Below are 57,671 nucleotides of genomic sequence, written 5' to 3' on the forward strand. Positions count from 1 at the left end.
CAGTTGATTCTGGCTGTTGGCGTGCTCGCAGAGGTGGTGAGACGCTTCGTCTTCGGTAGCGAGCCGGAATCGATGGTGATGATGCTTATCGCATTCGTCGCACTGATTGCCAATACCACTTGTTTGCTGCTGATATCCAAACATCGAGAGGGCGGGGCGCACATGAAGGCAAGCTGGATATTCTCGGCCAATGACGTGGTGATCAACCTGGGCGTCATCACCGCCGGCGCCCTGGTCGCGTGGACCGGATCCAATTATCCGGATCTGATTATCGGTACCATCGCGGGGGTTGTCGTGCTTAACGGAGCCAGACGCATTCTGGCCCTCAAGGGTTAGGCAACATCCATGATTGGCAAATACCTCTCGCCGTATGCCCTGTTGTCCATCTCCGGCCTGATAGCCGCGTCTGACCAGATTGTAAAATGGCTGGTCCAGCAATCAATGGCATATGGCGAGTCGGTTTCGGTGACGCCATTCTTTAGCTGGGTGCACGTATGGAACACCGGTGCCGCATTCAGTCTTTTTGCCAATGGTGGAGGCTGGCAGCGCTACTTTTTGATCGGAATCGCGGTGGTGGTCTCAATTTTGCTGATCAAGCTGGTCCTTGAGAACCGTCACAAAGGAGAGGCCATCGCCTACAGTCTTATCCTTGGTGGCGCGATGGGTAACCTGATTGATCGGATATTTCGTGGCTATGTTGTGGATTCCTTTGATGTCTATTGGCGAGCCTGGCACTGGCCGGCTTTCAATGTCGCAGATATTGCAATTGTCCTCGGTGTCTTACTTTTCGTTTCCTCAAGCTTGTTGCGTGAAAGAACAAACACCAATGTCGAAACAGATTGGTCTGACTGAGGTCTGCATCTATAAACTGCCATGACGGAAATGCCTAACAACATCTTGCACCTGCCTGAGTACCAGGTCCTGGGCTGCAAATCCACCGACGACGATATGCACTTCCAGGTGGACGCGCCCGATCCCATCGCCTGCGAGGAATGCGGCGTCCAGGGTGAGTTCGTGCGGTTCGGCAAGCGTGATGTTCCCTATCGTGATCTGCCCATCCACGGTAAGCGGGTCACCCTCTGGGTGGTCCGCCGCCGGTACAACTGCCGGGCCTGCAAGATCACCTTCAGGCCCCAGCTACCGGAGATGGTGGACGGCTTCCGCATGACGCTGCGGTTGCATGAATACGTGGAGAAGGAATCCTTCAACCACCCCTACACCTTCGTGGCGTCACAGACCGGCCTGGACGAGAAGACGGTACGCGACATCTTCAACGCCCGTGCCGAGTTCCTGGGGCGTTGGCACCGCTTCGAGACGCCCCGCATTCTGGGCATCGACGAGCTGTACCTGAACAAGCGCTACCGCTGCATCCTGACCAACATCGAGGAGCGAACCCTGCTTGACCTGCTGGCCACCCGCCGTCAGGACGTGGTGACCAACTACCTGATGAAGCTGAAAGACCGGCAGAAGGTCGAGATCGTCAGCATGGACATGTGGAACCCCTACCGGGCAGCTGCCAAGGCGGTGCTGCCACAGGCCCGTATCGTCGTCGATAAGTTCCATGTGGTGCGTATGGCCAACGATGCGCTGAAGAAGGTACGCAAGGGCCTCAGGAAGGAGCTGAAACCTTCCCAGAGCCGAACCCTCAAGGGAGACCGGAAAATCCTGCTGAAACGCGCTCACGAAGTCTCAGACCGGGAACGCTTCATCATGGAGACCTGGACAGGCGCATTCCCGCAACTGCTGGCCGCCTACGAGCACAAGGAACGCTTTTACGGCATCTGGGACGCCACCACACGACCCCAGGCAGAAACCGCCCTGGACGACTGGATAGCCACCATTCCGAAGGGCCAGAAGGAAGTCTGGAGCGATCTGGTCAGGGCTGTGGGCAACTGGCGCGAAGAGATCATGACCTACTTCGAGACGGACATGCCCGTCACCAATGCTTACACGGAGTCCATCAACCGACTGGCCAAGGACAAGAACCGTGAAGGGCGAGGTTACTCCTTCGAGGTGATGCGGGCACGAATGCTCTACACTACGAAGCACAAGAAGAAGGCTCCGACTGCGAAGGTCTCTCCGTTCTACAAGAAAACCATCGGTTACGGACTGCCGGACTTCGCAGAGGAACTCAACTACGGGGTCGATCTATCAACCATCTGAGGGTGGTATCAGGTTGGTGGGGTGAAAGTGCCCCATCAACCATTAAATCCCTATACCCGATCTTAATACAGGCGTTGAGACTGATAACCCCCCAGTTGCTATGGCGTACATGCTTGCATGGTCAGACAATGGCTTTTGGTGGGATGTCCAATCGGATGTATTTAATAGCATGATGGAAGCTGGAGAAACACCAACCTTTTATGGATGGGCTTACGGTGATTATGCTGATACGGTCAAATTAGCTACCGAGAGAATATACAGAGGTGCAGGATTATTCACGGATATGGCAAAGATGACAGCAAAAATAGAGCAAAACTTGCCTGATTCACAAAGTATGGATAATGAAGTTAAGGAGGACGTAAAATGACACCATATTCTATAAAGACACATAAAGCCTTACTTTTTCATACTGTAGATAAGCCAGAAATGGATGGACTGTTCGACGAAGACGCCATTCATTCTCTCAATACAAAGCAGCTCTCTCTAACAATCCATGATGTTAAGCAATCTCCTACTGGGTCAGTTATAGGTGCAGGACGGCTTATCAGTGAAGCAGATAAACAGGAGTTACGAGATTATTTAAACGGTGAGGATGGTGTTAAAACTCAATGGTTACCATCTAATCTGTTGATGATTAACAGTCAGAAAATGGTGTGGTACGTCCCGTCTAAGATTCGCACCATGCACATCAAAGCCGGTGATGAAGTTTTACATATCAAACTTAAATTCCCCTCCCTTGTATTCCATGCAGATTGTAATGGTCGTTTAAAGGTAGTGGCCTATGTTGGGAATGGTCGTCCGAAGCTTACTCAGCCGCTTTACCATGCCCCGCTTTGGAACATATATGCAAATACATCTCTGTGTAGCGGTACGGCAGTCACCACTGACATCATCTCTGTGGAATCTATGGCGATTTGGGAAGAGGCAGTCTTTAATACCGTCTTTACACACTCTAATCACAACAACGTGCTTTCAAATAATAAAGCAGGCAAACAACGCTCGTATTTGGCTTTCATCAAAAAGAAAGCTAAGTCAGGAGCAGCGTTTAATGTTTCAGATATGACGCCACTCAGAATGACTCTGGAAAATTGGGCAGCATAAAAAGAAGTAGTTCACAGCCAGATAAAAATGAATGTGATTAAATTCGCTTTTAATTATTTGGCTTTATAGAAATTCAAGCAATAAAAAGAGGTGCTTATTAGCCATGAAAACCCCTACCCCGCCCGTATTCTCATATACATTACAACACTATGCTGGTCATCACGTTTTATGCATTACTGATGATTTTGATAATAGTAGGCCGAGTATCACTGTGACCAATACAGCTGAGTATGTTTTGAAAGATATAGCCAATGAAATTGGACAATTACCTGAGCTAATAATCTACCGAGATACACAAGGACATTGGGATAGAATGTTGATGAGTCAAACTGGGACGTTTATCAGGATTGAGCCAATAGTATCAGGTTTAAAGGTTCCTGTTCTGAGCCAAGATACAGCAGTGCAATTGGCAGTAACAAGTACAGCCAACTCACTCTCTGGTGTCGCTTAAGTGGATAGTATCAGTTTGAATGATGTACGGGTTTGAATATTGAAACTGATAGATAAAGATATAGATTGTAGGAGATTCAAGTTGGACAAAGATACATTCGAAAAACGACTAAAGAGACGAGATTTGGGAAGTGCTATTGTGATCTACTCGATTGCAGTAGCCTTGTTGGTCATATCAGTGCCTTATGGCTGGAGTTTGGGAAAAGAAGGCAACCTGATTGACAAGTATTTCATGGCAGTATTCGCTTTAGCCGGGGTTGGCATGATGAATATGTTTTTTATAAATACTATTTTGAAGATACTTAAAAGAACCTATTTGAAGTCATACTGGATTGAAGATCAAGGCGATGTTGTAAAGCTTTTCGGAGCTGTTCCCTTGCATGATATGTCATTTGTCGAGAAAGATTTATTGGCTAATAGAACAGGTTATAAGATTGTCAGCAATGCGTTCGATGAGTTTGGATGTACTATGGCTGCGGTTAAACTTAGATAAAATTCAAATTCATATTTAAGTAATAACACTAAACTAAAAAGGCACCACCGGAAGGTAGTGCCTTTTTTATTATGAGTTTGCAGCTAATTGATTCTTAGCTGATGAAGGATGTATTCCGAACTGTTTAAAGTACTTCGAATCATCGGTTGTAAAATATGTATTAACTTCACTTTGGCATGCTTCTTCAAGAACCTTCTCAAAGCTCTGAGAAAGATCATCAAAGATAATGAAGTGCTGCCCCCACGAGCTTCTAATCCTAACACCTTTAATCTTGTCGCTTTTGGTGTTCGGTGGCCCAGGTCGATTAGTTTCAATCATCACTGTTTCATAGCCAGCAACAGCTTTTGGATTTAGTGCTAATCGTTTTGGTGTATCGCTTTGAGCATTAAGAAGTGCTGGCCTATTAAAACCAAATTCTTTCTCAATGAAATGATATTCAGGGAAATGGTCAATGATTATGTGTCCCATAATACTCTCCTAAAGTTACGGGATACATTTATCCCAAGGAGGATAGATATACCCCTTGGGTGAACTAAATCAGCTTACTGATTAAATATAGAGTGCCGTTTTGTGGTGCGACAAAACCTATTGTGTAACAGAGTTACAGCGATAGATATAAATTACTATTCACCGCTTTTTCTGTCAAACGAACTATTGTGATGGAGTTCATAAAGAATAAAGTCTTTGCTGTACACTCTGTTGTTTTGAGATCAATTGTCTATCGTATTTAGTGTCTGACGGCTATTAAAGGAATATTAATATTGTGTCGAAAAAAATTCGTTATAAGAAGAATCAGCTGGTAGGGGATTGGAGGCTCGAAAGTAAACTAGGAGTCGGTGGAAACGGTGAGGTATGGTCGGCTACTCATATAGCCAAGTCATCAGGTGCAATAAAACTATTAAAGAATATTAGATCCGTTGTTTATGACCGGTTTAGATCTGAAGTTGAAGCTTATTGAGAAAAACCAAGATATTGTTGGTGTTATCCCTTTAATTGACAGTTTTCTACCTGAAGATATCTCTAGTCAAGTACCGTGGTATGTCATGCCTAAAGCTTTGAAGTTTACCGATTGGCGAGATGGCAAGAGTATTCTCCAAATCGTAGAAGGGATGCTAGAACTTGCAAAAACTATACATGAGCTTCATCAAAGAAAATTTCACCATCGAGATATAAAACCGGCCAACATTTTATTCCTCAATGATAGATTGTACATTTCCGACTTTGGCCTTGTTAAATACCCAGATAGACTTGATATCACGCCTGAAAAAAGTGATGTTGGACCAAAATATACAATGGCCCCTGAAATGAGACGGTATGCCCATCAAGCAGATGGTGAGGCAGCTGACATATACTCTTTTGCAAAGACTCTATGGATAGCCATTGTCGGTGACATGCAATGTTTTGATGGCCAGTACAGCCCTTTATCAGTCATTAGCATTAACTCTGTTTGTACTGGACTTTACACTAAATCACTCAATGAATTATTGGCTGAATGTACTGATAACTCTCCTGAGCTGAGACCTAGAATGAAAGATGTTATCAATAGAATTGAGGATTGGATTCGAATAAATAATGACTTTCATCAGCAAAATCTCACCGAGTGGTTTGATCTTCAAAACAGACTTTTTCCAGCTGGAATGCCTGAATCTGTTACTTGGACAAATAGCGAGAATATCATCACGGTATTGAATGAGATTGGAAAGACAAAGTCCTTGAATCATACCTTCCTACCGGGAGGTGGTGGTAATACGTTTATTGGTGCCGAGCATGCTAAAGAAGTTGGGATGATTGCAATCAAGATTTCAGATAGTATTTATGACTATATAAAACCTAGAAAACTGACATTTGAATCGTTCGGACTTAACCCAAAATGGAATTATTTTAGGTTAGAAGTTGAAGATATTGAATTGACCGATGTTTATGATGGGAAACGATCTTTCACCTGCTACGAAGAATTGGTGGAGCTTCAGGCTAATAAATATGTTCAAAGATATCATTGGGATATTCACGAATACCAAGGTGAGCCACTAACTGAAGATGCTCGTTTGGTCTGTAGGTACTTTAGCGGATGTTTTGTGATCTTCAGTACACGTTCACCTTATAACCTTGACCCAACAACTTATGATGGTCGACATAATAAGATGACCGAGCAAGCGTTTAGAGATTATATTTTTCGTAACGCATCGAGGTCATAGTTGTGTGGATTCAGTTTTATCTCTCTGTAAATTTTCAAGGTCACATATAAAATCAATGACTTACATATTTGTCATATTTGTGTAAATCTTGAAATTAATACTTGTTTCTCTTGTGAATCCAGATTTTGATATGAAATAAATCTAGAATTATGTTGTAGGTAATTTCTATCTAATTGATTTCAGTTGATACCGAGTCTATTTCATAATGTGTGCTTACACTTTGCGCTATGAAAAAGTGTGCATAATTGACAAATAATCTATAAAATGTGAATTAGTGACTAGTATGGGATGTCCATATAGATAACAAAGAGGGGGATGTATGAACGTTATTCAACAACAACTTCCAGACAGAAATGCTGTGCTTAGTAAAGCTATCCTGAGAGCTGCTGAGCAACTTGGTCTTAACCAGACTGAGACTGGCGCAGCAATTGGTTTGCATAGAACCTCAATTAGTAAGCTTAAAAGCCATGCTTTACTGAATCCAGAAACTAAAGAAGGTGAATTGGCTCTCTATGTCATTCGTATTGCCAGAGCTTTATTTGCTTTAACTGGCGGTGATGAAACATGGATTAAACGGTTTATGCGTTCTCATAATCAAATGACCGGTGGCGTTCCTGCTGAGCAGATTGCGACTATTAGTGGCTTAATGACCGTCCTTCGGTATGTGGATGCTATTCGAGGTAAAGTATAGTGATATGGAAGGCCTGCAATGGCCAGGGTCATATAAAACCTATATCTGGAACCCTTCATCGCTTGGTTGAAAGTCAAGAACAGGTAGCTACTATGGGGTATGTGGATGACATGCATGAGCAGTCATTGCTAGAAACAATGCTTGATGAGGTTAAACCACCCTACCCTGAAAACCTTAATGGATATCATTATTTGTTGACGACACCTTTCCGATATCCACCTCTTAAGCATGGTTCTCGGTTTGGTCGAACAAATGAACCAAGTTTGTTTTATGGTGGTTGTAGTCCAGATACGACATTAGCAGAGGCGGCTTATTATCGGTTTGTTTTCATAAGCACCATAGCAGATGTAACAGCATTAGATAAGATTAGCACAGAACACACAATGTTCAGTGTGGACTATTATTCCAATAATGGAATCCAACTCCATGCGCCCCCTTTCAGCCAGTTTGATGCAGAATTAAAACACCCCGAAAATTATGCTCATGCTCAGGATGTTGGATCTGATATGCGAGCTTCAGGCGTAGATGCCTTTGAGTACTGCTCTGCACGTGATACTAGTAGTGGGTTTTGTGTTGCTCTATTTAACAAATCACCGTTTCAAAGTTTAGAGCCTAAGAGCAAGGCTGCTTGGTTGTGCATCACTACATTGAACCAAGTTTCATTCAAACGTGTGGATTCATCCGCAACTTTTCATTATCCAGTAATAGATTTTCAGGTAGACGGTAGACTGCCTTTACCTGCGTAAGATATACAAAATAGCACGCTCGCATATGCGTACAGGCTAAATTCGATTGAGAGCTGTAAAGCTGGATTTATTACTCAATGAATGGTTTCAATCTTGAGGCCTCAAGTGATTCCAATCGTTATTTTTGGATTTGAAGAAACCTCGTTAAAACAGCCAATCTGGAAATAGCTTTTATACCACCTAAAGCGCTTTATTTGAGTAAATCCAGTTATTGGTTGATTGTAAATCCAAGGTCTAATGTGTAGATATTGTATGTAGTTGTTTCTATTTAACAATGAATCTAGCCATGTACATATGCTTACGTGAATTGCCTTGTTATGCATTCTTCTCGTATTCACGAATTATCTCCAGCACGAATTCTGGTGTTATATCTGGGCAAAGGAAACACAACATGGCAATGTATTCAAAAACTCCATCCTTGTACAAATCGTGATTCAGAACATAGTCGTCTTCAAGTGCTTCCTCGATACAATCTGGGAATTCATACTCCCAAGACCGCTCGGCATATTCGATTCTAAGTTTAGTTTCACTCATCTGATTCGGATGCATAACGGGCATAACCATCATCTTATTTTGTTAAAACAATTAGTTATTCATAGTACACATACTTCTATATAAAGTGAGCAAAAAAGAGAGAAAAGGCCTATTCACCACTTATCGATGAGTAGGCACTTAACATGTGACTTCTTAAGAGTATTTTATAGAAGCTTAGAAGTGAGCTTTATGCAGGTGTCTAGTTTTGCAGTCATTCGTCTTAAAGGTTCACAATGGATATAGCACTCTTCTAATAAACGTTTGAGTTGCTTCAGTAATTCCAAAACGCCTTTTGAGGAAGTCACTTGTGAAATAAACGGGTCATTGCTATCAATTTCACCGTAATAGAAATAATCATATAGATCCGTTATTTTTCTGCTGTGTTCTGCAAGAAACCAATCTTCTAATGTGCTCTTGATAGAAGATAAACGGTTATTAACAGTTCTTGGCTTTGCAACTGATTCCTCAATAGCTTTAATCATTCTCGCTGCTTGTTGATGGTTCTCAACCGACATTCTTGCATTGGGGCGTCGTTCATTATCCACTGAACCCCAATGTCTCATGGGAGCAGTCTTTTTACTTGCAGTTCTATAGATGGTGCCTTTAGCTACTGCTCTTTTTTTGTCCTGGGGTGTTTTACATAATGGACTGTAAAATGTTTCGTGACCTTCAGCAGAGGTGCCTGTCCAGTTTTCATGTGTTAGAGGGTGTGGGATATTGTCAATTTTAGACATTAAACCATCAAAGTCATATCCAGTCGTTGCGTCAGTTGCAACATACAGTTTGGACATACCAGGAAAATACATTCCTGGCCACTCAGCAGCCTGTAAATACCATTTATGTCTTGCAGTCCAAGCCTCTCTTCCTTCATCAAATACAGAATTCGGATAAGGCTCATCTATTAGTATGAATTGACCTGTCTTAGGATCATACCAATTAGTTGCGTGGTCAGTTCTAGGTAATCTATTTTTTGGGTCTCTCTCTGGATAGGCTGCAAAGATGTCTTTACTTGGTTTTAATCCCGTAGCATCCATAAACCTTAATGTTCGTACAGCTTTGCAGATTCTTTCTACTGCCGCCTGTTTACTATTAATAACGACATCACTAACAAAGTGGTCTGGCGATGCTAGCCTAAATCCAGCTAGGCCGTTTGAATACCGAAGTTCGTTTTTTGTTGCTGTTTCAAGCAAAGGTTTAGACAGATCTATTTCAAGAAGCTCTCTGCCACTCTCACGGCTTTCTCGATCATCCCAATAGACAGTGAAGAATAATTGGTGGTTTGATATAGAAGGATTTGTATTTCTTAGACTGTTCCTAGCATGATTATAATTTTCATAACCAGCTGCTTTGGCTGCAATATCCAAAGCTTCATGATGAGGAATGCTATTAGCTTTCTTTAGTTGTTTGGTGAGGCGTTTAATGCCATTGAGGGTCGACGGACGGATTTTTTCTGTCAACATTTCTAATCTCCCAGCTTGCCTAAAAGCGTCACTCGTCTGCCACCACTAAACAAGCCCGATTAAAAATATTGAGCTAGTAGAATAAATGTAATCAGTAGTGCTTCAAAAGCTTTGCAATGACGAGTGACAGGCTCCTACCAAGAGCAATACTTTTATAAGCTATATGCAAAAAAAATGCAACCGAGTTACTTTACACAGATGAGCATCTGCTCCATTTGTTTGGTTGAGCTGGTTATTAATAGTAGTCGAAATTAGCTTGCATCAAGTGGCTGATTTACCGGGTAGTAATTTCTATATTTTAAACTAAGGATTAAATGTTCTATTCGAATATAGTGTGTGGTAAGTATCTCAAAAAAATCTGTGAACAAACTGCTTTGAGATACCCCCCGTAATGGGGGGATCAATGTTTACCAGTCGTGCAGAATAAACTCTTCTAACGTATCTGCATCACTGTCCAGTTCGATCATCCCAAATCCTTTATCGAGAGCAAACTCAATAAGTTTTTGTAGTGAAGAACTGTAGCCTGGTCTGATATTTCTGGTTTGATCATCTTGGTAAAGCTTAATGAAATAGCCAGAATCTCGAACCATTACCATATTTGTCTGATACGCAGCTGCTTTTAATGCAACATTATCAGATTCTTCAATATGGCCAGTACTTAATGCTAGAACGCTGTATGTTTCCATCTTTGTTTCTCCAATTTAGTAGAGAAACTGGTCTCCCTTTTGGGGAGGCCAGCTCCCCTTGGGATAGATTTATCAGTCGCTCTCTTGCGGATTGACTGTGACTAATTTTATGTTTGAATCTTTCATTGCTGACCAATATGCGTCATCAAAGTCTTTCTCTTCGACGAATATTTGCTCAGTGACCGTGTTATCAATGGAAGTCGTCTGAAGTAATGCATAAATAAACATCTGACAACCTCCTATAACGTAACGTGGCCTGCAATCAGCGTGGAAGAAAGTTCTACCTCATTGATGCCTGGTGACTCATTTTCTGCAACCAAATAAACATCCTCTGCATAATTGGCATGGATAACTCCATAATCCTTGTTGGATTTCAGAAAATCATTGGCACTTCTAAGTCCATAGATTTGCTTGGCCAAAAATGTTTTACCCATGCTATGAACCGCATAAGGCAGTTGATTAACTTTGGCTTTCGCTTTAAGGGTCAGTCGAGATTGATATAAGACACAATCATTCACTATTGTTGTTATTTCCTCCCAGATATAACTTAGAGAGGAACCTGGCTTCTGATTGTGCCAAAGCTCGGTAGCAATATTAAAAGCATCTTGTTCTATTGCTTCGTCACATGACTCAATAATGCAGGCATTTTTGTAGCCAGGCCAGCATCCACCTAATCCATATGCAACTAGAAATTTCTTTCTCATCATCATTCTCCTGATGCGAGAAGTACTCCACCCCCCTATGCGGGAGTGAAATACCTCCCAGGGGGTGAGTAAATATCTGGTCAATAGTCCAGATATATTTGTGATTAATTACCTGTCCTTACGCTGCCAGTGTTTTCTGGTACACATCGCTCGTCCATGCACTAGTTGGGACTCGCAGCGGATAGATATCATGAATTTTGTCGAAGAATCGTAAAGCAACTCTTGCATGATGATGTGCAGCGAGAGGGTTAATGCCCCAGTCATACCGGACATCGTTATCTCTAATCACAACACTTAATGCGTAGTAACCTACCCAGTGAGTAAGTACAATGCTATAAAAGTTGTTCTCAGCAATTATGCTACCGCCTCCATAGCTTTCGTTTTCAACCTTACAAAAGCTATCTGGTAAAAGGCTTACTAATGTTTCTTCTAAATTCTCATAATCCAGATTGGTTTGATCAAGATCTAGCTCACCTCCGCTGTAATAACCGTGAACATGTAGGTCCTCGATATACACAGTTTCAGCATTTGCTAGTGTGAAATTTCCAACTCCCATGGTACTTCTCCTAAATAAATTGTGTGCTATCCTCATTCACATGAAAAAACACACAGAACTAAAGCTTGTTCATCAAAATACTGAACAACCACTTTCAGAGGCCTTAATTCGTGCCATCGTGCTTGAAAACGATGATGAAAAGGCTGCCGAAATTGTTAAAAGAATTAATAGTCGAGCTAAGCTGACTTCGGTAGTAAACAGGCCCGAGTCACGACTTCCTCATCAATCAGGCGAATAGCCAGTTTTAAGTCAGATTGCACTTCGGTACCCATTGTGTTGCCAATTAATTCTTCTAGCTTTAGCCTTCTTAGGGCTAAGTCTTCAAGGCTGGATTTTTCTATCCAATCAATCAAGTCTTTGAGTAACTGTTTTTGCATTTCCTTTCTCCATAAAAAAAGGGATGCCAGCTACCCCCAAGGGAATAGGTAACACCCCTTGGGTTTTCATCATCATTCAGCGTACTGAATGAACATTGAGTCCGGTTTTGATAAGTCCGGATTACTTTTCATGGCAACAAAGTCACCAAGAATCGTTATTCCAAAATAATCTCTTCAAATTACTTTGGAATACCCTCTCTGTGGAGAAGGTATTCAATTGCATATCAACCTTGTTGATTTGCTCTTAGCTGTTCTGACTTATATTTCTCATAGAAAGATACATGGCAGTACAGTCCATCTGGTCTTTTAACACTTTCTCTATAACCCGAGTGATTTACCTGACAGCCTGTACAGAACCAGTCTTGAAGATTGTGTAACTTACCTCCTGGGCGAAAGTCTCTTTGGTGAATTTTTCTTGATGGATATTTTTTCATCGTGATTGTCTCCAGTTTTTAGGAGACCACTCCCATACAGAGGGAGTAATCCCCTGTAGGGTGTTGATGCTTTGTCGTCCCAACGTATTGGGAGAACTGTTTTTCTATTGAACTTGTCCAGCACGGACTAGAGAAGACATGTACTCATCTTCAGAGTCAGGATGCATTACTTGACCACATGCTGCACACTCATCCCATGGATCAGATGCTGACACTGTGGTCTGATTACAGCCACGAGGACAGTAAACGGTAACGATACCTTTAGCTTGTGGATCATGAAGTAAATGCATTTCTGCTGCTAGAGTTGCATCAGATACTGCGTCTTTGAACTCTGGAAATTGCTGAAGGAAAACAGATTCACACCAGGAAGAGCCAGATCTTATCGCATCATAAGTAAAGTTATACACGCGACCCACGGCTAATTCGTAGTAAGAAACTGCTTCTTCGAAATCACATGAAACACATTCAACTTTTGCCAAAAATTGATATCTACCAATATCAGCATAAAAATTGAGTACATCTTTAAGGTTCAATGAATCTTGGCTGTTCACCACTTCTTCTTTAATCATGGAAATTCTCCATAAGAAAAAGGGGCAGCCGTCCCCGAAGGGGTAGCATACCCCTTGGGTTCGTAGGCAAAGCATTTTACAGCTTTGATAATGAGTGCCAGCTTAAAAGTGTGGCAGAACTTTCAATGCAACTGAGTTGCAAAGATAATTTGAATTTATCTTATGCGGTAGTAAGTGTCAAACGTCGCACATTAGTTTAGATAGGTAGTTCACCTAATTCAGTTTTATTTCCATATTTGAACGTGAATGATGGATGGTAGCTATCTACATATCCTGATGCATTCACTTCGGCTTTTTTTATGTGAAATAATTTCTCGTTTTTTTGTTCCAGGGCAAATAGCTTTTCACTTGATGCCAACCTGATATGTCTGATTAGCTGAATAAGCAGCTCTGGAGATTTTGCTTTTGTACCCGAAGCAACAATGACCGGCGATGCACAATAAAGAATGTCTGAATCGGCTGTAAACATCTTGGGATGCATTAAATTCTGTTGAAAGTCTTCTATGGCTTTTGTCGAGTCCTGATTTTTAAGGTTAAACAAGTTATATATCTTGATTGTTCCGCCATGATAATGAGATGAGAACAGATTTAGAATGTTACGCATTAAAGGGTCGAGTTTGAATTCAACATACATCTCGTGTTGTTTAGGTTCTATGAAGAATGGCAGCTCTTGGGAGCGTAAGTAGTCAGTCTTCGATTCGTTATTTACGGGTGATGCACTGCCAGGATTGAGCAGAATTAAGTTAGCAATTAAATCCCAACTATTACCAAACTGTAAGATTGTTTGATCTCGAAAGAAAATCTTAGCATTGTCGTCTTCTTCCCATTTGGCATAACATTTCATACTGCTATAAGTCTCTCAAACTGTGGAGACTTATATTGCATCATTCCAGAAATATCTTCAAAAACTATGCTTCTCATTAGAAAGCCCAGTTCCCTATAACAAAATAGTTAAAGATTCACCGCTGTAAATTTTCTCTGGCATCTAATTCTCCAGTTTGCTAATCTTAAATCTGGCTTATCGACGCCGGCTACCCACTATGCAAACTCAAACGAGACGATGCAAAACAACTATATGGTGAAATCTTTTTCCGTGATGTACGGGCAGTGGGTACTCGTAATGACATCATAGGAGTACAAAGATGATTACCAAAATCATACGTGGCAATAATGCCCACATAGACTCTTCTTCTGTTAGTAAACTCAAGGCCCAGGCTAAAAAGCTTAAGCGTGCTGAAAATATCACTCACACTGAAGCACTTGAAAAAGTGGCCAAGAAATTTGGTTTCGATAATTGGCACCAAGTCATAGATGGAAATAAAGTCTTTCACGAAACAGAACGATATTTCAATGAAGGAATCTTTGCCGTATTTAACCTTGAAGATGCAATGGAGATTTTTGATACCAAGTTCTACCTCACTGAGGACGAGCTAGCTGAGGTTGTCATTCACGATGCTTATTATCAGTACTTCATTCACCTAATTGAAGATGATGATGAAGATAATAGGCAACTGAAAGACATCTATACTGAAGAAGAACTTAAAGAAATTTTTGATAATGAAATATCAAGTAAGAAGTTTTATCGCATTAACTTCATGATTCCGGGACTGAGTGACGAAGGTGCTTGTTATTCGTTGAATACCCTTCTTGATAAAGCCATAGTTAAATTACCCGAACTCTATATAGTCAAAGGTAAGTTTGTAGAGAATGACTATATCTTCGATACCGAATGGTTCGAAGATGATGAGAGCTATCTTCCTGAGCATTGACCACAAAATCGAGCCAATATTTTTTTCAGGTATTTGTATCGATCCAAACTCACTACAGAATTTTGATAATAAAGATAATTCATAACGTACAAATTAGACATTTAGCACTGGTGGAATAGGCCGTTTATTGAATTAATCGGTGAAGATGACGAAACCCAATAATTAGTGCTTGTTCTCGATGGTGGTGCTTGGGACCGATGTACAAACCATGGGAGGATTTGATGACTCAGAAATTGCTATCGCTAAAGCATTAGACCTTATGGGTAATAATATAAACGACATTCATTAATATAACTTTCAGATTGATAAAAACATTAGGTTTGACGGGTCACCAGATCCGTCAAAGACTATAAGCCAACTAATCTTAGTTGTATTTCCATGCTAGAAATTGACACATTTCTTATACCGCAACGAACTCCCCCAGTTTTTTAATTCGATACGAAATCATCACGTGATCGTCACCATTCTGGAGGGCACTTGCGCGATCAAACTTCCATGAGAGATTGGATTTGAGCTTTAGGGAATCACCCTACAGCAAGCAAATTCAATCACTCTGGAGGAATAAATGAATCTGTCACCACAAAATAGCTTCAGCCCTGATAACAAAAAATCAACGATGGCCTTAGTATCGAGGATTAAAAGTGAAGATCAGGACTTTGAATGGTATCCCACTACTGAAGAAATGCTTAAAGTCATAAAAGATGACATCGATAAAATGGTTGATGACTATGAAATCAATCCTAACCCTTCTATTCTTGATTGTGGGGCTGGAGATGGGCGATCACTCAAATATCTTACTGAAGGTCAACGATACGCGATAGAGAAGTCTAAGCCCCTTATCCAGGCTATGGATAAATCGATATTTGTTATTGGTGCTGAGTTCCATCAACAGACTTTGATGGATAAAAACACGACACTAACGATTGCAAACCCTCCCTATTCAGAGTTTGAAGATTGGAGTACTAAGATTATTAGAGAGTCCAATTCAGCCTATATTTATCTCGTTATCCCTAGTCGGTGGAAGTCGAGTAAAAATATTCAGGAAGCACTCGAAATAAGAGGTGCTAAAGCAGAAACGCTTAAACAAAAAGACTTCTTATCGGCCGACCGTGTTTCCAGAGCAAAGGTCGACATTATTAAAGTCTCTCTAGTGACAAAAAGCAGACATCGATCAAGCTCAAGTCGAGCAGACACTGATCCATTTACTATTTGGTTTAACGATAATTTTAAGATTGAAAAAACATCTGGCCGTGACTTGAATGATGTATCCGCTAGCTTGAGTGAAGAGCGTATACAAAATGAGCTAGTGACAGGAAAAGACCTCATTCAAGTACTCATTCAACTGTATGAACGTGATCTCAATAAACTTATGGAAAACTACAGAGCATTTGAAACGCTTGATGCAGACTTGCTTGATGAACTAGGGGTTAGCTTCAAAGATGTCAGAGAAGGCTTGAGACTAAAAGTAAAAGGTCTCAAAAATATTTATTGGCAGGAATTGTTCAATAACCTGAAAAAAATCACCGACAAATTAACTAAATCATCACGTGAACGATTGCTATCTAACCTGACATTGAGAACAGATGTTGATTTTAACTCAGAAAATATCTATGCAGTAGTTATTTGGGTTATAAAAAATGCCAATCATTACTTTGATGAACAATTAGTCTCGCTTGTTAAAAGTATGGTCGAAAAAGCCAATATTGTTTTATATAAATCTAATACTAAGACTTATGGCGAGGAGAAATGGCGTTACTGTCGAACACCAGAAGGATTAAGTAGATATTCATTAGAAACGCGACTGGTATTAGAGCGAGCTGGGGGATTAGTTGTAAGTGAATGGAGCTTTGATTTAAACCGATATAACGGGCTAACAGGCAGAGCACATGACCTCATCATGGATATCTTAACAGTAGCTACTAACCTTGGGTTTGATACCACAAACTATGAACGGCCAATGGACTATCAATGGGAAAGTAACAAAGGTAAAGAATTTCATTCCTGGGATCATGTCACCGGTAAAAAGTCACTATTGATGACGGTAAAGGCCTTCAAGAATGGTAACTGCCATGTGAAGTTTAACCAAGCTTTCATGCGAAAACTGAATGTCGAGTTTGGACGATTAGAGGGATGGCTAAAGTCAGCTCAGGAAGCTGCAGAAGAACTTGATATTACTATTGATGAAGCAGCAGAAAGCTTTAATCAAAATCTAAAATTAACCAACACCTCTTTCCTGCAACTAGGGTTTAAAGAAGCAGCTTAGTTAGTGTCAGTGGCTTAGGGCGAATAAACAGACTTGTTATTTGCCCTTTTGCTAATGAATTGTAAATCGACAACCGTCTTGGAATTAATGAGGTAGTAAGCTTATGTATGATTTATTTAAAGTTGTTGTCATCTTCTATTTTTCTGTATCTGTATATGGTGATTTGAGAAGTCAATAGGCTATAGGGCTAAACACATACCTAGCAATTGGAGTAATCATCTCTATTACATGCTCTCTACTTTTACGTGCTGGTGAATAAGTCGCCACTATTGTTGGTTGGTGATGTATAGAAATCATCAAACTGTGACATGTTTACTTGTGTATATGGTGTCGGAAGATAACCTAACCATCAAGTGAGCAGCTGCAGTTTAATTTTATTAATGGAGCTCTCATGACTAAAAACATAAACGAAGAAGCTGAATTGTTATTGGCCACGCTATCCTCACAAACATCAATGGATATTGAACAAGCTAAAAAGTTGGCAGTTGTATTAGCTAAACAATTTCAGACTCAATCTCTTTTGGTGACTAACTCAGAGTTTGATCTGAACCCAGCTCTTGATGATATAGAGACTTTAGATAGTGTTTCCAGTCTTGCTGTAACCGGATTAATTGAGGTTGTTGGCTGCTCAACTGATGAAGCACTGCACACTGTCTTAGAGCACTTAGAAGAAGAATTTCCACACCATGCAAAATAAGGATTTATTAGTGATAAATAGATTAGGAACTCTAAGCCTCACGGCAATTGTATTAACATCAGTAATCGGTTGTTCTAGCCCAACTGATGCAAATAAAGAGAACTTTGAAACTGCGATCAATGATTATTATGAGCAAAAACCGGAGTGTTTAGATATCGGTGTACTGCCTTATAAGAGAGAGCTTTCAAAAAATCACACGGTCTTTGATGAATTTGTGGATATTGGTTTTTTGAAAGTCGAAGATGTACAAATTAAAAACCCTGCATTTGCTGCAATGTTTGATGATGAAGCACCAAAGCTTGTACCTGGTAGTGAGTATAGTCTGACAACTGAGGGTGAAAGTCAGGCAAATATAAACTCTCGTGGTAGGGTCCGTTTTTGTTACGCAAAAAATGAAGTGGTCGAAGTTACTGACTTTACTGAACCAGCTGAAAGATTTGGCTACGTCATGTCACAAGTGAGCTACACCTATAAACTAGCTAATATTGCTGACTGGGCTAAGGACTCAACTTACTTAAATGAGAAGTTTTCTGCTATTGCTCAAGCTACTGAGCATCCTGATACCATCAAAGAAGGCTCTGCTCCATTAATTCAAATGAGTGATAAATGGAAGCATGGTAAGTTGGTACATTAGACGCTCTTAAGCAAAAAAGCCCCTTGTCCTATAAGGCCAAGGGGCTTTTTTTATGCCTAACTGATTTTATAGCAGGCAAAGAAGAATACCGTAGGGACACACCCTAAAATAGATTTTTGAGGGTTAAATCTAGACAAAAAAACACTAAAGCTGGATTTGCCCTCACAAATGATATCTATTTCTAGATTTGCCAAGGATGGCTATGATTTTTAGTAACGTTAAAATTAGATTTACCACAACAGGGTATCCTCCAGGCAGTTCCCGTTGTCGACCACCAAAAGGTATGAATCCGTCAACTTAAATATCAGGATGGGTAAGACTCAACTTCAGCTAAGGGACATTATTATTTTACTTATTTTTATCTGATATCTCACTCTTCAGCTCGTTCAGTTTTCCGCACAACCTATCAATAAAATTACACACACTGTCAGTCGCATTTTCAAACTCTGTTTTATCTGACAATAAACTCTCTGATGAGCGAAACTTCAGTTCTTCTTCTGCCCAAGCAGTTAAAAAATCATATATTTTTTGTTCTTCATCGGAAAAAACAACGGGAGGAATCTGCTTGCTTCTAACCGACTCTAAAGCAACAAACTCAAGAAAGTGCAACGTTCTATATAAATCAACGACCATTGAAAAACTCTCCGCTGCAAGAGACTCATATCTACCAAGCTTGTTTCTCTCCCATACATTAGCCTCAGGAGAAAGTATGCTTAATGTATCGATAATTCCTTTAAACCGAGCTAAAGGGTATGCAAGCCCATCTAAGGAGCTTCTGTGCTCCCAGATTTTCAAAATTAGATCGACGGTCTGCTGCTGGTATGTTTCTTTTTTTTCTTGGTTTTCTTCACGTTCAACCCGATCCATCATTTCAGCTAAATGATGAGACATCCACTTTCCAAGGGTATCACAACTGTCGGAGAAACCCAGCTCAGTCGCTAGGTGATGTCCAAGTACCAACACGTCCTTCAGTGGTAAAGATTTCTCCAGTTCTTCTGAAAAGATAGAGTCTTGCATACCGCGCTTCATTTTGGGACTCTTCGTCATATTTTGTAATTCCATCTTTAGTCACCCTTCGTGTTATTTCAACCTCAAGAACTAAATCTAAATCAACTATCTTCAAATATTTCTTGAGGTGACTCAATGAGATTTTCAAACGATGCCCATCAGAAAATACATTACCATCGTAGATGTACTCTCTCTGTCTAGAGTCATCTCTTGCATCTCCCCAAGCCTCATAGGCAAATACGCTATCCCCGTAGTTATCAATCCATGAAACTGGATAGTTATTGGACCGACGCAATCCTAATACTTCAATCGTATTATCTGAAGGCATGCTTTCAATCATATGAACACCATGATTAAACACATCTTTTTGATCTAAACGAGCATCACCAGAGTGCTCGCTAAGCCAACCAAGTAGTAAAAATGGATCTTCATCTATCTCAAATTCATGGCCAACAGGTGGTAAGCGGTAGTCGTAGGAGTCATAGGATGTTTGAAGCGCCCTAATCAATGACAATCCGGTATCAGGGTTAACAAGGGAAGACGATATTCTCACACTGGAACGATGATTACTGGTGCGAATATCATGATATGAATCCACAACCAGACTTCCATCTTCAGAGGTTAAACCAAGCTCCAAATCAAAATCTTCAGCGCTAATTGTAGCCACCCAATCTTCTGCCTCGACAGCAGGTGGTTTGTGATAACGTAATTCTAATGGTGTCGGGCATCTGAGATCACTTGACCAGTGAGGTGGTTGAGTTAGCCCCCCCCGTCTCAAAAAACCGTTTAATGTTCCATAGTCGTCGTCATATTCTGATTCCGCTAATGACTTTTCTACCATTAAAGAACCGAGACTACACCACATGGCGTGCCACTCTAGATAATAACTATGACGCTCTATAGTCGGCATTGAACCATGGCTGTGGCTATAAAGGCTGTAGTTAGCGTTTTGAAATTTATGTTTTCTTGGTTCGTTTTCCCATATTGATAAGTCGGAGCCGCTCTTCCAGCAATCCATGATCCAAGCTTCTGCCTCGTCAAGAAACATTTCTTCGTCCACATCAGCAAAACATCCTATAGCGCTGGGGTATACATATCTGAGGGTATCTAATGAATCAAATTTAAATTTTCTCTCCTTGCCTCCTTCGTGGAATCCTCCCCGAGAAACTCTACGTTTCGATTTTTCGGATGTTAATTTCGAAGTATTGATAGCATGCAATGCTGTTATTTCCTGCTCATCAAAATCAATAAAACCATTTGAAAGAAGCTTCATCAAACAGGATTTGGCAAAATGGCGTATTAATACATGTGGGAAATCCTGATCATTGGCAATGCTCAATAACCAGCGGGCGGCGGGAATGATAGCTTCCGGGACCTCAGATGCAATTCGATCAAATGTAACAATGAGCCAAAGACGTGCTGACAACCAATAGAAAGGCGCATTATCTTTGCGATAGCCTGGCATGGATTGACGGTCATATAAATCGGTTAACGCCATAATTATCTTGAAATCGCCCATTCTTACACACGCTCTAACACCATGTGCCGCTCGCCACCTAACTCTGGTATCTATATCACCTAAGAATGAATAAAGTTGGTTTGCAAGTGCTAAATCAACTGAAAATTCAGACTTGATTGTATTTGTCGTAAGTTTTAACCGTGAGGTTAATCGCTGAACATAACGAGTGGTGACATCTACAATCTCCTCTTCTCTGCAATAGTCCGTCAGTAACCTGATCACTGAATATAGCTGAGGCAAGGACAAAATTTCAGAGTTTTTTTCTAATCCCTCCAGTAGCAAGCTAACCGTTTCTTGCCTACTTAAATTAAGGCCATGAATAATATCTTTCAGTATAGGTTTTTCGTAGCCATAATGTTCATCATAAGAAAACTGGCCCAAATGATTAACAATTAAGATTGGCAGATTTTCCTCTTTCCAAGCTGATATGGAGTGAGATGACGCTATCCATAAATCGATGCAGTCAATTAACGTTTTAGCCCAGGTATAGCCAAAATCATCAATTACATATTCATCGGTCAAAACATCTAGAAATGCAATTCGATGTTTTGATTCCAAACGATTGATTATAGATCTCAATATGTCATCACTTGTAAGGTAAAAATCTTTACCTCTAGCTTTTGTTAGCTTGGTGTGAAGTGAACTCATGAAATCGGAAGGTGAATCAAAGGAAATTTCTGCTAATTTTATATTTTCAAGGAACTCGCGTTCCTTTAATTTCCTAGTTGTCGAATCAAGTTTGTCTTTGCTGGTGTTGGTCTTGGTACTTTTTTTTGATTTTGATTTAAATTCAATCAATTGGTTTAGTGCTGAATGCCAATATTCGCTACTATCGGTATACGGAACTAACTCATTTAATTCCCGACATACTTTTGATCTGCCGCTTCTGTTGAATCTCAATAACTCAGCTTTTGCAATTTCCTCTATCAGTTGACTAGCTTCTTGTTCGCTCGTAGCTGACGCTAATTTAGCCACAAGCTTCTCACTTAAATCATCACAGAAATTAAGCAAGGATACAGCCTGCGCAGAATTTATCGTTCCGTTTGAAATTCCCCTAGACATCAACGCAGGAAGAGATTCGCTAGCTTGAATCAAATCACAATCTTCCCAATACCCGATAAGGCTGATCGCTTTCGGCATGTCCAATATGGCAACAGCAGAAATTGCATCATCCCAAGGAAAATGGTCATAACCATCAAGAAGAGTACCGTACTCCGTTATTATCGTTGCCATTTGACTTGCTATTTGTTGCGATTCTGCGGACGAAAAGTGGTTTTTGGAGTTTTTGGATAACGCTGAAAATAGAGCCACATCATGCATAGCATCAACATCAACTTCATTAGCGATATCAATTGCTATTTTAAACACTTCTCTAGCTTCGTCATTATCTACAAAAAGCAAAGTCCTGGACAAATCCAAAAGAATGTTGATCTTTTCGTTCGCCGCTGCCTTTAGATTTTTTACTTCAACTGAACGATCGTAGATATCCTTAACAACTATCGGTTTCAACTCCGGTATTTTTATTAAACTTGCAATGAGTTTACGCTGGCCAGGTGAATATACTGACGGCCATTCTTTAAACGTTGCCTTAGCCAAGGATAGTACTGTATTCATATCGATATCAGGCACAACGGACAGCTTGGCTACTGACAAAGCAAGCTGAGTACATATGGATTCAAAATAATGCTCCCTAGACAACCTCCAAGAATTTGCAGACAAAGAACTTAGTGCAGACTTAACTTTGTCTTCAGTATTTTCTGGCAAGATATTGGACAGCAAAACATCCGCTCTAACAGCATAAACAGATATTAAACCTGACAGGTTTTCCTTTATCTCTTTGTGCTTTTCCGATAACTTTTGTTTCTGCCTATTTTTTTCCACCTCATCAATATCATCAGGTATTTCCGTATCAATCCAATACGATTCTATTGTGACGTCGAGACAGCGATGACGCATCAACAAAGAGTAAGCCCTAAAAGCAACATCATTTTTAAGAACATCTTGTATGAAGATATTATTAACTAAGCGCCATCTATCTGGGCATAGATACTCAAGGATTGGTTCAATAGAGGATAAATCTATTCCATTGGCAGCCAATATTTCACAGCCACTAAGTAGCATTTCAGCATAGCTGAAACCGTCTTTGTATTCAGAGGTATGCCTTTCCAGCTCTTTCAGATCGCAATATTTCAGTATTTTCTTGTTACACAGTGACTTCTCAAGAGAAATACAATTAATGTAATGGCCAATAAGCGCCAAAGGTATGCTGAAGAGTGATGCCCAAGGTTCTGGGATACAGCCACTATCCAAAAATTCTTGAATTGTGTCTGCCTTACCCGATGATAATAGACGCTCTAACAGTATCAACGCGATCTCGTAATGAATATTTTTCGGCTTCCAGCTACAAATAAATTCATACGCAGCTTGGTGACCTTCCATATCTAGCACTGAATGAGCAACAGCAGCAATATCTTCAAGCTCTACTGGCCACGGCTCTATATGTTGGTAGGCGTGCTGACTTTGCTCGGATTTTTGTCGGTCAATATCATCACTTCGCCGATTCATCCATTCACGAAGAATGCGTTTCTTTTCACGAGCAGCGATAAAGTCTTTGTCAGCTGCATCACGAGCAATAATATGCGACAAGAACCGCCCATGACTTTCATATTTTTTTGACGAATAAAGTATATTCCGTCCCACAGTATCGGACGCAAAATGGACGGACAAATCCGGATTTTCAGCGATAATTTTGTCTACGGCATAATCTGTTTTAATAGCTTCAGCACCAACCAACAAGGTAAATATTGCATCTGCTGGTTCACCAGCTGAACGACACACTTTCATTGCGAGTTGCAACCGCTGGCGTTGCACTTCTCGACGAATTATTTGGTCCTTTATAGCTTTTGGTGCTTCATTTTCTTCAATGATTTTTATAATTTCTTGGCCTTGCCCAGCAGAAAATAACGCTGAAGCCAAATGCATTGCTGAATATTCATCACTTTCATGATTAGCGCTGAAATGTGCTGCCGCACGCTGATAAGCCTCCAACAGCTTTGGTTCTGCCTTACCTCTGACAAAGAATTCAACATCCTCGTCAAGAAACCCCACTTTGTCTTCAAGAACTCTAATTCCGGGAAGGTCAGAGACAATGTCGTTAACCCTATCTATTGATATTCCTACAACACTAGCCAAGTGTCGCTTTGGAACTGGTGCAGGTAATGCTATTAACGATGAACAAACGAGAGACAAGACATCAGAATTACCGTCTTTCAAAATCGCCTCTTCAAAGCGGGCTTCAAAGATTTGATCCAATCCCTTTCCATTGGGTCTTAAAAATTCGATCGCTTTGCCCGGATCTGATTCAGCATAATCGAATGCGTAACTTTGTACTCGTGGATTCTGATTAGATAAATTATGAAAATCCTCTATCCATGCTTCAGTTGCGTTAGGATATTGGTTCAACACATTAAGCGCTGTTTCTTCCAGTGAGAAGTTAGAAATTTCTACCGAGGTATATTTAGGCGGAATAGATAAGGAATCTAAACGCCCAGTTCTCGCAGAGATCATCAACCTAACATTGCTTGGTAAACTACCTATTTTAATCAATTCATGAACAAAGCTGGTTTCTTCCGGTTTACACTGACTTGCACCCGTTACAGAATTATCCGCAGCATCAATAACGACAACCAATAATGCATTATCTTCTTGCGCCTCTAAAACTTTGCTTGCACTTTCGATTCTTAACGAAAAGGCCTTAATGAAATCTACAGAATTATTCTGGCTAATCAACAAAGGTAATCGCAATCGAGCCGAGGTTTCATTGATTATTTGCAAGTAAGCATCTTTCGGTCTATGCCGATATGCTTCACTATGCATATAAGTGCCCGCGCCATAACAATCATATGTAATCATGACTGAGCCTTCGGGCAACAAACTTTCAACCTGTTTTAGTAGAGTTGTCTTACCACTACCGCCTTCGCCATGCAGGCAGATAAATTGATCACCATTAGCCATGGCAGCTTGTATCGCAACAGCAGCACTTCTTTTAACTGAGTTTCTTAATGTCTTGAGTCTTGAGGGGCATGGGAATAGAGCAAGGGGGTCAGAAACATTCATCCATGTCAGTATTGTTTCTCTCGTGATATAACTTCCTGTGGCCTCCGGTAGCATCAGCTTATGAACACGGTCTTTCAAATCCAACACAAACCCTCGGTCTGCACTATGTGTTAGATTTAAAATTTCATTAATCGCGTTTTCTTCCTGCTCAAAGCGAGAGCCTGTACCACAGCCAGAAACGTCGAAGAGCGTAATAAACTTCTTAAAATTTATTTTACTGAGGCCACTGGCATCCCTCAATGTTTCGTGTTTCGTGTTGCTGGCATCAAAGAGTGATCTCTGAAGGTCTGTACCAATAGGTCGATTACTGACTAGCCTGATTGTTAGCGCACCAGCACTGATCAAATCTGGCCTAGTTTTCAATATCGCGCAAAATGAATCAGCAAGTCCTTTGATAATGCTGTTATTTGAAGATTTCGACTTGGAGCTTGTTAGCTCCGAAACAGTCCAGTTCTTTTCAGGCGTTGATGAAGAATACTTTAGCTGTTCAATGACAACCTTTTCAGCCTGCTCTACTGTATGGCCACCATAAAATAAGCCACAATCAACGGAGTCCCATTCCGTCAACTCCTGAGTATTTTTATCATCAAGATTTACACCTTCAACTGTTACGGCAACCAATGATGTATCCGGTTCGAGCAGTTGCAATGCTAAACGAAGCGCCCACCATTCATGAAAATCATCGCCAGTATTAGAGGCTCTTGCACCTAAATATTCTGCTTTCATGTCTTAGTCATTGATTCATACTTTATGCCTGCTTTCGGTCGAAAAGTGATCCTATAAACAGTCAGAATAATCTCATACCAAAGGTTTGATATTAGTGTTATTTGGGTTAGCACACAAAGAAAATATATACATCATCCTAAACATTATCGTAGAAGTACGCGAAGATCTCTTGAAAAAAAGCATTTCCTGCATCAGATAGCACATATGCATCACTACCTACCTTTTCTAACATAATATTTCGTTCAACTAATGTTGATTTGATGTGACTTAAAAGGCTTTTTTTCATATCCGCTTTATCAAGCGTCTCTCTAATATCGGGCAGCTCTTCCATTAATGAGATGTCGCTGTGAGTAAGGCCACTACCCATAGGCTCTATTTTAGATGTCTTGTAATTTCGCGTATTAAGATACTTTGCAATAAGCAGGAGTAATACATACACCTTCATGGACGCATCTGTTTTGAGAGAATCAGCCTCAATACCTGTATTTTGAAGAAGAATATAGTTTTCGTTGACTTCCAGTTGATAGCCAGACATGCGGTACTGTTTTCTATACTCATCTTCAAACTGAATTATTTCATCAAACAACGGGTTTGAGTTAAGCTCAGAGTTGTTTTCTAAGACATGTCTATTGATGACTTGGCCGTTCATGAGCTGTTCAAAAATTGCTTTACTATTGATAAAATCAGCCATGTGATTGAGGACTCCATCGTATCGGTAAATAAATTAAATAATAAGTCTTGTCTTCAAGGCGTTTGGCATCTGCTTCTATCCAAATAATATTGGTCATATTAAGCGGAATAAAGCTTTCCAAGGCATAAAGCAGATCTATGAGTGAATAGTTTTCAAGTTTCTGAGACAAAATAAGATTAAGTTCTTGGTGAATATCAGCTGTAGGCTCTAGCATGTCTATTTTTAGAATAATATTCCCAATCTTCTCCTGCCTATCCCTATCGAGATTGACATTGGGTGGCACCGGTTTAAGTGCACTTTTATTGTTAGGCGTCTCCATAGACTGGATATGTTGCATGTACTCTTTTAAACGTCTAACGCTTCTATAACCTTCCCACTTCAGTTTCTTTTTGAACCGTTGCTGTGGAATTAAACCATCCAAAGAACTAAAGTGACTAAATATTCCACTCTCAGGCGTTAACTTGAATCCGCGACTTAAACCATGTCTACGTTCTTGGATCGATGCCATAAGTTGAGTGTATGCTGCTTCAATTGCGATGAATGAACGTCGATCTGCCTCAAGAGAGGTCGAGTATTGTTTTAATTTTCGCTCAAACTCGGAGACATCTTTGTAATAACTACTTATTGCTGTTTTGGCATAACCAATCTTTTGCGCCGTTGTAGAGTGAATACCACCATAGTTGTCATGCCACTCAATAATGGTGTCTACAGCATCAGAGAAATTGTCTTTTGCTACCAGCGGGGTGGCATTTAAGAATTCAAAACAAGGTAGTACATACCTGTTGTATAAACGATTAACCCGATCGTAAAGTGTATTAATATTGATATTTGCATCAGGTATATCACTATTGAGTTTTTTATAATCCGTTGCTAATTCATCAACTTTTACTTCAAGACGTTCCGCATTTGCTTTTATTTTTGAATGAATACCATTCATGACCTCATGGTAACTAAGCATGGCATCACGATATTCATCGGAACCTATGAGCGAACCTGTTACTTGCCTAACAGACTCTTCCAGATTAGCCCTCATAAGTTCAAAGTCTTTTCTATTTAACTCTCTAGCTCGTTTTACATCGATAAATCTCAGCAATTCAACAATGACTGATTGCAATATAAGCATGCCTGATTGTTTTTCATTTTTAAGAAAAATACCATTTTCTAAAAGTGAATCTATCGACAGATGATTTATCGCATTAAGATCATCATTAGCCGTGGCCTTGGGAATAATAAAGTGGCTATATTGTTTGTAGTAAAGTTGTGTCGGAACAGCATAAGCACCATCATTATCATATTGATTGATGTAATCCAGAAGACTTAAAAAAGCTTCTTGATACCTAAGTACTGAAGTGATCAGAACGTCACGTTGGAGCTTCATTAAAGTTTGCCTATAGACTCTACATGCTTAGGCAGACTTTTTAAGTTACAACCATCAACCATCAAATTATTTACATAAAACCTATCAATTCTGGCCCAACGTCCAACTTTTTTGTTAATCAGAGCTGAATACTCAGGTGTGGCACAGAAAATTGAAAAACCATGTTCAGTTATCTGGGCAATGGTTGCTGGCGCATTAGCATGGTCTAGCGTGCCAATTTCATCAACAATAATAGGCATTTTTAAACGTATTCCAGCCTGAGTAATACGAGAGAGTAAAACAGACATTAAAAAGGCATTAATGGTAGTAGTTGTTCCGCCTGATTGACCTTTGTCTTCGACTTTCCCAGTATCACGTTTTGTATAACTAGGAGTTACACGTTCGATAATGTCTTTTAGTCGTAAGCGACCGGATTTTTTGTCAAAGAAATCTGATGAAAACCTTGTTATTTTTCTATAAAACTCTGCATCTATGAATTTTTCCGAATCAATATCGTGCTTTTTAAGTGAGTTAAGAATTTCATTAAAGGCAGCCTTCTTGTGAACATGAATAGTTACATCTTTTAAATTTGAAATAGTTTTTTCATTCATCTGAGTATTAATTGACCTTACCTCTCTCTGTAAAGCCTCATCAGCTTCCCGAAGTTCATTAAGTTGACTATTAATACGCTGATTATGTGTTTTTATTGCATACAACAAACGATCTAAATCATTTGCCAGCGTTGCGTAACTAGTGGTGTAAATCTGTATGTTTCGTTCAAAGTCCCCCATTTCAGAACACACTCTATCTCTATCAATATCAGGATGTTTAAATTCAGCATCAAGGCGGTGATAGTATTTATCAACTTCATTCAGACTAGCTTGGAGGTCAATCGCAAGCTGCTGTATATTTTCTGCAGCTTCTAATGAACACGCTAGCGTCAGTGAAGTATCTGTCTGAGAAGAGGGGGAAATTCTCTGTATTGCATCATTCAACCGCTGTTTAATAGTATTAAAGCCATTCTTTTTATTTACTAGTTTTCCTACAGCTTCATTTTTTTTAATATCCTCGACACTCGCTGTAGCTTGCTGCTCTTCAATAAGTTTTTTTTCTGACTTTAATGTTTCCATTTCCCCCTTAAGGACGGCTTCTTTTTCTTCATCATCACGTACATCTTGTTCTTTACTCTCTATACCTGCAATAAGAAGACGGTCAGCTTTAGTCTGTTTTAGTTCTGAGGCATCTCTTTTGATTAGAAACTCAACATTATCTTGCTTGATTTGTTCATTTAACTCTTTAATTTCATCGTCAAGTTCAGCGCGAATATCATTCTTGGATGAAAGTTTTTCACTCCACTCAGATAGAATTTTCTCTGGGTCATATTCGTGTTTTTTTACACCTTCAATGGTGGCACCTTTGAGAGTTAAAAAGTCAGCACCATCAAAACCAAATAGAGCAGTAAATGCATTAATAATATTCTTATCTTCCCCGGTGATAGCTATCATAGGTTTAGCTAATTCTTGGTTCAATGAGTGTAAAACTAATCGGGAATGGTCATTTTCTATTTGATAGAGAAAGGTCTTTTCAGTATTAGTCACCAAGACCTTGAGTTCATCAATTTCTTTAATTAATTTATTTCGTTCACGTACTTTCATTTGAAGTCGTTTTTCAGCACCATTTTGTTCATCATATTGTTTAAGTGCAGTTATTAGAATATTGATATCTTCATCTAACATATCCAATACTTCTTTCTGAGACTTGCCTGGATAACGGCCTAGTAATTCTTTTCCGTCAATGACAGCTTGTTTATCTTTTTTTAACCGTTCACAATGAGTCTTGTATTCTCCTTCTTTTCTGTTGTACTCACGGTTTTTATCAAGTAGGTTTATATCCAGTCGCTTCTTCGTTTTTCTGGCCACATCAGCAGCTTCTTCGGCAGCTTTAAGATCTGGCTGAAAAGTTTCGTAGTCTTTTTTGTATGAATGGAGGAGCGCGTTAACTTGTACTGAATATGATTGATAAAGCTGTTTAGCTGTATCAAAAGATTTTTTGGCCTGTTGATATAAGGGTTCTGCATTTTTAATAGCTAAAAGTCTCGTGTCTTCTGCATACAATGATTCGTACTCATCAACTAATTCAGAGAAGTTTGTATCTAGTCTTTCTTTATTTCGATCACGACTCATTTCAACTAATGCTGCAATTGCATTAGGCAAACTCTCTTGAGAACTTTTTCCTGACTCAAATGAAAGCTGATAAATAGATCTAAATGCTTGAATTGCATCATCGTTTAAGGACTGTAAAGGTAATACGCAATAACGACTTTCTTCAGGGGTACCGTAATGTCCACTGAACATCCGTTGGACGAGCTCTTTTTGATCGCTAACCTTAATACCATTATGTTTTTTTCTATACTCCTCAATTAGCGAAGTATTTAAATTGGGGTTGATTTCTCCACTATCTTCATTAGAAAACAGGCTACGTATTCTGGCGTATTCTTGAGGAATAAAGAAACGACTGTAATGATAGTTACTAGTTCTATAGCAGATCATGCAAAACTTGCCTTGAGGGTTTTCAACCTCGAGAACAATGTAAGAGCGTGGGTCAGGAAAGTAATAATCATATGAATCATCATATCGATATGCACCATCCTTTCCTGTAAAGCGAAATGTTTTATCGCATTGGAAGAAGTTAACCTGAGGATATAACGCGATTTTTATTCCTGCCAAACTACCTGTTTTGCCCACATTGTTAACGCCATAGATAACCATGCTCTCATCTAGAATGATTTCAGAATAACCATGGCCGGCAGAGTTAATAAAAACAAGTCGCTTTAAAGTATAGTCACTCAACTCAAATTGAAGATTTTTGTATGCTTTATCCATAAATATATGACTCCTGTTCTAGTGTTTTTCCATACTTTGTAATCAAATCGCAAACAGGTCGAAGGCTAGGAGTATTCCGGCCAATTAAATCGACTTGTTCCAAATAATCATGTTGTCTACGCCGAACCACATGTTGAAGCCTCGCCTCAATATCAATCGGTACAAGAAATTCAACCTTATCATCGCCATACATTAACTTAAGTATGTTTGCTATTTTCAAGCCACCTAAGTCTAAGTCGAGTGCAAGGTAAATTGATTGATAATGTTTAAATAAACTGTGGTGTAACTTATTACTAATGGCATTGCCAGAGGCGTAATAAATATCAATAGGATCACACTCATCAAAGGGGGCATTCTTAGCTAAGAAAGTAAATGTAGACCTAGCGTTTAAAAAATTATCGCAATTTTCAAGTATGAGACATTTGTTTGTCTGTTTGATCTGAGGGCTGAATTGACCATGTCGATCAAATTCAATGACTTGTGAGTGCCCAAAGTTTTGTTTAAAGACGAGTAATGAACCCCCAACAGATGTTTCATGGCTTCTATTTTGCTGTGCTAATGAACTTCTCTGCCTAGTGTCAGTTTCAGCAAGTCGCTTTAAATCTGAGTGTAATCGTTCACTTAAAATGGTAACTATATATTTATCATCTTTGACTTTATTAGCACTAAACAAACTATGTGAAACTGTGAAATCTAGCTTAAGCGCCTCTACCAATCTGTAAAATGCTGGATAATTTATAGCTAAACCTATCTCAATTTTGTCAATGTATTGCTTAAGTCGTCTAACTGACATTTCGTAGCCCTCAAAAAATACTATAAATATTTATACCATATAATTATTTATACGGTGTAAATATTTACACCATGATATAATCCTTTAAGAAAAAAAGGGGTAGGTATGGCAGCTAGTAACTTAAAAGAAGACCGACAATTAGAACGACTGAAGTACATTGATTTATGTGCCTACGTACTAGGTAGCGTTAAACGTAAAATGCTAATTGATCGTTTTGGAATCAGCGGTGTTTATGCATCGAAAGATTTTGCACAATATCAATCTGAGTCTAATGCTCAGTTGAAATATGACAACACATTAAAGCAATATGTCCCTGTAGATTGGTTCACTCCGTTATATGAACATAATACTCATGATGCTTTGATGCTCATTTCAAAAGGAACGCAATATATTGTATGTGAACCAGCATTGTTCACGAGGTTCCATGAGTATGAGATACCAAGAACAGAAATTGATTTAATTAAAATCGCGCCTGTTTTACGAGCTACATATAGAACAAAAAAAGCTGAAATTGAATATATCTCCCGTTCTTCAGGAAGAGGAAAAAGGCTTATTGTTCCTCACTCTGTGCTGACAGTTGGTAACTTTTACTATCTAAGAGCATTTGATCACAAAACAGGTGAGTTTCGTAATTTCAAGTTAAATAGAATTATGGAGAGCACATTCCATAACTATGAACCTGAACCACGCATGATGATCGAGGCTGACATTGAATGGCAAACTAAATTAAATATTTCACTGGTACCAAATCATGGCCATAAACATCCTGAGGCCTTAGAAATCGATTATGGTTTAGTTAATGGTGAAATTACGCTTAGTATCAGAAAGGCAATGCTGCACTACTTTTTGATGGATTGGAATATTGCACCATTAGGTTACACCGAGCTGCCATCGGAGTTATTTCCGTTGCAAGTATCAAAAATCGGCACTTAGATCCTTTTGAAACCTATACAAAGACAACTCATACCTTACTTAACAAGAAATTAAGCACTGGTGGAATAGGCTATTTATTAGAACAGGTGAATATGAAGGTAAACCCATTTATAAGGTTGGTGTCTTAAATGGTGTTGCTTAGCATAGATCAACTTGTTGACCTACTGAGTGGAGCATTGACGAGTAAAAGAGGCCATTTTGAACGGTTATTCTATTTCTGTTGCTATGACGTAATAAGTTCTCCTGACGATATAGAGGACGAATGGAAATTAGCAAAATTATTCAGCTCAATTGTTTGTGTGGGACGGACCCTCTTGCAATGCCAACATCCTGCATTTTCAGCAGATAAACTCCCTAACTTGAAGAAGATAACACAGATTGTTTATACATAGAGCTGGACTGTATAGATGATCTAATCCAAGTATTACTTGATAACTTTAAAATGGATATTTTTTAGGTCACGATAAAAGTTTTCATGTGTGCCATATTCCATAAAAGTTAGTATTATTTCGTCGTCTTGGAAGTGATATGCTAATAAATAAAGCTGTTCTTTATGTTTATATTTAAAGACCTGAACACCCTTTAAATCGCCTGTTTTACCTTCACCGATAGAAGGATTGGCCATTATTTCTTTGACAGCTTTATCAAGAGCTTTTTTTTCTTGTTTATGGAGCTTCTTTATCTTTCGTTTAAAAGCATTAGTTTGACGCACAATCATCCGAATGTGTACTCGCTAACCTCTCCGGCGTTCATTTCTTCAATACCAAGCAAGACCCCCTGTATAAAACTATACGGTAGATCAGGATTTTCTATAGCAATCTTGCCAATTTTTGCCCAGTACTCAATTTGTTTAGGTGCACTTCTTTCTTGAGCTTTACCATTTATAGTCGCATCATTAACCAGCTCATCTGATAATTTTATTGCTTTAGCCATGGCTAAACCTCACTATTAACCTAATAAGGTTTCATTATAATACTGAAGGTGTCTAAATGAAACCTTTAGTTGTTTTTATTGCCTTCATGAATATGCAAATAATTTACTTCAAGATGCACAGAAATATTAACCAGCGTATCAATACCAAACTTCACTTGAATCGTTGTTTGCTTAAACTGTGACTCACTTGGGGGGCTTTATTTAAACAGTGACACAAGTAGTTTTTTCAGTATTTTATATGCTCCATGGTTTTATTGTGTAGATGCAGGTATATCTAACCTTTTAGGATATTCTGTACCTGAGTGTAATCTATGCTTAAATACATGAAAACCATTTTCTGTATACATATACATCCAGTGTTCACCGAAGTTATCTGCTGTGTAAGGATTTTTTAGATTTTTATTAATCTTATGATTAGCCAACTTATCCCACATAAATACCCATTCCAGACTGTCACGCTCAACAATATCAAGATCCTCAAAACCAATTTTCTTTTCCATATAACCTCCCCTATTTTTGTTGAAATGAAATAGCCTTTATTTCAGTTTCTAAGAATTTCGCTTGAGTTATTTAGACTGCCTTCAAAGTTTTAGTAAACTCATGACCAGACACATTATCCAAGATAGCCACTTATACAGATTGGTTAAACAACACTTGTGCTAACTTTGTTCGATATATCCAAATACCATACATCACGATCTGGATCTGGCAAGTTCATTACGAGTAACTGTTTCGTGTAGATGAGATTTTGGGAAGTAGGGAGGAATTAAGATGGATTTATTTGCAAATGGTACTTTTTTTCATTGTCATATTGCCCAACAGGAGCTCACACGATTCTCCTCGTTTCACTCTCAAACGGAGTCATTTTGGAGAGAGCAGGAAGAAAAACTGCATAAAGATTATGAGAGGAAAATCCATGACTCACCAGAAAACTCTCATGAAGAAGTATTTCACAAGTATGTTTGGGAACAATACCAAACTCTAACTCCAGAATTTCACAGAGAGTCTCTGCTGATCAGTCTATACAACTTTCTTGAGAATCAGATGAATACCCTGTGCGAGAAGTTGGCCGTTTCTGTAGACAGCAGAATTGAATTAAAAGACCTTAATGGTAAGGGAGTAGAGAGAGCAAAGCTTTATCTAACAAAGATGGTAGGTATAGATTTTAATAGATTTGGGGAGGAATGGGGTTACATACAGGACATTAATAAACTTAGAAATTGTATTGTGCATAATGGAGGGAAAATATCGTCAGCTCCTAATAACAAACTACATGAAGTAATCAGAAAAAACTCAAAACTTACGAAAACGGAGACAGGCTATTTATCAGTAGGATCAGATTTAATAGATGATTTCATTGCTACATTACTAAAGTTCTTTGAAAAGATGGAAGCTGAAGTTGAACGATATGGAGCTATTAAATCTGCCGGTGATTCTTCAGAGTAACCTTCAGCATATGCTTCGCAATTGGTAGCTTTTCACCGTCTAAAGATGACTTACCTATTATGCAACCTCGACTAATCGTGCAGCATGATCAAGTTTTTCTGTGAATGATTCGTTATGTTGAGCCTGCCACATGTCATTCATGATCTGTAAGTTAAGCCAGAAGCCAGATGTAGTGCCAAGTACTTTTGATAACAACAAGGCCGTTTCTACGGTTACGCTTCGACGACCAACGCAAAGTTCGTTTACAGTCTTGCGACTAACCCCCATAGCTCTTGCTAATTGTCCTTGGCTGACTTCTAAAGGAATTAAGAATTCTTCAGTTAGCATTTCGCCTACAGGAGTTGGGTGAGCAGGTATTTTCAATTCTTTCATCATAATAATTACCTCATCATTTATATTCATGTGGATCTAGGTAAAGGTCAATAGCTTCACCATCACCCCATTTGAATATCAACCGGTATTTCCTGTTCACACGAATTGAACACCGGTCATTCAGTTTCCCAGATAAGTGCTCAAAGCGATTGCCGGGCGGGACTTTTAAATCATTCTCTGCTTCGGCGGCATGGACTATATCAAGTTTACGCCTTAAAGCACCTTCGATAGCTTTAGGTATTCCACGGGCTGTTGTGCCTTGAAAATAGAAGTCTTCAAGCTCCTGGTCTTTAAAAGATTTAATCATGATTTATAGTAACATGTAACGTTATACGTTACAAATATATTTTAATTGCCAGTTATTACTTGTATAGCTTATTCTGACCAGCTTGTAAGCCACTCCTCAAAGCTCTGATGTGTGATGTGGTTTGATTCGAGGTCAGGTATTAACTCTAGCTTATTACAATGTTGTACTCCGATAATGGTATAGCTGGCTAGTTTTACTGCTTCTTTTACACTCGGTAATGTTGCCAAGTGAACTGAGCCTGAAATGATCACAACAGCACCCTGGTAGGTCTCTTCAAAATACACAGTAATCCTGTCATCGTCATAATCATCATCATGCAGTTTTAGAGGTCTTGGAGGTATGAATGCTGTATGAAGATCATTTCTGACTCTAATCACGACACCATCCTTGTGACTGAATGAATTAAACGTGGATGAACCATATAAACTGAAGCATCAATGTCATAGCGATGGATGACAATTTCTGCTTCAACTAACTCAGAAATAGCTCTAAAAACACTCGAGTATTTTTTGCCCGTTTTTTGTTTTAACTCGTGCAACTGAACAAGTGATACATATGTGCTTGGGTCCCCGTTATCGCTAATTCTATTGAGGACATCAAGAGCTGTTGTGCTCAGGTTATCAACTTGCCCTGTTGTAATAACAATATCTAAAAGTCGATCCCAATGGTTCTGACTTAAATAGTAACTCTTGGACATTAGAGAATAGGTACATGTTGATGACATAGCTGAATGGGAATAGCACATTAATCGTTACTCCCTATGTAAGCGCTCGTGATTGATTCCCTGCTATGGCCAAGGTTTTCAGAAACCATGAGCCTGGCTATCCTTTCCTCGATCATGTCTATATCTCGTGCAATTTTAGGTACATCTTTTACTGCTGCAGGATGACCTGTAGTGCGTGTATATAGTCTTTGTGCGTAACCATGTCTCAGGCCGTGTGGCGTTATACCTGTTTCTCTTGAAATTCCATTTCTTTTGGTTACCCGGTAAAAATGTTTAATCCAGCTCTTTGGATCTGAGCGACGAGGAATCATTGACTCATTAGTGTCATAACTATATGACTGAAGCTCTTCCAGGTATTGCCGTTGCTCTGCTGATTCAACAGGTACAGTTCTGGGTCGGCCACCTTTAGTGCCACGACGAACATGAATGAATTGCCCTTCTCTGTCGTAATCCAGGTTAGGTCGAAATAGCATCGATTCTTTTGCTCTAAGTCCAAATAGATGCGATAGCATTAACTGACGGCCACAATACTTGCAGTCATCACTTACTTTTTGAATTAGCTCATCAATGTCGTACTTGTCATCCCAGCTTTTATCTTCTTTAGCTACATATTCACGCTTCATTAATTCTGGTTTGGAAAATAGCTCTTTGTCATTTAGTCCAGTAATGACGCCCTCTTTGCCCATCCACCCCAAAAAGGTTCTGAGAATAGATACTTTTTGGACTACAGAGGCTGGTTTTAGGTCTTCTCTGGCTTCCCAGAAATGTGTCAGGGCTTTAACGTGCTTTTGACGGATATGTGTTGGCAACGTAATCCGATATCCCAGGTCATGGAGTGTATGGGCCATAGAGCGAATTTCATTAAATCTATTTGCCTTTGTTTTTTCAGACACTGGTTTCTGACGTTTGGCATGTCTAGCGTTGTTCCGATAAACAACTTGCAGGATGTTATAAACAAAAATTGTTCTCACCGTCCAAGGTTTACCATGTCTATTTAGTCGACCTCGCATTTCTGGTGCAGCAAATACATATTCACCATCAGTAATGGTCAACTGTGGTTTATACGATTCAGATAATGATTTATTCATTTTTATACTCCAGTTTTTATCTAGTTACATAAGCAGCGTTTCCTCTCTTTTCACTCGTTAATATTCATCAGTAGTTATCAATCAATCACCATACGATAGGGAACTCTCATCAGGTGCAGCTCTTAACTGCGGCATCATCTTAAACGTGAGTTATATCTTTCATGGAAGGCTTGGTTCAGACCCGACATGACGCCTCTATCACTGCAAAGCTTTGGTAGATGTTCGACCTACCCCTTCACAGACATTTTTACGATAGTCAGCCACTTTGTTTCTCTCTGTCACAGATAGACAAGGTGTTCGGTTGGTTTTGATACACACAAAAATACGATCGTGATTGAATTTGTTCCCAGTAATCCCCGCCAGCAGGATGCTCGATCACGTTATGTCCGCCCTAGTAAAACGCTACTCCGATTGCAGACTTTGTTTACATCAGGTTTTTGGCCAATCTTTTTGTGGTTTCGTATGGATAACATCTAAGCCGTAGCTTGATGTTCTTAGATTGATGCTTGTCTCCATAGAGACAGCCTACTTGTTGGACTGTGATCGCCGTAGCAATCCGATTATTACCGTGTCCATGATGAATTTCAGACATAGATAGATGACAACATGCATTTTCAGCATATTTTCAGTTCTTTTGTCTTTTTTTGAGTGGGCATCGTTTGATAAACAACGCCAAGAGAGAGCCATTTTTTGTGCAGTTGGCTTGCTGCTCTCTTCAGACCCATACGGGCCCGTTGAAGATTGAGCATATTTTCAGATCATTCCCCTATGGTCTGTCAAGTATTTTAAGGATGAGTTTTTTCTTAAAGTCTGGAATAAGGTTCCCATTTATGTTGTATCGTCCTGTTTCGACAGTGGTTTCTGTTCTGGCTCGTCCCCTCAGTCTCCACAATGTTTTTTTCATTTCAATTTAGGTGATTTTTGAGAAAACTGAGAGTTAATTGAGTCTAATGTTCAGCTGGTGTCCTGCAGGACTTCCGTTAAATTGTTTTGTAGAGTTTCGATACAGAGAAGTGAAGAAAACGGTTGGTTAGAGTTCTGTAGGCGTCCTGTGGGACTTCTATGAGCTTGATTTTTGGATGGTGCCCGATGTAATCTATATTTGTTCGTCTTTTCTGACGCTCCTGCGCATAGCTTCCATGGAAGTGTGCATCAAAAAGGCCTTATTCCGGCCATATTTCATACACATCTTTTTCTACGTGCCCAATTAAGGTTATTGGTTACCTCTTTGTGCACGTTTTTCTTATTTCCGTGGAGGAACGTTCGTGAACAATAAACCGGTTATTCGTGCTGTAGACGTTGGTTATGGCAACACTAAATACATCCGTACTATCGTTAATGGTCGAGCTGTAGCAGACCATTTCCCATCGATTGTGAATCGTCCTAGTGCTAGTAAAAATAGTTTTCAAGAAAGTGAAGATATCTACCAGGTAGTTGTGAATGGTAATCGCTACGAAGTTGGTCCGGGTGTCGATGCTGCACTTGAGGGTGGAGTTCGCATAATGCATGAAAATTATATTGAGACTGAGGACTACATGGCTTTGCTATATGGTGCCATTTCACAAATGAATGTCGATGTAATTGATCTTCTTGTTGTGGGATTGCCTGTCGATCTTATGGGTAGCAAGAGAGCTATTCTGGAGAAAATACTGACAGGCCGCCATCGAATTGGTATTCGTGATATCGATATTCGTAAAGTTAACGCTGTTGCTCAACCATTAGGTGGCTTTCTTCACTATGCCTCACAAGCTAAATTACTAGAAGAATTGAGTAGTACTCGTAACTTACTTATTGATCCGGGATTCTTTACTGTGGACTTCCTTGTGTCAACTGGCTTAAGGGAAATTGGCGGAAAAAGCGGAAGTCATCCAACTGGTATGAGTGCTTATTTAAAAGCAGTAGCTAAAGGAATAAGTGAGGATCTAAAGATTAACTACGATAACATTTCACATATTGATGAAGGCATCAGGAAAGGTCGGTTTAGGTTATACGGACAGGATGTAGATCTGTCTAAGTATCACCGATCTGCACTAAGTGAAATAATGCCGGCAGTGGATGCAATATCTAACAAAGTCGGTGACGGCAGAAGTATCGATCAGATAATCCTTGTGGGTGGTGGTGCAAAGATATTCTTGGACCCAATCAAGAAGCTATTACCAAAACATAATATCCACTGCGACGATAATTCAGTTGTAGCAAATGTACTCGGTTTTCAGAAAATTGGTGAAGCCTGGTATGCAAAGATTAATCGTGAGGTGGCTTAATGGTTGAGCAGATTAGGATGAATCAAAAAATACCTCGCACTGAAGATCCTGAGCTATATGATTATCTCTCAAGCTTTAGTGATCGTGGGCGCGCATATCAGGCAAGAAAGTTAATGCTTTTAGGACTTGTACAGCTAGGTAAACTTAATGGGCAAGCTATGAATGGAAACAATAAGCAAAATGAATTTAATCAGTCACCACAAGCTAAGATAGAGAATGAATTCGAATTAATATCACAAGCCGGGGTCGAGGCTTTGTTTTAATTCCGACCAGCTTTTGTAGCTTTCTGATTCTTTTATCAATAAAAAAGCCCCTGCCGTGTTGAATGGCAGGGGCTTTTGATTAGTTCCGTGGAAATAATCTCTTGTGTTAGTTCTTTTTGTGTTTTTTATGTTTTTTGGAATAATGATGTTCTTGGTAGCTAGCTACTGCATAAACACCAAGTACTAATACACCTATTAATGCTGCAATTTCCATCACTTTTCCTCCATAGCATCACGTTCAACTAACCCAAAGACCCAAAGGGTTAGCCCAATACCTACTATTATAGACGTATTAATTAGACCAACACTTTCAAGGATATATCCTGCAAGTCCAGCAATCATGAGGGCGATTGCCATTTTCCTCACATCTTCCTTCATATCTTTATAGTTTAGCCTCATATATTCTCCATATAAAAAAAGGAGAACACCCCCTGAAGGGAGATATTCTCCCTTCAGGGTTGAGGTTAACTGCATCATGAGAAGCAGCTACAATTTTTTAAATATTAACCTTGGTCAATATTTCATAGCACAGCAATAAAACGACTGTGACGCTTCAGGTACTTGATAGATCAAGTATTCAGAATCAGATATAGATAAATCTTACTCCGGAGGCCTTAATAAGGCAATTTAGCCTTTCAAAACAATCATTCTTTCAGATGAGATACCTTTTGATTGCCCCTCTTCAACTATTACACCTATTAGTCTTAATTCATTGAGTAAGTCGGACGGACTATCGGTATAACTTCTGAATGTGCTGGGATACTTAATACTAATATTCTTACCCTCCTGTTTAGCGTATTCAGAAGTTATACGCTTTTTCTGAATATCTACCTTGAGTCTTGCAACAAAGTTTTTTGCTGTGACCTCTTCTTCAGGTTCTGGTGGATAGTCATCAAGGTTTTGAGGAGGTATTTCCATTTCAGGAGGCATTGCTTCAATCTCTGCAATATCAGAAATATTAGTAGCATTAGATGGCATTTCACTGGTCGTCTGAGTAGGACTATCTGAACTTGTTTTAGTAACTTCACCGGTTTTATGATCAATAATCTCAGTGCTCGAAGTCTGTTCTTTTTCAGCCTTAACATCATGCTCTATGGAACTTAATGCTGTTTCAAATGAGATTTCATCTCGAAGTGTAGAAGATGCCCTTACAATGATAGAGTAGAGTGGATTGTCTTGAATCTTACGACTACCTGTGAGTATATCTAGGATGCAGTTGATGAGTTCTAAGTCACCGTATAGCCATTCTATGCCTTCATCTGGCACGATGTCTCTTATGTGAAGAGAAGTAGCCGTATAGGAAAGTGAACTAGTTATTCCTGATTCTTTCTTCATTCGATAGTGATGATATTCATTGATTGGATGTTTCCAGCAAACCCATTCGCCAGCTGGTTTATCATTTTTCGTAAATCCTATTATCTTTACACCCAACATTTGCCCGCCAAAGTCTCTCAGAAGAGCTGTTATAAATAGGCCATAAGTCCAGCATTCTCCTCTATGTGATATTTCCTCAGGTTTACATTTTAGAGGGAGCAATGTACCTAGTCTTAGCTTAAGAGCTAGTGCAACTCGCTTAATAGCAACTTCTATTGCTCCTCCTTTTTTTGCAAACTCACCTTCATGCCCAAACGGTCTTAACTGCAACATCTCTGCCAGGCGTTCGATAGCTGGTAAATAATAATTATCAAAGAATTCTCGGGTGCATCCAGCATCATTTCTAATCTTTTTGATTAGTAGAGTATGTGGGCTTAGCAGATCTTTAGAGTCTAGAAATGGTATTCCGTCAGTAGGAATAGTCGATGATGTAGGAGGGGTTTTTTTTCGTCGACCAAACATCTTTATCTCCGGAGTGTAAGTTTGGCAAATTTAGATGGTTAAGGTAAAAATGTGTAGGAATAACCGGATATTGGTGCGAGCTGGTTAGCTATTCGATATAAGAGATATGGGGAATAGGAAAGAAGTAAAGCCCCACTCAGTTTGAATGGGGCTGGCATGTCTACACGTATTGTAGCTTTTTAGCGTTGAATGATACTGTTGCAGGTTCAAACCTTGGCGCGAGAACCGTAACGCCGTTATCGTTAATCTTTTCTATCATGTACCAAGCGTGCTGGTTATCATCATAAAAATAGGATAAGCGTGTCTTTATTCCTCGACTGTCCTGACATACTGTGGTGTCATATTGAAACAAACTCAAATCACCTTCCGGCTTCCAAGTTGAGCTCTCTTCTCTATTAAGATTTAAGCGAAGTAAAAGCGGTGATAGCAACAATTTTACTGGTGAAAAAAACAACCTTGATAGTACCGTTTGATGTGTATCAGGGTCGTATCTTCCTTGGCGCTGCAGAGAAGCAATGACTTTTTGGTCATAACAAAAGACAATAAAAGCAGTAGTCAATAATGTTGGAATAATATCTTGCATCTGTTTTCTCCTCAAAGTTGATTGAACAACCCCAGGAGATAGATCTACCCCCATAAGGAGAGATAAATCCCCTTATGGGTTGATGCTATCCATACATCCATAGAAGTATGGTTTTTTTAATCGTAGCTGGTCTTTGAACGGCTACAATTGGGCACAACATGAAGTGGTTGTGGCACTTCCTGTAACTAGATTGGATAGTTACAAAGAAGTTTGAATCATATCGTTTTAGTTCTGGGCGTTCAAGCTAATACCGGAGTCTGAGTTGCCAAGAGTATGAACTGGTAGACACTTCTTAATTCTTGGTTACTTTATTCTTATCCGAGCACTTGCGCTAATCTGAATCCATAATAGAATAAAATTAATAATTAATTTATTGTTCTACTTGCGGGTTGTGTGCGATGTCATTCATCCTTTTTTCTTGTTTATGCAGGCTGAGAACAACAAAAAGGATCTGAAATGGAAATCATGTTGATGTTTACCGCAGCAATAATATACGTATCATCTTTTGCTATTATTTCTTTCTGGATGTGGAAGCTCTACTCTAAAGTTACTTCCGGGGCAGACGAGAACACAGTGCCATATAAAGCACGTCGATTAGCTAAAACTATGCCCCTAATAGGAGTTTGCCTAACTTTCGTCTGGTCATTCCTCATAGGTACAGAAATTAGCCGTGAAATATTAAAATTTATGGCTTTTTTATCTATTGGAATACTTTTATTCCAACTCACGTTAGTGTTAATGACTCTTTTTAGTGTGCACTGTAGAGAGAACGCTAAAAAAACAATAGAGGGTCGATTAGTTGCTGTATTGATATCTACTATTGTTCTCATAACTCCTTACTTAGCGAAGGCTTCTTTATGGTTTGTGAGATTAGCAGCAAGCACTAAGTCATCTCATGATATTCCTCCTGAGCCATATGGTTATCACGGTTATGAATCATACGAAGAAAAACATAGAAGAATTCATGGTGGTCGGCGATATTAGTTAAAGTGGCCGCCACCATTTTTATATATACTCAATTAACAGCATTCTTAGCCATATCCGATCCTTGGTTGCCGGCAGCTTTACCTTCACTATTTGCTGATGTTGCAGCGCCAGTTGGTGCGCTTGCTCCACGCTCACCACTCCAACCAAGAATACTTAAGAAGTAGTAAGGAAGAGCCATGTATAAGGATAAAATAAGTATTACAATAATCGATTCAAGCATCCAATTTTCATGGCTTAACCTTTCCATCAACCAATTGGAATCTTTCGCATCGATTATAACTTTTTGTAGGTTGGCATCCAGTAAATCTGTAACAGCCCATATGGCGGTCCAGAATTTGACGGCAAAAATAGTAATTGTTGCTGTTTTGATTGTGCTCCATGAGTAGTTACCTACTAGTAATACCCAAGGTAACAAAAAATATGTAGCCATTAGAAGCGTCGCTTGAATATAAGGTGCCATTTGCTTCACCATGAATAATGCTGGCTTTGCCAGCACTTCAGCAATAAAAGCTCCACCAGTACCAGCTACAACACCTAAAAGGTCTCCCGCAGTCTCCCTATCTAACCCCCACTCGATATCTGTCTCACCAGCAATGTTCAATCCGTCATATATAGACTTTCCTTCATTCTTAAGTACTTCACGAATAGCTAGGTTTTCAATTTCATCAGAGGAGCTGAATACTGATGAAAAATATTTATCAAAGAAGGAAGGTGGAAACTCTTTAACAAGACCGTTTCTTATGCCTGTAGAAGAGTCATTCCACCATTCACTGCAGCTTGGGTAGCCATTCTGAGGGATTGAAATATTTGGATCAGAAGAATCGTATGCCATGTCACTAGGTCGGCTTGCATCAAATGCAAAACCAGGAACAGGATTTTTTGCGAACTCATTCTGATAAAAATTAGAATTAAAATAACTAGAGCCCGGCCATAAAATATCTGTTACATCAACTCCTTCCGGAAGCTGTCTGTGATTGTTGTAAAAATCTGCCACTGCTGGTTGAAAACATTCACTTACAAACCGTTGTGTTTGCCTTTTTAGATGTGGGTCTGATATCTGGATTGTAGATAATTCATATTCAGCTTGGCGCATATTCATTTCACATGGTAGTCGTGAAATTACGGCATCATTAACACCGCCAGTAACTGACATTACAATATAGAACCAAGGTGGAACTCTAGCCTCCTGATTGTTGAGCAGGTTTGGTTTAAATATTTCATCAAATCTTGTTCCGCTATTACCAGCGTTAACAGTATTACCAGGAGTTCCAGTATCAGCTTGGCATGCCTTGGTGTAGGCTATGGAGCCATACTGGATGGTTATATATGGTGATACTGCTAGCATCATCATAATGATCAATCGAACTATGTCTATTTCAAGTCTTCTTAAGGAGGTAGCTGCAGCTGCTTTAGATTCCTGACTTTCAATAGGTTTGATTACATTATCGATTATCACTGCAAAAAAAGGCAGGTAAGCCAGTCCTGTGCTAGATATGACACCCCAAATAATTTCATATAGATGCCACCCAAAGGTAGTCATGAACATTTCAATAAAACTGCCGGTAGACATGGTGCTTAACTCAATAGCTTGGCTGGCAGGGCTTCTACGACCAGCACTTCGAATGCGATTACTGCCAAAAAAACGTGCCATCGCATAGATTTGGCTCTCAACCCTTGAGCACTATCAAGACCTTTAGTAATCGATAAGTAATCGATTATTTCATTCCAGAATAATATTACTCCTCCAATAACTGCCCACCGTAGATATCGAGCAATAGATGAAATATTATTGACAGAGTCAAGTAATCTACTTACCTGTTGGTCGCTCTTAACGGCGGAATAAAGAAGTGCAAGTATTACAACTAGTCCTAATGAAATGACTACTAGTGCCAGCAAGGCCTTTCTTATGTAACTACGACCTTTCCTCTTCGCCATTATTCTTCCTCTGTGCTGATTGTTTGGTCTGGCGAATTAAATCGTTTAGGCGATGTTAAAGTTGAAATTCCAACACGACGCTTCACTGTTTCTACTTCTTTGATTGTTTGAGCTGTTGAGTTTGCTAGACGCTTACTCATTTCATGCTCGAATAAGGTGTCATCTACAGACTGTTGTAACCTAGCAGTATATTTTTGTACTGCATCCTGCGCAGGCCCATTCTGAGAAACATTCGGTTCTTGAGAACCTGATGATAAAAGTCTTAACAACATTAATGATTTTTCAATGACTCTTGCTGTTGCTACCTCTTGGATTAAACGCCCTTTGAGAATATTCTGATCAGCTGAATTTAGCTTTCTTAATGCTTGTATTGTGTTCGAAGTAATTACAACACTCGATGTGGAAATATCCATTAAATTCTCATTGTTCAGCTCTGAAGTCCCACTAATCAGATTGTTATACTTAGGAGTTAATCTCTCGACCTCTTTGTTGATCTCAAAAGCCATTCCTCTAGCTGGAATTGTTTCTGTAGGTCGATCTGAATATGTTCGAACTTTCTCCTCACCTAATAGAGAGCTACTAAAACTTATGAGCTCACCAGGTGTACGCCAAAGCTCTGAAATTCTACTGCCGTTCATAGGTGCAGCTAAGTTTGAATCGGCACTTCTATTCAATGCTTGGTTATAGCCAGCTTTTACAATGTCAGAGGGTATGTTTATGGGGGATTGACCACGTCCACCTGCTTTACTGCCTCCCAGCCAAGTCACTCCATTTTCACCATTATTTTTGTCAACTGTCTGTTGTGCTTCAACGACGTCAACAGGTGCGCTTCTGTATCCACCACCTCCCATTTGGTCGCGCCAATCGTGTGTCCGAGAGATATCAATCCAGCCCTCAATAGGGTTGCCGCCTTGAGAAATGGTTTGTTGCATTTGTTGGCAGCTTTGTGTTGAAACTCTCACCCCTTGTTGTGCCCGAGCCATACTATTCATCAATAGTTCGTATAAGCCAGGATTGGCACGTTGCAGCATTAGTAGTGGCAATGAGGCAATAGCTCCTGTGGCAGCATCAGTAACCTGTTGTTGTATAGCGTCAACACCACTTTTAACTTGATTTAATGTATTGGCCACGCCAAGAGTTGGATCGAATGCACTGCAATTGAAACCACTTCCCCAATCAATAGATCCGCCCAAGACTATACTGTTTGTGATAGGTGAAGCAGGCTGAGAAATCGGGCGTTGACCACCGATTCCGTAATACCAACCTGAGTTCATATCTGGCATTTGCAATCCAGTAGCATTTACATTTGTGAAAATGATTAGTGAGGTAACTAATGTTATACGTTTGAGTATCACAATGCGGTCCTTATGGGTAAGACATGAAATTGACGCTGTATAGGAAAAATTGTCCTTTCCTTTGACAGCATTGATAAGGACGCCATAACGTCCATGCATAGTTGCCGGTAGATGCGTTGTTACTATTCCCATCCCAACCAGTTAGAGAAGTGGTATCGTTTTCACCAAATACCGTGCAGCTGTTGGATTTCCTTGGCGCAAGCATTTGCCATTTACCATTCTTATTAGAATTTTCTTTCAATGCACCAGGTGGCCAGATTCGACCGTTATAGCTGGGTGTACCAGATAATGATTGATAGACGTGTGGTTGTCCGTTACGCGTAACAATATCGCCGACACGCTGAGCTATAACAGCTGCAGCCTTCGCATCGGAAGATTGAGATATAAAACCAGTTCGAGGGTAAACTGAACCCCATGTGTTACTGGGGAAGTTTCCTATTTCTCTTCTTCCAGGAATTAGAGCATCTGGATAAGCTGTTTCAGGGATGCCAAGGCGCCAAGCAATAGAATCCGTTCCAGATACAAAATAAGGATTGAACGCAGTAGCTTGTGAAGGACAACTATAGCTAAATGAGATTGAGGAAACCGGGTGTCCAATAGCATCACTAGACTTAAATTTCAGCGTGTTTAGCTGTGTTCCCTTGTTAGTTTGATTGCTCCCTGCATCTATAGAAGCGGCTTTATTGATTAGAGAGCCCACGGCAGACTGAGATACATTGCCAACTATACTATTCGCCTCAGTCCATGGATTACTTCCGATTCCATTATGGGCACTAACGACAAGGTCGGGGTTGTGATGGGCAATTTTTGGTGACGTTTCGACATCGCAGCCATGACTGGTACATCTAAGCCAAAAACATACTCCAACTAATCTATAATCTATGCATGATGCACTGCTAGCTGAAGCTACTATATCGGCGGTGCTGATGGTTTCGGAGTCTGCATTTACTGTAAATGGAAGAACAGCCGCAAATGATATTGCTAAGACTTTATTCATCATTTACCTACCTTCTCGTGGTAGATATTTATTGCCTTGTTAACATCACTCTCACCATAAATTACTTGCTGACCATTATTGAACACGACGGCAGGTAATTTATTAATTTTATATTGCATAGCTTTTAGAGAGCCTTCATAGGCAGTGATTAGGTGTGATTGAAGTTCACCACCAAGTGCTTCTATTCGCTCTTTAGCTTGTCTCTGTGCGATGGTTGGGTCTGATGAAAGTCCCTTACTCAGCTTTTTCTTGAACTGATCTGGTGCACTTAAATCATAAGTTTTTAATGAAGAAACTCTTTCCGCCAGATGCACATTAATAAGTCTAGTTTCTCTGTCATAAAAAGCTTCGACGATAAGCCCATTAGCATTAGAAACACTCGAAATAAGCAGTAATACAAGAAATAGGTACTTAAGCATTAGATGTCTCCAAGCTATGATTGCGGCGGGCTTCTTTAATTCTTTCAGCCACTATTTCTGCTGCACTGACGCGATCACAACCTCTTTCTTCCATAATCTCACGGCGTTCTGCTTTTTCATGCTGTTCAGTCATGGCAAGTGCTAGTGATATTGCCGGAGGTATAGCTCTGAAAAGAGGGTCAAGATTGTCTGTGAGAATGACGCCTTCTGTATATTGTGCTGGTGACTTTCTGGCAGCTAAAAGTTTTGATTCTTGTTCTTTGGTGAGATCCTTAAACCTAGTAATTTGATTAACTTCATCCCTAGGCATTACAAGACATATCCACCATTCGAGCATTGCCAACATTCGACGACTATCATCAGGGAAATCTTCTAAGTTCTGTGTAGCTATCCAGAACCACGCACCTAGTTTCCTCCACATTTTCACAATCTTGATTATGTAAGGTGCTAGAGTCGCGTTTTTAGTGATGATATGCCCTTCGTCTGTTAGCATGAGAGTAGGTCTACCTTCATGCTGTTCACGCTCCACAAGAGCATGAACGTGATTCATCAAACTCATATACGCAACAGTCAATTTGTCTTCATAACCTTCCCTGGCGAGAATCCCCATATCAAAGATCGTGATGTCTACATCCTGCCATTCGGTACCCGGACGATTAAATAGTTTTCCTTCAACACCTGTACAATAGAGTTCCATTGCATCAGCCATTTCAATAGCTCGTGCAGTTCTATTCTGGTCAAGGTCTTCGGTGTGACGCATTGCCTCAACAACATCTTGAGTTAGAACCTGGTCTTTGCCATTGTCTTTTGCAAATTGTGCTGCTCGGTAGATTGCTTTCCGAATGACTAGCCGGTCAGCACGATGAAGCATGTCATCTTCTTTCTTTTCTCCACCCGTAATCATCACTCGAGCTGCTAATTCCATCTCACCTAAATAATCTCTATCTTCATCTTCATCTTCATCTTCATCTTCATCTTCATCATCAAGGCTAGATTCATCAGACTCCTCTTCAGTCACAACTTCATCTTCTGATAGTTCAAGAAGTTTCATAGCATTGGCAAATGGCGGGAGAGAAATGTCTGCACTGGGAGTAACAGACATTTGATTCACGGACAGGCCATGTTTAGCCATATATTCACCGAGCAGCCCGAATGAGTCACCGGCTTCAACTATAAAAATTCTGGGTCGATGAACAGCAGTGATTTTCATCACCGCATCTACAAGAGAAGCCGACTTACCGGCACCAGTAGGGCCTATGATTAAGGCATGAGCATTCTTTTTTCGGTCTTGGTTGTTGAATGGATCAACTAGAAGTGGCTCACCACCACGATTGAAATACATCAATCCTGGATGATCTGTTCCTTTCGAGCGACCATACACAGGGAGCATAGAAGCAATGTGACGTGAGAAAACCAGTCTTGAACGACGCTGTTTCTTTTGTACCATTAAACTATCGAACTTCATGGGTAAGCTTCGGATATACATATCCTGCTTTAACAAGTCTTGATTTTCTGTAATCGGCTGAAGATTATTGCTTAGTAATAAAGATTCGATAACTGATACAGCGTCATCAAGTTTTTCAAGATCATCGGCACGTGTTAGGAAGCTTATGTAAACCGGATAAAGGGTATTATTTTTAGCTAATTCATGTTGAGCGGTTTTTGCTTCTTGCTGAGCTATTTCGGCCTCAGCATTGTCTCCCACAGCAGAACGCATGATTCGACCAAGATGATTAAGAACCTGGTCTCTAGGCTTGATTTCTATACTCATCGACATTACTGTGCCTTCAGGCATTCTGTCGAACATAGCAAATGTATGCTCACCGGAATTTCTCTCGGCTGTGAATAAACCATTTTTGGGGACACGACGAAGGGCTTGAACACTTACTGCTGTGTGAGGCATACCATCGAAATACCAGATACCTTTTTCAGCATCTGAACTCGGTCTAGAGAGAGATAATTGTTCAGCTAGATCATATCCATATGCTAGATCTTCATCACCTGGATATGGTGCTACCTTTAGTAGGCTCTCACTGTCACCTTTCGTTATAACTGGTTTGGGATTTAACCAACGGAGCATCCATTCATAGAGTTCTTTACCTCCAGCGACATTTGCTCTCATGCCAATACCAGTAAACTGAGTCAATAGTCGTTTGCGAATTCTACCTAACTCTCGAACATCTCTATCGTAGTCTGACTTGTAGTTTTCGGGGAAGTAACGATAAAGACACATGCGTACTTTACGTCTTTTACCTTGCCATCTTCCTCCAGTAACTACCTCATCAAAAAATAGTCCATTGGGTTGACCAACTTGGTGCAAATGTTCATCCATAACGTTTAGGAAGTGTTTCGTATATGGAGTGTTGACAGCTCTTGGATGAGCATACTCACGGATTTGGTCTGTTAGGGTTCTAACACTTAATTCGTCTTGAACAAAAAACTGTAAGGTCCACGGTGCTACGTTATCTTCTGGAATTGTTTCTGTGATCGTTGCTTGCAGCTTTTCCTGAATTTCAACTATGTAGTCTTCTGTCTTTGCCTCTACACCAACAGGTTCAATCTCAAAGAGAGCACCGATACCTTTACCGTCTTCTAAGAGGAATACTTGGTTTTCACTGTCATATTCTCTCCACGGGAGCAAGTTTGTGAATGATGGTTGCTCTCTATAATCTTTTTTCACATCCTCTTTTGTTAAAGGGATACTGGAAGATGATAGGCTTTTTGCGAATAGATTATTAAGCATTACATTTCACCTGGCATTGCATATTCAGGACGTTCATAGAATGGGAAAGCAGTTGAATACCCCGGCACCGGCAAACGTGAATCCGTAGATAGGTGGGGATATACATACATAACTAGTGTTGGGTTAGGTAGACGAGGAAACTGTTGCTCGATTTCACTGTTTGCATCACGCGTATAACCAGCGAGATCTGAATCATCATTACCAGCTAGTCTTTCTCGAATACCCGATATCGTTAATGCTTTACTTTGAGTACCAGATACCAAACTACTTTGATGATTTCGATAAACATCTTCCATGGTTGGACCTGTTTGAGGTAGCAAATCATCTTTTGTTTGATATGAACAAGCTGATAACAGACTAATCAAGGCGATGATTGATATCTTTGCTGCTGTAACGCGCATGTCTTAATTTCCTGCCATTAGGTTTATAGTTAATCGGTAATTCAGCATCAATGTGGACGGCGACGTTCGAGCCGGTGTCTACATAAATCACATCGAATGTCTGTTGTTGCCTTTCTTGGAGCCACTCACTAATTGCTGAAGTACCACCAGATAATGATTCGAATGCCGAATTTCTTAAGGCGTCACCAGTTACTGATGAAGTTGTATCTCCTTGAGGTGACACAATGCGTGTGGTTTCAGCATCAGCGACCGCTTTAGCGCCTGCTTCAACTCCTTTTGCAAAAATAGAGCCTGCTAAGAAGGTAGCTGCATTAGATATTCTTTTGCCTGATACACACGGAATACCTCGATTATCTGAAATCCATGCAAGACGATTAACTGTTCCAGAGCTGTTGTTAGTCTGAAGCTCTTGATCACCTACGCTTAGTGTTTGTATCGTTCCATCATCAAAGACATAGGTGACAGATGTTAGATCTGCTCTGACACATGAAAGTGTCCAATCACCAGTGGCAGTGCCAGAAAATATCATGTGGTTTACTTCTGGCAGCTCAAGACCGTTAGCCGTAAGGTTTTCATTACCAACAATAATCTTTACTGGGTAAGGATCTTCGACGCTGCCATTTATTGGTACACGCCCCAATAGGGCGGTCATCGCTGTTGACCCGATTAAGGTAGAGTTTCTTGGAATTGTGTAGACGGGTTCAAAAATCATTTCCTGATTTGAACTTCCAGTAATGCTTTGACCAACACTGTTGTTTAGGGAACTAGTATCACCAAGAATGTCCGAAGCATTGTCTAATGTATTAGAGGGGCTGAAGGATGATGGAGCAATCCCATTTTCGTCTATAGACGTTGCTGCATCAATTGGTTCTATCCAAACATCTCCTTGTGGTTGAATGTCTGGAATCGCGATGTCCATGTCAAAGTCATTTAGTTCTGGTGGAGATTCATTTTGTTTTTGAGTTAATGTTTCGATTTGCTCCATCAATGATTCTATGGAGGATTTTGTGTCACTATTTTCTTCAGGACGTTTTGCAAGCTGTTCTTTTATATGTTTTTGCTCTGCGATTAACTTGTCATTTTCTTCACGCATTTCTTGCACAAGCGCTGTTAGTGTGCGAAGCGTGTCATCAGTGGTATCTCCATCAGGAACATACTGTTCTCCCAGCTGCTTAACTTGTTTGGCGGCTTCTTTATCTGAAGTTCGGGCCACAACTGCGATCAATATGACTATCAACCCTAATGCGATGATTGGAATGAGCTTATTTGTCCTTTTTTCAGCCATTAAAAAGACTCCCAAAAAGGTCGATCAGAAATAAGATAGAGAGCAGTAGTGTCAGTTATCTCGCCATTTGCTCCTAGTGAGGCATGTTGAAACGTTGCAGCAAGCCATTTACCTCGGATTTCACGTGGATCAAGAATCACTCGTTCTTTCTGCTTATTAACTAGCTTCACTGCTGTTATATACAGGCCACCATTAGAAAATGAGATAACAGGGGTCATATCAATGATTAACCCCCTGATTAGGTGTGTATCTGATTGTTGAGCTACATTAACTCGGTGGATACCTTCAGGAATGTTAATAAGTCTCTCAGGTGCATACAGATGATGTGCAGCAACTCTTGTTAATGTTTCATATCCATAGTGTGTTAGATCATTACTTTCGGAATTTGATGGAGTCGTGACGGCCTTAGACTCCGGGTATAAAACGGTCACTTGATCATCGCTACCAAGAGAATCACTGGACGAAAGATGGATAACTACAGTCTTTTGACTTACTGTGTCTTGGACTAAAATTCGTTTATCTGTAAATTCTTCAAGACTTTCCCAGTAAATAACACCGTTGTTAGATAATGTACTTAGAGAGTTAGCTATTGCTGCTGGTATCTTTACTCTAACGCTAGTTGATGGAAAGACAATCATCCTCTCCTGATTTGGTTTCAAGACGACTTTTATTGGTGTCTTATCCCAGATGACTTTCTCGTCTGCAAACGTTTTTGTAGGTAAAAAGGCAAACGTAAGAAGAGCCGTTATGATGATGATGAAGAGCTTCATTATTCTTTTACCGTTGAAATAATTCGACTTGGATTTTCTTGAAATCCATCCAGCATTAGTCCCCATGGATTGAATTCAGGGCTAACGTTACTGCGGACGACTCTAATTGGATATCGGATATCGACAGATTTAATAGGTACGCCACGATGAGTTTCCGTGATTCTGAGATCGAGCCAAACAACAAAGTTATTTTCATTGATAATGTCTACTCTTCGGTCGTCATAAGCCATATCGTTTATTAAAGTGACAGTTCTTGTTCGCCTATCTAATTCACCGCGATTACTACGACGAAGAATGTCTTCTTTAAGCCATTGTTTGTAGCTTGGAGATATGTATGGAGCTAGTTCTGCAACGCGTGCTGGGTAGTCTTTCGCCCCATCTTCTAACCATGTATTGAGGTATTGAAAGATACTGACTGCAAAGCTATATGCAGTTGTAACAGGTATTTCGTTAAGTGTGACGGTGTTGCCAGCTCGAAGGTCCGGTGGAAGATAAAGCCTTTGAACTTCTCTAGCCTTATTTGCTGACATCCAAAATAAAATACAAAACAGAATTAAAACACCAATAACAACTCGGAGTGTGATGATGTGCGACTTCAGATTGTCCATGTCTCCTCTGTACTTACTCGCCATCTTTTCGTCCAATTCCCCATGTACCTGAATATTGAATAACGCGATCACTTTTTGTGTTAGTTTTTACTCGAAGAAAAACATCTCGAAGCATCAAGTAGTGTTGATAGTAGTAATCAGGTCTTCCACGTTTGATTCTTTGAAACAATGAACCACTGACAAGGATAGTAAGTAATAGCATTAGCATTGCCGCACCCATCCCCATCATTGTTTTACCTAGAAGGGTTGCAATGAGAAGACATACTGGAACCCAGAAAAGCGCGCCGAACTTCAACACCATTCCCAGTTCAGAATTTGAAAGTCCTCGGAATATTGGTGGTTCATTGTTGAGCCGGTCAGCAAGAATTTCTTCTGAATCACTCATTAGAAGACACCTGCTGCTTGAGCAAGTAGATAAGATACAAATAGGAATACACCAGCACCTGCGATGACAGTGACACCTACTTCACCCCATTCTTTTCTTCCTGCACGAGCTTGATTGATATCTGCTAAAGCAATCCAACCAAGCCAAATAAAACCAACCACTGAGAGTGTTAGCCCTAGCAATATAGAGGCATCTTTTATGTACCCTTTGAGAAGCTCCAACCAGTTGCCATTAGCTGCTCCATTTGATGGGGGTACAGCTGTTGGAAGTACTGCATATGCATTTTGGCAAATTGAGAGATAGATAGCTGATGTTGAGATGAGCAACTTTTTCATTGATAGTCCTTTTTATGAGACGATGTATAAGATGATTGAAAGTAAGGTGACTGAGCGAACAGCACTCCAAATAACGTCATACAAACTGATGTTATTTTTTTTAGCTGCCCATTGTTCGTAGTAAGAAAGAGTTACCCAGGCGCTCCAGAGCATATATGCAACGACAATAAGACTAGCTATAACTAATGCCAGGCTATCCATCGATACACCTGTAGCGTTAAAAAAGCTTTGAGATTGCTTAGAATCAATTGCCATGGGTTAACGTCGATAGTCGCCAGAGAGTGGAGCGTAGTTTCTCGGCTCGATAGCTGGTCCATCAAGATGTTCCTGAATACCAAGCTTCATCATCATTAGGTCTTTACGAAGTAAGTTGTATTGGAAGCGAATACGACTATCAGGATTAGCTCGTCCCTGGGCTTCATCGACAAGTGAGCTTAGTCCATCAATTTCATGAATAAGCTTTGCTAGGCTTTCACGTTCAGCAAAATTGGTGGCACTTGCTATTGTTGAAAATGAAATCGTGAAAATAATTAAAAAGGGCTTGAGCATTTTGTTCATTTCTCACTACATAAACTTTGTGAGAGTGAAGTCTGCCCAAGCCCCTCATTTGAGACAATGAATAACCGGATATTGGTCTGAGCCGGTTATCAGAGATGTTTCTTAAATAGATAGGTAACCATAAATATTCCAATGCCGAATAATAAGGCAAATGGCAGGATTACAGCGTTTGGGTGTATAGATACAGGAAAGGCTAAATACACTACCCATGGTGCGATAAAAGAGACTGGTATCCAGCGTTTTGCGTGATGGTATAAGCCAGCATGTTCACGCCCAACAGACCATTTTCTGATGTCTCGTTGAACCAAGCCTTCCGTTGCTGCAACGATGGCAAATATAAAGAATGCGGGCAAGGCAAGAGTTAGTATGGCTAATCGTATGGCGAAAACTTGAGTTACATAAACTGCAGCCAAGACATGTTCGGCAGTCATTCGGACGATGCTTTCTGCTTTACTGTCTCGAAAAACACCAGCCAAAAGTTTCATGATTCCTGTTTTCTCATACATTAACTGATGCATAGCTAATGCAAAGTTTTCAGCATATTGAGCTGGTCGCTGTACGATCAGACTTTTCTGAAAGTCCTTATTCAAATAACCTAGTTCCGTTTTCACCATCTTACGGCTATGTTCAACACCTTCATCACTCCATTTCGTATTCATTCCAATCCATTCGGTGATTATTGACATAAGTAAAGCGAGTAAAAGCCAAATAGTTACTGTAACAATTCGTGATAGCCATCTAGCTATAAGGCCTTTTTGTGCACGCGGGCTGTTATCTTGTGCCATTTATTCTATCCACCATGTCTCGCCTGTTCGATAAGAAGCAGCCATATCATTAGCCATTTCGTTAAAATTTGATGTCATATAGAGATCATTTTTAGAATCAGCTAATGGCACACGAATTTTCCATAGTTGGCCTCCAGCAGTGAGGATGAATGCCTGCCCTTTTGGAAGGGCCATGATGGTAGCTGGCGATAGTAGTGGTGCTTCAGTAAATGTGATGCGATCTTGGGCGCTTGATGTAAAGTCAACTTCGCTATCGAGATCTACAGAGTCTGCTGATCCTGTTACTTCTGTTGCTGCAGCTACTTCAACCATAGGGAGTTGTTTCGTAAATAGTTCGGCAGTTGCTAGTTCTTTCACTCGGAAGATCATTACCGTGCCAAAGTTACCAAGTGCTTGACCTGCTTTAGCTTGGTCACCAAGCTTCACTATTACGTCAGACATGGTTTGTGTGTATGCAGTTATTTGCAGGCCGGCACCACCACCTTTGTTGAGCATTGGTAAGAATTCATCTCCCATTAATTCATTCACTTCATCTGCGTGAATGTTTATAGGTGTTTTACTACCCGATGATGTGTCTTGATTGTGATATCCAAGTTCAGTTCCATGCTTATATATTTCTCCTGCAGTTGAAACTAAGTCCGCGAACATCGTATTACCAACGGTGCCTGCAATAGCCATATCTTGTAATGCATCTAGTCCGATATATACGACTTTTTTTTGCCTTATGACTTGACCCCAACTAAATACTGGTCGATTGTCTTCAGAGTCGTTATATGCAGGTGAGATCAGTTCAGCAATACGTCCTGATATAAGTTTTTCAAGCAATGGCAAACCACTTGCCACAATCTTGTCGAAATATGTTTTGTCATATTCAAATGTAGAACGAAGGCCCATGGCCACTGCATCAAACATCTTTCTATCTTGAGCATACTTAATCATCGCGTTTGCTCGTTTGTTTTTTCCGCGTAAGCTCATTGGAAGCATCTTATCGTTCAGGTTTGATGCTATGTCATTTACATGCCTTGGCCAGTCAGGATCTGCCTCACTGTTTAACCATACCTCGTAATAATCTATTAACAAATCATCAATACTTTGAATGTGTTGAGCTAATTGTGCGTAATCTGGCCGTCTTCCTAATGCTACTAATGCTTGAGCAATAATATTGGTGAAACGCCAGAAGAACTCACGGAAGACGTTTGAGTTACCACCGCTGTCTAGTTGGTTTGCTGTCCTGGTTGCAACTTCAGTAACACGGCTAAAGTGGCCTATACCATTGTATCTAGCAGAGATGTCTGGAAAGCCTAGATGAAAGACAACCAAATCATCTTCCCGACCGGCTGCTTTACATTCAGCAATTACTCTCCTCATTAACTCCGCATCACCCTTTGGATCGAAGACAATAGTGATGTCACCCCGTCTAATATCTTGTGTGATCAGTACCTCTGCTGCCCGGGTCTTACCTACACGAGTTGTTCCAAGAACCAACGTATGTCCATTCCTCTCTGAAAGAAGAGAAACGACAGGTTCCTCCTCCCCTCCTACACCATGTATTTGTGGTTCCCCTCCTATAGGCGGTAATGGCCTGACGGGATTGTATTTAGATTCACTGTTAAGAATTTCTGCGAGTTTCGATAGATAGGGGCTTGATTCCCATTCACGCTCTTTCCTTCTAGCGAGTCGGTATAGTGGCCCTGGATTGATATATTTGCTCGCAGCTGGCTCTCGGGTATCTTTTAAGCGTTGTG

Annotated in this window: 58 protein-coding genes (1 of these 58 running past the window's edge); 19 read left to right on the forward strand and 39 right to left on the reverse strand. The window is 40.0% G+C overall.

Going from position 1 to position 57,671, the window contains the following annotated elements; genetic code table 11:
- The 7 genes from AC13DA_RS01090 to AC13DA_RS01120 form a co-directional block, all read left to right on the forward strand.
- The coding region (locus AC13DA_RS01090; RefSeq protein ID WP_482945781.1) for a cation efflux transmembrane domain-containing protein at positions 1–336 on the forward strand (336 nt) is incomplete at its 5' end.
- Between the two features lie 9 nt (positions 337–345).
- Positions 346–852, forward strand: a complete 507-nt coding sequence (lspA, locus tag AC13DA_RS01095) for a signal peptidase II (RefSeq protein WP_007146113.1) — start codon at positions 346–348, stop codon at positions 850–852.
- 21 nt (positions 853–873) lie between these two features.
- Entirely contained in the window at positions 874–2,163 is a 1,290-nt protein-coding gene (locus tag AC13DA_RS01100) for an ISL3 family transposase (RefSeq protein ID WP_007146112.1), read from the forward strand.
- A gap of 109 nt (positions 2,164–2,272) precedes the next feature.
- Complete coding sequence (locus tag AC13DA_RS01105) at positions 2,273–2,530, forward strand: hypothetical protein (protein WP_473797661.1); 258 nt, start codon at positions 2,273–2,275, stop codon at positions 2,528–2,530.
- Positions 2,527–3,264: a PRTRC system protein B gene (locus tag AC13DA_RS01110; RefSeq protein WP_482945782.1), complete on the forward strand. Its 738-nt coding sequence runs from the start codon at positions 2,527–2,529 to the stop codon at positions 3,262–3,264. The genes AC13DA_RS01105 and AC13DA_RS01110 overlap by 4 nt, the downstream gene beginning before the upstream one ends.
- A gap of 103 nt (positions 3,265–3,367) precedes the next feature.
- Complete coding sequence (locus AC13DA_RS01115) at positions 3,368–3,715, forward strand: hypothetical protein (RefSeq protein ID WP_007146109.1); 348 nt, start codon at positions 3,368–3,370, stop codon at positions 3,713–3,715.
- A gap of 81 nt (positions 3,716–3,796) precedes the next feature.
- Positions 3,797–4,207, forward strand: a complete 411-nt coding sequence (locus AC13DA_RS01120) for a hypothetical protein (RefSeq protein ID WP_007146108.1) — start codon at positions 3,797–3,799, stop codon at positions 4,205–4,207.
- 69 nt (positions 4,208–4,276) lie between these two features.
- Here the strand turns inward: AC13DA_RS01120 and AC13DA_RS01125 are convergent, their stop codons facing one another.
- Positions 4,277–4,675, reverse strand: coding sequence for a hypothetical protein (locus AC13DA_RS01125; protein ID WP_007146107.1), 399 nt, complete (start codon positions 4,673–4,675; stop codon positions 4,277–4,279).
- Positions 4,676–5,130: 455 nt separating this feature from the next.
- Between AC13DA_RS01125 and AC13DA_RS01130 the strand changes: the two genes are divergently transcribed.
- The 3 genes from AC13DA_RS01130 (at position 5,131) to AC13DA_RS01140 (ending at position 7,839) form a co-directional block, all read left to right on the forward strand.
- Entirely contained in the window at positions 5,131–6,402 is a 1,272-nt protein-coding gene (locus AC13DA_RS01130; RefSeq protein WP_482945783.1) for a protein kinase domain-containing protein, read from the forward strand.
- Between the two features lie 319 nt (positions 6,403–6,721).
- A complete protein-coding gene (locus AC13DA_RS01135; protein ID WP_007146105.1) occupies positions 6,722–7,093 on the forward strand; it encodes an MbcA/ParS/Xre antitoxin family protein in 372 nt (123 codons plus the stop codon).
- Positions 7,094–7,155: 62 nt separating this feature from the next.
- Complete coding sequence (locus AC13DA_RS01140; RefSeq protein ID WP_482945784.1) at positions 7,156–7,839, forward strand: RES family NAD+ phosphorylase; 684 nt, start codon at positions 7,156–7,158, stop codon at positions 7,837–7,839.
- Positions 7,840–8,537: 698 nt separating this feature from the next.
- On the opposite strand, the gene AC13DA_RS01145 is transcribed toward AC13DA_RS01140, so the two are convergent.
- From AC13DA_RS01145 to AC13DA_RS01175, 7 genes are all read right to left on the reverse strand, one after another.
- Positions 8,538–9,833: a DUF5623 domain-containing protein gene (locus tag AC13DA_RS01145; protein ID WP_482945785.1), complete on the reverse strand. Its 1,296-nt coding sequence runs from the start codon at positions 9,831–9,833 to the stop codon at positions 8,538–8,540.
- 407 nt (positions 9,834–10,240) lie between these two features.
- Positions 10,241–10,519, reverse strand: a complete 279-nt coding sequence (locus tag AC13DA_RS01150; protein WP_482945786.1) for a DUF5983 family protein — start codon at positions 10,517–10,519, stop codon at positions 10,241–10,243.
- A 239-nt stretch (positions 10,520–10,758) separates the two neighbouring features.
- The gene (locus AC13DA_RS01155; RefSeq protein ID WP_482945787.1) at positions 10,759–11,223 is read right to left on the reverse strand and encodes a hypothetical protein; all 465 of its coding nucleotides are present in this window, start codon (positions 11,221–11,223) and stop codon (positions 10,759–10,761) included.
- 118 nt (positions 11,224–11,341) lie between these two features.
- A complete protein-coding gene (locus AC13DA_RS01160; RefSeq protein ID WP_482945788.1) occupies positions 11,342–11,779 on the reverse strand; it encodes a hypothetical protein in 438 nt (145 codons plus the stop codon).
- A 176-nt stretch (positions 11,780–11,955) separates the two neighbouring features.
- Positions 11,956–12,156: a hypothetical protein gene (locus AC13DA_RS01165; RefSeq protein WP_482945789.1), complete on the reverse strand. Its 201-nt coding sequence runs from the start codon at positions 12,154–12,156 to the stop codon at positions 11,956–11,958.
- 538 nt (positions 12,157–12,694) lie between these two features.
- Positions 12,695–13,159, reverse strand: a complete 465-nt coding sequence (locus tag AC13DA_RS01170) for a hypothetical protein (RefSeq protein WP_482945790.1) — start codon at positions 13,157–13,159, stop codon at positions 12,695–12,697.
- A gap of 196 nt (positions 13,160–13,355) precedes the next feature.
- Entirely contained in the window at positions 13,356–14,003 is a 648-nt protein-coding gene (locus AC13DA_RS01175; RefSeq protein WP_482945791.1) for a hypothetical protein, read from the reverse strand.
- Positions 14,004–14,301: 298 nt separating this feature from the next.
- Between AC13DA_RS01175 and AC13DA_RS01180 the strand changes: the two genes are divergently transcribed.
- From AC13DA_RS01180 to AC13DA_RS01195, 4 genes are all read left to right on the forward strand, one after another.
- The gene (locus AC13DA_RS01180) at positions 14,302–14,928 is read left to right on the forward strand and encodes a glyoxalase superfamily protein (protein ID WP_482945792.1); all 627 of its coding nucleotides are present in this window, start codon (positions 14,302–14,304) and stop codon (positions 14,926–14,928) included.
- A gap of 565 nt (positions 14,929–15,493) precedes the next feature.
- The gene (locus AC13DA_RS01185; protein WP_482945793.1) at positions 15,494–17,191 is read left to right on the forward strand and encodes a DUF4942 domain-containing protein; all 1,698 of its coding nucleotides are present in this window, start codon (positions 15,494–15,496) and stop codon (positions 17,189–17,191) included.
- Positions 17,192–17,582: 391 nt separating this feature from the next.
- Positions 17,583–17,888, forward strand: coding sequence for a hypothetical protein (locus tag AC13DA_RS01190; protein ID WP_482945794.1), 306 nt, complete (start codon positions 17,583–17,585; stop codon positions 17,886–17,888).
- Complete coding sequence (locus AC13DA_RS01195; protein ID WP_482945795.1) at positions 17,878–18,522, forward strand: hypothetical protein; 645 nt, start codon at positions 17,878–17,880, stop codon at positions 18,520–18,522. Before AC13DA_RS01190 ends, AC13DA_RS01195 begins: the two co-directional genes overlap by 11 nt.
- Positions 18,523–18,870: 348 nt before the next feature.
- Here the strand turns inward: AC13DA_RS01195 and AC13DA_RS01200 are convergent, their stop codons facing one another.
- The 6 genes from AC13DA_RS01200 to AC13DA_RS01225 form a co-directional block, all read right to left on the reverse strand.
- Positions 18,871–19,551, reverse strand: a complete 681-nt coding sequence (locus AC13DA_RS01200; RefSeq protein ID WP_482945796.1) for a hypothetical protein — start codon at positions 19,549–19,551, stop codon at positions 18,871–18,873.
- Positions 19,454–25,891 (reverse strand): P-loop NTPase family protein, encoded by a 6,438-nt coding sequence (locus AC13DA_RS01205; protein ID WP_482945797.1) that lies wholly within the window; start codon positions 25,889–25,891, stop codon positions 19,454–19,456. The genes AC13DA_RS01200 and AC13DA_RS01205 overlap by 98 nt, the downstream gene beginning before the upstream one ends.
- Before the next feature lie 136 nt (positions 25,892–26,027).
- Positions 26,028–26,582: a condensin complex protein MksE gene (locus AC13DA_RS01210; RefSeq protein WP_482945798.1), complete on the reverse strand. Its 555-nt coding sequence runs from the start codon at positions 26,580–26,582 to the stop codon at positions 26,028–26,030.
- A complete protein-coding gene (locus AC13DA_RS01215; RefSeq protein ID WP_482945799.1) occupies positions 26,575–27,960 on the reverse strand; it encodes a hypothetical protein in 1,386 nt (461 codons plus the stop codon). Before AC13DA_RS01215 ends, AC13DA_RS01210 begins: the two co-directional genes overlap by 8 nt.
- The gene (locus AC13DA_RS01220) at positions 27,960–30,821 is read right to left on the reverse strand and encodes a hypothetical protein (RefSeq protein WP_482945800.1); all 2,862 of its coding nucleotides are present in this window, start codon (positions 30,819–30,821) and stop codon (positions 27,960–27,962) included. Before AC13DA_RS01220 ends, AC13DA_RS01215 begins: the two co-directional genes overlap by 1 nt.
- On the reverse strand, positions 30,814–31,614 hold the full coding sequence (locus AC13DA_RS01225; protein WP_482945801.1) for a hypothetical protein: 801 nt from the start codon (positions 31,612–31,614) through the stop codon (positions 30,814–30,816). The genes AC13DA_RS01220 and AC13DA_RS01225 overlap by 8 nt, the downstream gene beginning before the upstream one ends.
- A gap of 105 nt (positions 31,615–31,719) precedes the next feature.
- On the opposite strand from AC13DA_RS01225, the gene AC13DA_RS01230 reads away from it, so the two are divergent.
- Entirely contained in the window at positions 31,720–32,547 is an 828-nt protein-coding gene (locus AC13DA_RS01230; RefSeq protein ID WP_482945802.1) for a BrxR family helix-turn-helix transcriptional regulator, read from the forward strand.
- Between the two features lie 424 nt (positions 32,548–32,971).
- Here the strand turns inward: AC13DA_RS01230 and AC13DA_RS01235 are convergent, their stop codons facing one another.
- The 3 genes from AC13DA_RS01235 to AC13DA_RS01245 form a co-directional block, all read right to left on the reverse strand.
- Positions 32,972–33,259 carry a type II toxin-antitoxin system RelE/ParE family toxin gene (locus AC13DA_RS01235; RefSeq protein ID WP_482945803.1) on the reverse strand — a complete coding sequence of 96 codons (288 nt, stop codon included), beginning with the start codon at positions 33,257–33,259 and terminating at the stop codon, positions 32,972–32,974.
- Positions 33,260–33,261: 2 nt separating this feature from the next.
- The gene (locus AC13DA_RS01240) at positions 33,262–33,480 is read right to left on the reverse strand and encodes a TA system antitoxin ParD family protein (protein ID WP_482945804.1); all 219 of its coding nucleotides are present in this window, start codon (positions 33,478–33,480) and stop codon (positions 33,262–33,264) included.
- A gap of 251 nt (positions 33,481–33,731) precedes the next feature.
- Positions 33,732–33,980: a hypothetical protein gene (locus AC13DA_RS01245; protein ID WP_482945805.1), complete on the reverse strand. Its 249-nt coding sequence runs from the start codon at positions 33,978–33,980 to the stop codon at positions 33,732–33,734.
- A gap of 271 nt (positions 33,981–34,251) precedes the next feature.
- Between AC13DA_RS01245 and AC13DA_RS01250 the strand changes: the two genes are divergently transcribed.
- A complete protein-coding gene (locus tag AC13DA_RS01250; protein WP_482945806.1) occupies positions 34,252–34,926 on the forward strand; it encodes a hypothetical protein in 675 nt (224 codons plus the stop codon).
- Between the two features lie 57 nt (positions 34,927–34,983).
- Here AC13DA_RS01250 and AC13DA_RS01255 read toward each other — a convergent pair whose 3' ends face one another.
- The 4 genes from AC13DA_RS01255 to AC13DA_RS01270 form a co-directional block, all read right to left on the reverse strand.
- Positions 34,984–35,301 (reverse strand): HigA family addiction module antitoxin, encoded by a 318-nt coding sequence (locus tag AC13DA_RS01255; protein ID WP_007146084.1) that lies wholly within the window; start codon positions 35,299–35,301, stop codon positions 34,984–34,986.
- A 13-nt stretch (positions 35,302–35,314) separates the two neighbouring features.
- Positions 35,315–35,605, reverse strand: coding sequence for a type II toxin-antitoxin system RelE/ParE family toxin (locus tag AC13DA_RS01260; RefSeq protein ID WP_482945807.1), 291 nt, complete (start codon positions 35,603–35,605; stop codon positions 35,315–35,317).
- A gap of 68 nt (positions 35,606–35,673) precedes the next feature.
- On the reverse strand, positions 35,674–35,982 hold the full coding sequence (locus AC13DA_RS01265; protein ID WP_474567933.1) for a hypothetical protein: 309 nt from the start codon (positions 35,980–35,982) through the stop codon (positions 35,674–35,676).
- A gap of 367 nt (positions 35,983–36,349) precedes the next feature.
- On the reverse strand, positions 36,350–37,417 hold the full coding sequence (locus tag AC13DA_RS01270; protein WP_474567934.1) for a tyrosine-type recombinase/integrase: 1,068 nt from the start codon (positions 37,415–37,417) through the stop codon (positions 36,350–36,352).
- Between the two features lie 1,265 nt (positions 37,418–38,682).
- Here AC13DA_RS01270 and AC13DA_RS01275 point away from each other — a divergent pair.
- Complete coding sequence (locus AC13DA_RS01275; RefSeq protein ID WP_474567616.1) at positions 38,683–39,681, forward strand: PRTRC system protein D; 999 nt, start codon at positions 38,683–38,685, stop codon at positions 39,679–39,681.
- Positions 39,681–39,944 (forward strand): hypothetical protein, encoded by a 264-nt coding sequence (locus AC13DA_RS01280; protein ID WP_474567615.1) that lies wholly within the window; start codon positions 39,681–39,683, stop codon positions 39,942–39,944. The genes AC13DA_RS01275 and AC13DA_RS01280 overlap by 1 nt, the downstream gene beginning before the upstream one ends.
- A gap of 213 nt (positions 39,945–40,157) precedes the next feature.
- On the opposite strand, the gene AC13DA_RS01285 is transcribed toward AC13DA_RS01280, so the two are convergent.
- The 3 genes from AC13DA_RS01285 to AC13DA_RS01295 form a co-directional block, all read right to left on the reverse strand.
- The gene (locus tag AC13DA_RS01285; protein WP_474567614.1) at positions 40,158–40,421 is read right to left on the reverse strand and encodes a hypothetical protein; all 264 of its coding nucleotides are present in this window, start codon (positions 40,419–40,421) and stop codon (positions 40,158–40,160) included.
- Positions 40,422–40,571: 150 nt separating this feature from the next.
- Complete coding sequence (locus AC13DA_RS01290; protein ID WP_482945808.1) at positions 40,572–41,780, reverse strand: TraI domain-containing protein; 1,209 nt, start codon at positions 41,778–41,780, stop codon at positions 40,572–40,574.
- Between the two features lie 160 nt (positions 41,781–41,940).
- Complete coding sequence (locus AC13DA_RS01295; RefSeq protein WP_474567612.1) at positions 41,941–42,363, reverse strand: hypothetical protein; 423 nt, start codon at positions 42,361–42,363, stop codon at positions 41,941–41,943.
- A 456-nt stretch (positions 42,364–42,819) separates the two neighbouring features.
- Here AC13DA_RS01295 and AC13DA_RS01300 point away from each other — a divergent pair, with 456 nt between their 5' ends.
- Positions 42,820–43,347, forward strand: a complete 528-nt coding sequence (locus AC13DA_RS01300) for a hypothetical protein (protein WP_474567611.1) — start codon at positions 42,820–42,822, stop codon at positions 43,345–43,347.
- Positions 43,348–43,378: 31 nt separating this feature from the next.
- Here the strand turns inward: AC13DA_RS01300 and AC13DA_RS01305 are convergent, their stop codons facing one another.
- The 15 genes from AC13DA_RS01305 to traD all read right to left on the reverse strand — a co-directional run.
- Positions 43,379–45,001 carry a conjugal transfer protein TraG N-terminal domain-containing protein gene (locus AC13DA_RS01305; protein ID WP_474567610.1) on the reverse strand — a complete coding sequence of 541 codons (1,623 nt, stop codon included), beginning with the start codon at positions 44,999–45,001 and terminating at the stop codon, positions 43,379–43,381.
- Positions 45,002–45,284: 283 nt separating this feature from the next.
- On the reverse strand, positions 45,285–46,640 hold the full coding sequence (locus AC13DA_RS01310; protein ID WP_482945809.1) for an integrating conjugative element protein: 1,356 nt from the start codon (positions 46,638–46,640) through the stop codon (positions 45,285–45,287).
- Between the two features lie 10 nt (positions 46,641–46,650).
- Positions 46,651–47,640: a TIGR03756 family integrating conjugative element protein gene (locus AC13DA_RS01315; RefSeq protein ID WP_474567608.1), complete on the reverse strand. Its 990-nt coding sequence runs from the start codon at positions 47,638–47,640 to the stop codon at positions 46,651–46,653.
- A complete protein-coding gene (locus AC13DA_RS01320) occupies positions 47,637–48,056 on the reverse strand; it encodes a TIGR03757 family integrating conjugative element protein (protein ID WP_474567607.1) in 420 nt (139 codons plus the stop codon). Before AC13DA_RS01320 ends, AC13DA_RS01315 begins: the two co-directional genes overlap by 4 nt.
- Positions 48,049–50,799, reverse strand: a complete 2,751-nt coding sequence (locus AC13DA_RS01325; protein WP_482945810.1) for a conjugative transfer ATPase — start codon at positions 50,797–50,799, stop codon at positions 48,049–48,051. Before AC13DA_RS01325 ends, AC13DA_RS01320 begins: the two co-directional genes overlap by 8 nt.
- Complete coding sequence (locus tag AC13DA_RS01330; protein ID WP_474567605.1) at positions 50,799–51,200, reverse strand: TIGR03751 family conjugal transfer lipoprotein; 402 nt, start codon at positions 51,198–51,200, stop codon at positions 50,799–50,801. Before AC13DA_RS01330 ends, AC13DA_RS01325 begins: the two co-directional genes overlap by 1 nt.
- Positions 51,157–52,485 (reverse strand): TIGR03752 family integrating conjugative element protein, encoded by a 1,329-nt coding sequence (locus tag AC13DA_RS01335; RefSeq protein ID WP_474567604.1) that lies wholly within the window; start codon positions 52,483–52,485, stop codon positions 51,157–51,159. The genes AC13DA_RS01330 and AC13DA_RS01335 overlap by 44 nt, the downstream gene beginning before the upstream one ends.
- Positions 52,485–53,255, reverse strand: a complete 771-nt coding sequence (locus tag AC13DA_RS01340; RefSeq protein ID WP_482945811.1) for a TIGR03749 family integrating conjugative element protein — start codon at positions 53,253–53,255, stop codon at positions 52,485–52,487. Before AC13DA_RS01340 ends, AC13DA_RS01335 begins: the two co-directional genes overlap by 1 nt.
- Entirely contained in the window at positions 53,255–53,863 is a 609-nt protein-coding gene (locus tag AC13DA_RS01345) for a PFL_4703 family integrating conjugative element protein (RefSeq protein ID WP_474567602.1), read from the reverse strand. Before AC13DA_RS01345 ends, AC13DA_RS01340 begins: the two co-directional genes overlap by 1 nt.
- Before the next feature lie 13 nt (positions 53,864–53,876).
- A complete protein-coding gene (locus tag AC13DA_RS01350) occupies positions 53,877–54,248 on the reverse strand; it encodes a TIGR03750 family conjugal transfer protein (RefSeq protein ID WP_482945812.1) in 372 nt (123 codons plus the stop codon).
- Positions 54,248–54,583 carry a TIGR03745 family integrating conjugative element membrane protein gene (locus AC13DA_RS01355; RefSeq protein ID WP_482945813.1) on the reverse strand — a complete coding sequence of 112 codons (336 nt, stop codon included), beginning with the start codon at positions 54,581–54,583 and terminating at the stop codon, positions 54,248–54,250. Before AC13DA_RS01355 ends, AC13DA_RS01350 begins: the two co-directional genes overlap by 1 nt.
- Before the next feature lie 12 nt (positions 54,584–54,595).
- Positions 54,596–54,838 carry a DUF3262 family protein gene (locus tag AC13DA_RS01360; protein ID WP_482945814.1) on the reverse strand — a complete coding sequence of 81 codons (243 nt, stop codon included), beginning with the start codon at positions 54,836–54,838 and terminating at the stop codon, positions 54,596–54,598.
- A gap of 3 nt (positions 54,839–54,841) precedes the next feature.
- On the reverse strand, positions 54,842–55,132 hold the full coding sequence (locus tag AC13DA_RS01365) for an integrative conjugative element protein, RAQPRD family (protein WP_482945815.1): 291 nt from the start codon (positions 55,130–55,132) through the stop codon (positions 54,842–54,844).
- 98 nt (positions 55,133–55,230) lie between these two features.
- Positions 55,231–55,926, reverse strand: a complete 696-nt coding sequence (locus AC13DA_RS01370) for a TIGR03747 family integrating conjugative element membrane protein (RefSeq protein ID WP_482945816.1) — start codon at positions 55,924–55,926, stop codon at positions 55,231–55,233.
- A protein-coding gene (gene traD / locus AC13DA_RS01375; protein ID WP_482945817.1) for a type IV conjugative transfer system coupling protein TraD crosses the window boundary here: on the reverse strand, positions 55,927–57,671 show its 3' portion. 313 nt of this gene lie beyond the right edge of the window; the window shows 1,745 of its 2,058 coding nt (coding positions 314–2,058); the start codon falls outside the window, past its right edge — the gene reads right to left on this strand; it ends in the stop codon at positions 55,927–55,929. It abuts the gene before it with no gap.

This window comes from Methylophaga sp. F-2 (genome assembly GCF_056859315.1).

Bases quoted from the DNA above. Each gene is read 5' to 3' on its own strand.
- lspA (WP_007146113.1), top strand. From the start codon at position 346: ATGATTGGCAAATACCTCTCGCCGTATGCCCTGTTGTCCATCTCCGGC.
- AC13DA_RS01100 (WP_007146112.1), top strand. From the start codon at position 874: ATGACGGAAATGCCTAACAACATCTTGCACCTGCCTGAGTACCAGGTC.
- AC13DA_RS01105 (WP_473797661.1), top strand. From the start codon at position 2,273: ATGCTTGCATGGTCAGACAATGGCTTTTGGTGGGATGTCCAATCGGAT.
- AC13DA_RS01110 (WP_482945782.1), top strand. From the start codon at position 2,527: ATGACACCATATTCTATAAAGACACATAAAGCCTTACTTTTTCATACT.
- AC13DA_RS01115 (WP_007146109.1), top strand. From the start codon at position 3,368: ATGAAAACCCCTACCCCGCCCGTATTCTCATATACATTACAACACTAT.
- AC13DA_RS01125 (WP_007146107.1), bottom strand. From the start codon at position 4,675: ATGGGACACATAATCATTGACCATTTCCCTGAATATCATTTCATTGAG.
- AC13DA_RS01130 (WP_482945783.1), top strand. From the start codon at position 5,131: ATGACCGGTTTAGATCTGAAGTTGAAGCTTATTGAGAAAAACCAAGAT.
- AC13DA_RS01135 (WP_007146105.1), top strand. From the start codon at position 6,722: ATGAACGTTATTCAACAACAACTTCCAGACAGAAATGCTGTGCTTAGT.
- AC13DA_RS01145 (WP_482945785.1), bottom strand. From the start codon at position 9,833: ATGTTGACAGAAAAAATCCGTCCGTCGACCCTCAATGGCATTAAACGC.
- AC13DA_RS01150 (WP_482945786.1), bottom strand. From the start codon at position 10,519: ATGGAAACATACAGCGTTCTAGCATTAAGTACTGGCCATATTGAAGAA.
- AC13DA_RS01155 (WP_482945787.1), bottom strand. From the start codon at position 11,223: ATGAGAAAGAAATTTCTAGTTGCATATGGATTAGGTGGATGCTGGCCT.
- AC13DA_RS01160 (WP_482945788.1), bottom strand. From the start codon at position 11,779: ATGGGAGTTGGAAATTTCACACTAGCAAATGCTGAAACTGTGTATATC.
- AC13DA_RS01165 (WP_482945789.1), bottom strand. From the start codon at position 12,156: ATGCAAAAACAGTTACTCAAAGACTTGATTGATTGGATAGAAAAATCC.
- AC13DA_RS01170 (WP_482945790.1), bottom strand. From the start codon at position 13,159: ATGATTAAAGAAGAAGTGGTGAACAGCCAAGATTCATTGAACCTTAAA.
- AC13DA_RS01175 (WP_482945791.1), bottom strand. From the start codon at position 14,003: ATGAAATGTTATGCCAAATGGGAAGAAGACGACAATGCTAAGATTTTC.
- AC13DA_RS01180 (WP_482945792.1), top strand. From the start codon at position 14,302: ATGATTACCAAAATCATACGTGGCAATAATGCCCACATAGACTCTTCT.
- AC13DA_RS01185 (WP_482945793.1), top strand. From the start codon at position 15,494: ATGAATCTGTCACCACAAAATAGCTTCAGCCCTGATAACAAAAAATCA.
- AC13DA_RS01190 (WP_482945794.1), top strand. From the start codon at position 17,583: ATGACTAAAAACATAAACGAAGAAGCTGAATTGTTATTGGCCACGCTA.
- AC13DA_RS01195 (WP_482945795.1), top strand. From the start codon at position 17,878: ATGCAAAATAAGGATTTATTAGTGATAAATAGATTAGGAACTCTAAGC.
- AC13DA_RS01200 (WP_482945796.1), bottom strand. From the start codon at position 19,551: ATGAAGCGCGGTATGCAAGACTCTATCTTTTCAGAAGAACTGGAGAAA.
- AC13DA_RS01205 (WP_482945797.1), bottom strand. From the start codon at position 25,891: ATGAAAGCAGAATATTTAGGTGCAAGAGCCTCTAATACTGGCGATGAT.
- AC13DA_RS01210 (WP_482945798.1), bottom strand. From the start codon at position 26,582: ATGGCTGATTTTATCAATAGTAAAGCAATTTTTGAACAGCTCATGAAC.
- AC13DA_RS01215 (WP_482945799.1), bottom strand. From the start codon at position 27,960: ATGAAGCTCCAACGTGACGTTCTGATCACTTCAGTACTTAGGTATCAA.
- AC13DA_RS01220 (WP_482945800.1), bottom strand. From the start codon at position 30,821: ATGGATAAAGCATACAAAAATCTTCAATTTGAGTTGAGTGACTATACT.
- AC13DA_RS01225 (WP_482945801.1), bottom strand. From the start codon at position 31,614: ATGTCAGTTAGACGACTTAAGCAATACATTGACAAAATTGAGATAGGT.
- AC13DA_RS01230 (WP_482945802.1), top strand. From the start codon at position 31,720: ATGGCAGCTAGTAACTTAAAAGAAGACCGACAATTAGAACGACTGAAG.
- AC13DA_RS01240 (WP_482945804.1), bottom strand. From the start codon at position 33,480: ATGGCTAAAGCAATAAAATTATCAGATGAGCTGGTTAATGATGCGACT.
- AC13DA_RS01245 (WP_482945805.1), bottom strand. From the start codon at position 33,980: ATGGAAAAGAAAATTGGTTTTGAGGATCTTGATATTGTTGAGCGTGAC.
- AC13DA_RS01250 (WP_482945806.1), top strand. From the start codon at position 34,252: ATGGATTTATTTGCAAATGGTACTTTTTTTCATTGTCATATTGCCCAA.
- AC13DA_RS01255 (WP_007146084.1), bottom strand. From the start codon at position 35,301: ATGATGAAAGAATTGAAAATACCTGCTCACCCAACTCCTGTAGGCGAA.
- AC13DA_RS01260 (WP_482945807.1), bottom strand. From the start codon at position 35,605: ATGATTAAATCTTTTAAAGACCAGGAGCTTGAAGACTTCTATTTTCAA.
- AC13DA_RS01270 (WP_474567934.1), bottom strand. From the start codon at position 37,417: ATGAATAAATCATTATCTGAATCGTATAAACCACAGTTGACCATTACT.
- AC13DA_RS01280 (WP_474567615.1), top strand. From the start codon at position 39,681: ATGGTTGAGCAGATTAGGATGAATCAAAAAATACCTCGCACTGAAGAT.
- AC13DA_RS01285 (WP_474567614.1), bottom strand. From the start codon at position 40,421: ATGATGCAGTTAACCTCAACCCTGAAGGGAGAATATCTCCCTTCAGGG.
- AC13DA_RS01290 (WP_482945808.1), bottom strand. From the start codon at position 41,780: ATGTTTGGTCGACGAAAAAAAACCCCTCCTACATCATCGACTATTCCT.
- AC13DA_RS01295 (WP_474567612.1), bottom strand. From the start codon at position 42,363: ATGCAAGATATTATTCCAACATTATTGACTACTGCTTTTATTGTCTTT.
- AC13DA_RS01300 (WP_474567611.1), top strand. From the start codon at position 42,820: ATGGAAATCATGTTGATGTTTACCGCAGCAATAATATACGTATCATCT.
- AC13DA_RS01305 (WP_474567610.1), bottom strand. From the start codon at position 45,001: ATGGCACGTTTTTTTGGCAGTAATCGCATTCGAAGTGCTGGTCGTAGA.
- AC13DA_RS01315 (WP_474567608.1), bottom strand. From the start codon at position 47,640: ATGATGAATAAAGTCTTAGCAATATCATTTGCGGCTGTTCTTCCATTT.
- AC13DA_RS01320 (WP_474567607.1), bottom strand. From the start codon at position 48,056: ATGCTTAAGTACCTATTTCTTGTATTACTGCTTATTTCGAGTGTTTCT.
- AC13DA_RS01325 (WP_482945810.1), bottom strand. From the start codon at position 50,799: ATGCTTAATAATCTATTCGCAAAAAGCCTATCATCTTCCAGTATCCCT.
- AC13DA_RS01330 (WP_474567605.1), bottom strand. From the start codon at position 51,200: ATGCGCGTTACAGCAGCAAAGATATCAATCATCGCCTTGATTAGTCTG.
- AC13DA_RS01335 (WP_474567604.1), bottom strand. From the start codon at position 52,485: ATGGCTGAAAAAAGGACAAATAAGCTCATTCCAATCATCGCATTAGGG.
- AC13DA_RS01340 (WP_482945811.1), bottom strand. From the start codon at position 53,255: ATGAAGCTCTTCATCATCATCATAACGGCTCTTCTTACGTTTGCCTTT.
- AC13DA_RS01345 (WP_474567602.1), bottom strand. From the start codon at position 53,863: ATGGACAATCTGAAGTCGCACATCATCACACTCCGAGTTGTTATTGGT.
- AC13DA_RS01350 (WP_482945812.1), bottom strand. From the start codon at position 54,248: ATGAGTGATTCAGAAGAAATTCTTGCTGACCGGCTCAACAATGAACCA.
- AC13DA_RS01355 (WP_482945813.1), bottom strand. From the start codon at position 54,583: ATGAAAAAGTTGCTCATCTCAACATCAGCTATCTATCTCTCAATTTGC.
- AC13DA_RS01360 (WP_482945814.1), bottom strand. From the start codon at position 54,838: ATGGCAATTGATTCTAAGCAATCTCAAAGCTTTTTTAACGCTACAGGT.
- AC13DA_RS01365 (WP_482945815.1), bottom strand. From the start codon at position 55,132: ATGCTCAAGCCCTTTTTAATTATTTTCACGATTTCATTTTCAACAATA.
- AC13DA_RS01370 (WP_482945816.1), bottom strand. From the start codon at position 55,926: ATGGCACAAGATAACAGCCCGCGTGCACAAAAAGGCCTTATAGCTAGA.